This is a genomic window from Pseudoalteromonas sp. MBR-15 (genome assembly GCF_053628915.1).
The window spans coordinates 1-57671 of the sequence record NZ_JBRJHH010000017.1 but is presented as its reverse complement, the minus strand read 5'-3'; the positions used below and the strand labels follow the sequence as shown (position 1 = coordinate 57671).

The following is a 57671-nucleotide window of genomic DNA, read 5'->3' as shown; positions in this document are numbered from 1 at the left end:
GCTTTGTTTGATCCAAACGAAGATGCTGAACTACTCGAGAAAGAATACGGCATTAAGCCTCGCTATTTAAAAACAGTGATGTCGCCGTGGGCAGCCAAGCGCTTAAGTGAGTTCAATGGTGATATAAGCCAATTTAGAGTGGTAAAACGCTACCCTTCTATTTTGAATCAAATTGCGATCGCCAAAACGGAGCCGGGCGATGAAAACAATCAAGATATTTCGGCATTAGTCGGTAAAGTCGATATTCGTCAGCTTGAGCATTTTGCACAAAATGACCCTGATGCTTACGCGTATTCAGGTGCACTTTGTTTAGCGAACCAAGGGTTGATGGAATTTGTGGAAATGTTTAAAGCACCTATTAAGGTACTCCACCCGCTACTCACGGCCACCCAAGAAGGTAACTATAATGGCACCGAAGGTATTAGTGCCCTTCCCTTCAACGGCATGATTTTAGCTCACTCGAATGAATCTGAGTGGCAAACATTTAAAAATAACAAAAACAACGAAGCATTTTTGGACCGTGTTTATATTGTTAAGGTACCTTACTGCTTACGCGTTTCTGAAGAAGTGAAAATTTACAACAAACTTCTTGAAAACAGTGAACTTCACGATGCGCCATGCGCACCAGGCACATTAAAAACATTGGCACAATTTACCACTCTTTCACGTATTAAGGAGCCAGAAAATTCAAGCATCTATTCAAAAATGCGTGTCTACGACGGTGAAAGCTTAAAAGACACCGACCCGAAAGCGAAGTCATACCAAGAATACCGTGATTATGCAGGTGTTGACGAAGGCATGACTGGGCTCTCTACACGTTTTGCCTTTAAAATTTTATCGCGAGTGTTCAACTTTGATACCACAGAAGTCGCAGCAAACCCTGTTCACTTGTTTTATGTTTTAGAGCAGCAAATTGAGCGCGAACAGTTCTCAGCCGATGTGGAAGAACGCTACCTAAGTCACTTAAAGGGCTATCTAATCCCGCAGTATGTCGAGTTTATTGGCAAAGAACTACAAACTGCCTATTTAGAGTCTTATTCTGAATACGGACAAAATATTTTTGATCGCTACGTAACCTATGCTGATTTTTGGATTCAAGATCAAGAATATCGCGACCCAGATACAGGCCAACTTTTTGATCGAGCAGCATTAAATGCAGAGCTCGAAAAAATTGAAAAGCCAGCAGGTATTTCGAACCCGAAAGATTTCCGTAACGAGATTGTCAATTTCGTACTGCGCGCACGTGCGCACAACCAAGGCAAAAACCCGCTTTGGACCAGTTACGAAAAACTTCGCACAGTGATTGAGAAAAAAATGTTCTCGAACACCGAAGATCTGCTTCCGGTTATTTCTTTCAATGCGAAAACTTCTGCCGAAGATCAGAAAAAACACGAAGACTTTGTCAACCGTATGGTTGAAAAAGGCTACACCCAAAAACAAGTACGTTTACTTTCTGAATGGTATTTACGCGTTAGAAAATCGCAGTAAAAAACGTTTGTTTCAAGGGGGTTGTTATGGCGCATTTTATAGACCGACGCCTGAATGGAAAAAACAAAAGTACGTTGAACCGTCAGCGTTTCATCAGGCGTTATAAAAAACAGATTAAAGAAGCCGTATCTGATGCCATTAATAAACGCAGCGTAACCGATACGAGCAGTGGCGAGAGTATTTCTATTCCACAGCGCGATATTAGTGAGCCTGTATTTCATCAAGGACGTGGGGGCGATCGGGAGCAAATACATCCAGGAAATGACCAATTCTCAACGGGCGATAAAATTAAACGCCCGCAAGGAGGCGGTCAAGGGGGTGGCAGTGGCGAAGGTGACGCAAGTGATTCGGGTGAAGGCCAAGATGAGTTTGTTTTTTCTATCTCTAAAGACGAGTATTTAGATTTATTATTTGAAGATTTAGAGCTGCCAAACTTACAGCAAAATCAACTTGATAAACTCGTGCAAATGAAAACGCATCGCGCTGGTTTTTGTAGCGATGGTATGCCCAGTAATATTGATATAGTGCGCTCATTACAAGGCTCGCTCGCTCGCCGTGTTGCAATGACAGCGGGCAAAAAACGACATCTGAGCGAACTTCAAGGACAATTAGCGCTTTTGAAAGCAGAGGAAGAGCCCGACAAAGCCGCCATTGCCCTGCTTGAGCGTCAAATTGAAGAGCTTGAAAGTCGCATAAAAGCCGTGCCGTTTATTGATAATTACGACTTACGTTTTCGCAATTACGAAAAACGTCCCCACCCGACGAGTAAAGCCGTGATGTTTTGCCTTATGGATGTGTCAGGTTCGATGGATCAAGCAACAAAAGATATGGCAAAACGGTTTTATATTTTGCTGTATCAGTTTTTGACTCGCAGCTACAAAGATATCGAAGTCGTGTACATTCGCCACCATACACAAGCTAAAGAAGTTGATGAGCAGGAGTTTTTTTACTCACAAGAAACCGGTGGCACTATAGTGTCGAGCGCGCTGAAATTAATGAATGAAATTATCGCTGAACGTTACCATGCAGATGAGTGGAATATTTATGCTGCACAGGCATCTGATGGTGATAACTGGGCCGATGACTCTCCTCATTGCGGTGAAATACTCCGCAATAAATTACTCAAAGCAGTACGTTACTATGCGTACATCGAAATTACGGCGCGTGCGCATCAAAGTTTATGGCGTGAGTATCAATCTATAGCACAAACACACGACAACTTTGCCATGCAACATATTCGTGGTGTAGAGGACATTTACCCTATTTTCCGTGAATTATTTAAAAAGAATCGTCAGCAGCAAGGCGCCGCATAGCCTTGCGAGTGAGGTAAAATATGGCCGATAAACGTATTAGTGACGGACCTGATTGGACGTTTGATTTATTAGCACAGTACCAAAGTGAAATTGAGCGAGTCGCAAAGATCTATAAGCTCGATACTTACCCGAATCAAATAGAAGTGATCACTGCTGAACAAATGATGGATGCTTACTCAAGTGTAGGCATGCCTATCGGTTATAGTCATTGGTCATACGGTAAAAAGTTTATTCAAACAGAGCAAAATTATAAACGCGGGCAAATGGGGTTAGCGTACGAAATTGTTATAAATTCAGACCCCTGCATTGCTTACCTAATGGAAGAAAACACCTTGCCAATGCAAGCTCTCGTGATGGCGCACGCGTGCTATGGCCACAACTCATTTTTTAAAGGTAATTACTTATTTAAAACCTGGACCGATGCAGGTTCTATTATCGACTACTTATTATTTGCGAAAAATTATATTGCGCGCTGTGAAGAGAAGTACGGTATTAATGAGGTAGAAAACCTTATCGACTCTTGTCATGCCTTAATGAACTATGGGGTTGACCGGTATAAGCGCCCGCAAAGAATTTCGCTGTATGAAGAGCAAAAGCGTCAACAAGAACGCGAAGATTATCTGCAATCGCAGGTGAATGAATTATGGCGAACTATTCCAACATCTCAACAAGAGTCGAAAAAACACGAGCGTCGATTTCCTGAGGAACCACAAGAAAATATTCTGTATTTTATAGAGAAAAATGCCCCGCTACTTGAATCATGGCAACGTGAAGTAATCCGTATTGTGCGAAAAATTTCACAATACTTTTACCCCCAAAAGCAAACGCAGGTGATGAATGAAGGTTGGGCAACGTTTTGGCATTATACGATTTTAAACCACTTGTATGATGAGGGAAAACTCACCGATGCCTTTATGCTCGAGTTTTTACAAAGCCATACCAATGTGGTTTATCAGCCGCCTTATAACAGCAATTATTATTCTGGTATTAATCCCTATGCATTGGGCTTTAATATGATGGTTGATATTCGCCGAATTTGTGAAAATCCCACTGATGAAGATAAAAAGTGGTTCCCTGAATATGCTGGAGCCGATTGGCTAGAAACCCTGCATTTTGCCATGCAAAACTTTAAAGATGAGAGCTTTATTAGCCAGTTTTTATCACCTAAAATTATCCGTGACTTCAAGCTATTTACTATTATTGATCATGAAAAAGAGCCAACCCTTAATGTCGGCGCGATACATGACGAAGTGGGCTATCAACAAGTACGTGAAACGTTATCTGCACAATATAATTTAAGCAATCATGAACCCAATATACAAATCTATAATGTTGATATTAGAGGAGATCGTTCTTTAACCTTACGCTATGTACCTCATAAAAACATTCCGTTAGCTGGCTCAAAAGATGAAGTGCTGAAACACCTTTACAGGTTATGGGGGTTTAAGGTAAAACTGGAACAAGAATCTTCAACCGGTGAAATTTCACTACTTGGTGAATGCCCAAAAAGTGATGCACGACACACAACAGAGTAGGTCACATGGATAAAAAAATACTGGTCATCATCGACGCTATCGCCGATGCCAAAACCTCGATACTTCACGCCAAACAAAAAGCGAAGGGAGTTAGGCATATTGATATCGTCGCATTTAGCTATGAAGATACCAACAGTATTTTATTTTCGATTCCACCCGAAGAAGCACTTGCTATTCAGGATAAAGAATTAGGTAAAATTCGTGACACACTATCACCTTTAATTGACAGCCATTTAGAGCAAGGTAGCTACACATTCCAAACGCTTTGGCATGAAAGTCCTGAGCAGTGGCTTGCTAATGAGCTTGATACGTCAGCGTATGAGCTTGTGATTAAAACGCGTCATATTGATGCAGAAACACAGTTTAGTGAGCTTGATTGGCAGCTTATACGCTTCAGCCCCCTACCGCTTTATTTAGCTGCTGATAACAAATGGAAAAACAATACTAATGTGCTCGCTGCGCTCGACTTAGGCAGTGAGAAAGCCACTAAATATCGCCTTAACGAAGCAATGATAAAAATGGGTCTAGCGTATGCCGCTGATTATAAAAGTGATTTTTTTGCTTGTTATACCGTGCATGTATCGCCCTTTTTACGCGATTTGGGGTTAGTTTTTTCTGATGAGCAAGTTATTAATGCTTATGAAAAACTCCCCAGTGCCCAACGCGCTCTGATTGAGTCATATAACCTCAAAGAAAAGCTAGAAATTAAGGCAGGTATCGTCGAGCAAGTGATCCCCAGTATCGCCGCAAAACTCAGTGCAGACCTTGTAATAATGGGTACGGTGGGTAATACAGGAATTAAAGGGCATCTTATTGGTAATACAGCAGAAAAGGTTATGAAATTACTAAAAACGGATATTTTAGTGATCCCTCCTTTCGATAACTAAAGCCAGACTTAATATCAATTAGCTTAATTAGGTGGTCTATTTTGAGGCAATAAAACCGCGTTGATAACACGGCAAAAATGTCGTTATTTAGATGTTCTCGGCAATTGCGCCTACATCCATGCAGTCGTAAATCAGACATTTTTAACACAGGTAGCGACAGGTTTAATGCCTCAAAATGATTAAGTCTTGTTTTGCAATTGGTGTCATAAGTCTGAATAAGCCGTCACTTTATTACGGCCATTTTGTTTAGAGTGGTATAAGGCTTGATCAGCTGCTTCAATCCACTTTTCATAACGCTCAAACTTTTTCTCATCAGAGCACGCAAAGCCTATACTCACCGTGAGTTTAATTTGTTTATCACCAAAATAAATTGATGAATTTTCAATAAGAGCACGTAAACGCTCTGCAAAGATCATTGCACCTTCATGATCCGTATCAAGCAAAGTTACGGCAAATTCTTCACCACCATAACGGCCTGCTAAATCAGTTTCACGTAATGTTTTTCTTAATAAATCAGCAATATGACGCAGTGCTTCATCACCAGCACGATGTCCATGCTCATCGTTAACGGTTTTAAAATGGTCGATATCAAACATTAATAACGTACTGCAGCCACCGCTTCTGGAAATACGCATGTATTCTTTACGTAGTTTTTGCTCCCAAAATCCGCGATTAGTTAGCTGTGTCAATGCATCAGTGCGACTCATTTGTTCGAGCTTCGCATTAACGTCTTCAAGTTCTTTTTTATTCACCGCCTCATCGGTCACATCGTAAATAATAATACAGATATGTGATACTTCGCCGGTCGTTGTGGTGAGCGGGATAAAGGTAGCATTTTGATACATATGATCCGCTTTACCGGTAATTGGACGGTAGTTTTTAAAACGGAAAATATAGGGTTGCTGCTCCCAAATCGTGAACGAGCGATTATTAAGAATAAACACAGATTCAGACTTACTACGAAACCATTTTTCATCAATTGATGGAAAGAGATCAAATAAGTCTTTGTCTTTTACCGCGCTTGGCAATAAACCCGAATGGTTTTCCATAAAACCATTCCAAATGCAGACTTTATAGTCTCTATCAAGCACCACAAGGCCTACATCAACGGTATTAAACATATCCATTAACCAATGGAGTTCATTCATATTAAAATCGGCTGCAGGCATAGTTTAGTCTTCTAATAAATAAGCTACTTTATATTTTAAAGTTTTTAATGAGTCCTCAGTAAACAGCAACATAAGATCACAATTAATGTTGTGATTTTCAATGCCGTAGCTGATCTCAATGGCGAGAGTTCGTTGCCAACGTGATTTATTGGCTTTAACCAAATCAGACACATCACAATGCTGACCTAACACCACCGGATGACCTTGACTAAAACGCATATCAAGTTGCTTTGACAGCCCACTCAAAATAGCGCCTATTAAGATGTTACTGACATCCATTAACAGTTCAAGCTCAACTTTATTGTTAAGCTCTCCTTCGTAATTCATTAACGAAGCAATTTCTTTAAAACTCGAATCATTTAACAGCAATAACGCTTCACCCGACACGCCACCGCCAATAAAGCCTTGGCACACACCTGACGTTGAGGCATTGGCATCAATCGACCGCAAGGCCATATCAAGCTCATTGACTTCAAGTACATTTACGTTCGGAATTGGAAGCTTTACAAACACATTCAATAAACGTGCTAATAAGTCCCCTGCTTGGCCCATAGCAACATTGGTGAGTTCTTGGTATATGTCACGTACATCGGGGTCGACTTGCTCACCTAGCTTATTTGCTAAGCGCTCCCGCATGGCTTTGTCTTTAATACCATGATGCTCAATAATGTTCGCGAGCTTTTCTGCTGAGCAGGGTTTCTGAATAAAATCGATTGCGCCAAGTTCAAGCACGCGTTGATGCGCATTTGGCTGGATATCGCCCGAGACGACAACGGTTAATACATGTAAGCCTTGATCTTGAATGGCTTGCAACACTTCATAACCATCCATTTCGGGCATATTTAAATCAAGAAATAAAATTTCAGGCTGTAAACGCTTAATTTGTTCAATACAGTGAATGCCGTTTTCAGCAAATTCGACTTTTATATCCCAATCATCAGGTAAAGAGCGCGCTAATTGTCTACGCGCTAATTTTGAATCATCACAAACTAATACCGATGTTGACATATATTCTCTCTAAATACGCACTTTTGAACTAGCCAATACAAAATGCACTAACTTTATTATTATTTTTATAAACAAAAATCGGACTACGCACACATGTTAATCAAACTACAGGTTATTTACAATTTTAAATTGTGGTAAACCTTGGAGCTATTGGTTCAGTATAATACACTGATGTTAAATGCGTTAATTTGAAGGAATGAAGTAATGTTGTTACGCCCTCTTATGTTTGCTCTTGGAGCAGTTTGTACATTCAGTTATGCCAATAATTTAGTAGAAAATAGTTTAGATGCTGGCAAAGTTTCTGCACAATCGAAACCCGTCACATTACTTGGACAAGGTGTTAAAGTAGGTCAGCAAGCCCCTAACTTCAAGGTCGTAGATGGTAATTTCACCCCTGTCACTCTCAACGACTATCAAGGGCAAGCCGTATTATTAAGTGTTGTGCCAAGCCTTGATACGGGCGTTTGCAGTATTCAAACAAAACATTTTAATGAAAAAGTAGCTTCTGAATTTCCCAGCATTGCAATGCTAACATTAAGTGCTGATTTACCCTTTGCGCAAAAACGCTTTTGTAAAGCCGAAAATATCGATAAGGTCACGGCATTGTCTGACTCTGTTTGGCGTGACTTTGGTCAAAACTATGGTTTGATCATTAAGGATATGGGGTTATTAACCCGTGCAGTGTTCGTTTTAGATAAGGAACACAAAATCGTTTACAAACAACTTGTCGATAACCTCTCTAAAGAGCCCGATTACGACAGCGCAATTGATGCACTGAAAAAGCTATAACCTCAGCGATACTAAAAACAAAAAACCGCCAACAGGCGGTTTTTTTTGCTTAGTTAATCCTAAGATTAACCAAGTAGTTCACCAAGTTGTTGGCTTACTGCTTCAACAGCTTGTGTACCATCCAGTTTGTGGTACTGAGTGTTACCCGCTTTTGCTTCAGCTTGGTAATAGTCAACAAGTGGTTTAGTTTGGTCGTGGTAAATACCTAAACGTTTACGTACTGTTTCTTCAGTATCGTCATCACGAATAATAAGGTCTTCACCTGTGATATCGTCTTTACCATCTACTTTTGGTGGATTGTAAACAACATGATATACACGGCCAGAACCTGGGTGTACACGACGACCGCCCATGCGCTCAACGATGATTTCGTCAGCAACATCAAATTCAATAACATGGTCAACAACCACGCCATTTTCTCTCATTGCATCAGCTTGAGGAATAGTACGTGGGAAACCATCTAGCAAGAAACCTTTTTCACAATCAGGCTTTGCAATACGCTCTTTAACAAGACCAATAATGATTTCATCAGATACTAATTGACCTGCATCCATTACTTTTTTAGCTTCAAGACCAAGCGGTGTACCTTCTTTGATTGCTGCACGCAGCATATCGCCCGTAGAAATTTGTGGAATACCGTATTTGTCCATCAAAAACTGAGCTTGAGTACCTTTACCTGCACCCGGCGCGCCCAAAAGAATAATGCGCATATCATTGTCCTCTGTGTGATACTAATCTTTAATTATGGTCGATCAGTGGAGTTTTGTTTTTAGAGCCTGAATTCTTCCACAACTGAGGCTATACCTCAAGTAACTTATACCAATTGCCTATATTAGCGGCAATAAAAAAGGAAGCTGGGCTTCCTTTTCTAATTCAAACTGTAAAAACGCTTACTTACTTAAATCTAGCATTAGTTTATTCAAGCGAGTTACAAAGCCTGCAGGGTCTTTTAAGGTACCTCGCTCTGCTAATAATGCTTGGTCAAGTAAGACATGTGACCACTGAGTAAACTTGTCTTCATCTTGTTCAACATTTAAATGCTTCACAAGTTGGTGCTCTGGATTAAGCTCAAAAATTGGCTTTTGCTCAGGCACTGTTTGACCTACTGATTCCATTAGTTTTTGCATTTGCGAGCTCATGTCATGCTCATCAGCAACAACACAGGCAGGCGAGTCGGTTAAACGGTGCGTAAAGCGTACATCTTTAACACTATCACCTAGGGCTGTCTTAATACGTTCAACTAAGCCTGCCACTTCTTTTTCTGACTCTTCTTGCGCTTTTTTGGTTTCTTCATCATCCATGTTGCCAAGGTCTAAGTCACCACGAGTGATTGACTGGAATGATTTTTCGTTGAACTCTGTTAGGTAGCTCATCATCCACTCATCAACACGGTCACTTAGTAGCAATACTTCAATGCCTTTCTTACGGAAGATCTCTAGGTGCGGTGAATTTTTTGCCGCAGCAAATGAATCAGCAACCACGTAGTAGATCTTATCTTGTTCTGGCTTCATACGCTCAATGTATTGATCAAGCGATACATTTTGTGTGCTTTCGTCTGTGTGTGTTGAAGAGAAACGCAGCAACTTAGCAATAACTTCTTTGTTTGCCATGTCTTCTGCTGGGCCTTCTTTTAACACTTGACCAAACTCGTTCCAGAACGTTTGATAATCTTCTTCACGGTTTTTAGCCATGCGCTCAAGCATTTTAAGGACACGCGATGTACACCCTTTACGGATTGCTTGTGTCACTTTGTTATCTTGTAAGATTTCACGCGATACGTTAAGTGGTAAGTCATTTGAATCAAGTAGACCTTTCACAAAACGCAGGTAGCTTGGCATAAATTGCTCAGCATCATCCATAATGAAAACGCGTTGCACATACAGTTTTAAACCTGTTTGACGGTCACGATTCCATAAATCAAATGGTGCTTTTTTCGGGATGTATAACAAGCTAGTGTATTCTGTTTTACCTTCAACTTTGTTATGCGCCCAGCTTAATGGCTCTTCCCAATCATGACCAATATGTTTATAGAATTCTTTGTATTCTTCGTCTGTTACTTCTGACTTGTCGCGAGTCCACAGTGCCGTTGCGCGGTTAATACCTTCCCATTCGCCTGGCTGTGCTGGGATTTTCTCGCCATCAGGACCTTCAGATTCTGGTACTTCTGCTTTGTACATTTCAACAGGAATTGAAATATGGTCAGAGTATTTAGTAACGATACTGCGTAAGCGATATTCATCAGCAAACTCTTTTTCGTCTTCACGTAAATGAAGAATAATTTCAGTACCACGGGTTGGCTTATCAATTTCTTGTAGCGTGTATTCGCCTTCACCAGCTGATTGCCATTCAATACCTTGGCTCTCACCTGCTTTACGAGTGCGTACCGTTACTTTATCCGCAACGATAAATGCTGAGTAAAAGCCTACACCGAATTGACCAATTAATTGTGAATCTTTACTTTGGTCACCCGTTAAGTTTTGAAAAAACTCTGCCGTGCCTGATTTTGCAATCGTACCCAATGAGTTAATTACATCTTCACGGCTCATACCGATACCGTTATCAGTAATGGTTACTGTGTTTGCATCTTTATCGGCACTGATACGTACTTTTAAGTCGGCATCGTTTTCATATAAATCGCCATTTGAAAGCGCAAGGAAACGTAATTTATCTGCCGCATCTGACGCGTTTGATACGAGTTCACGTAGGAAAATCTCTTTATTAGAATAAAGAGAATGAATCATCAGGTTTAATAGTTGTTTGACTTCTGTTTGAAAGCCTAATGTTTCTTTTTGTGCTGCAGTCATTGTGTAAATCTCCAATTAACAAAGTGTCTTATCTGCACTATGACTCATATATGGGGCAGGCTTTAGGAACTTCAAGGCAAAAAATTAAATTTGCAGGTAAATTGGAGATAAAACACAAAAAAGCCTGCATTAAGCAGGCTTTTGATACCGTTTTGGGTATTAGTTTTGATTTACTGCGCGTCGCCCGCTAAAGGCATGCATTAGGGTCATGCCATCAAGCAAGTCAAGCTCACCACCAACTGGCACACCGTGAGCAATGCGTGAAGCATTCACTTGGTATTTGTGACAAAGCTCTGCAATATAATGGGCTGTGGTTTCACCTTCAACACTTGGGTTGGTTGCGAGGATCACCTCATTAATGCCACCGTTTTGCAGTTTACTCTCTAGGATATCAAGGCCGATTTCTTTGGGCCCTATGCCATCAATTGGTGACAAGTGACCCATTAAAACGAAGTAAAGCCCTTGATATTGTCCGGTTTGTTCAATAGCAAGTACATCGGTTGGCGATTCAACCACACACAATAAACCACTATCTTGGCGTTTAACACTTGAACAAATATCGCACACAGGCTGCTCTGTGAAGGTACGACAAGACTGACAGTGCCCTACTTCATCCATTGCTTTTGTGAGTGCGTGGCCAAGTTGTTTACCCCCTTGGCGGTCGCGTTCAAGTAAATGAAAAGCAATACGCTGTGCTGACTTCGGGCCAATACCCGGTTGGCAGCGCAGTGCTTCAATTAACTGTGTTAAACTAGGCGATAGTTGCATAAATGTTCACTTAGAATGGCATTTTCATACCTGGTGGTAATTGCATACCGCCAGTTACTTTGCTCATGCGCTCTTGTGTTTCTTCGGCAACACGGCGTACAGCGTCATTACATGCTGCTGCAAGTAAATCTTCGATCATATCTTTGTCGTCTTCCATTAGGCTTTCGTCAAGCTCTACACGACGTACATTGTGGTTACCTAGCATCGTTACTTTAACTAGGCCTGCACCTGCTTCACCTACAACTTCTAGGTTTGCGATTTCTTCTTGGGCTTTTTGCATGCGCTCTTGCATTTGCTGCGCTTGCTTCATCATGTTACCCATTCCACCTTTAAACATAACTGTCTCTCTTTCTAAACTACTTTAATTGGCATGAAGATAAGGGCTATTGTGTGTAATTACAATGCCTGAATACTGTTTTCGTCGATTATTGCGCTAAATAATTGTTGAAATTGCACAATGTTCTCATCGCTATTTATTACATCTATTGCTTGTTGATGGCGGCCTGCATCAATCTTTTGCTGAATCAAATAAGGCGAATCTATCACCCCATCTGCAAAGTCGATATTGAGCTCTACATTATGGCCATAAATCTCGCTTAACGCTGCGTTGAGTTTTTGTCTTAGTACGGCGCTGTCGAGGTGACGTTGTGAAGAGTCGACTTCAATATGAAGCTGACGATCATTCTTTGTGAAAATAGAATGTAGCGCAAATTGACGCATACGCCCACCTAGTCCCATACGTTTTATTAAATAAGCCCATTCATCTTGTTCGTGTGCAAATTTAATACTGCTGATCGGGCTTTCAAAATCATCAGGAACAGGAATACTAGGCTCTTCTGCTACAGGCTCCGGTGCTTTTTGTGGATTAATCTGCTCAAGCAACTCAGGGGCTAAATTTTCTGTTATGGTTTGATGCTTTGCTTTAAAGTCGACTTTTTTTACTTTATGACTGCTCTCCCCCGTCGGCTGGGGGCTTGGCTTTTTTACATCAGCAACCACTGTTTGCTGCTGAGGTTGAAAATTCGTTGATGCTGAACCATGTTGCGTTGGTTCATGTACTGTCGATTCCGCGGGCTCTGGCTTTATGTCAGTTTGACTTGCAGCACCGCTTAAACGCCCTGCACCAGAAATATTACGATCTTTTAAAATACGTGCAATTGCCGATTGAGCCAAGCTTTGCTGCTGTTGTAATTGCACAGGCGCTGTTTGCTCTGCCTGCGGCAGTGGTTGCACATCTGGCTCGTTAGCAATAAAACCCTGATCATAAGCGCTACTCATCACATCATCATATTGCGCTGCAAGCGATGAGTCCATTTGAGCATCGTAATCATCATAGTATTCTGTCGCTGGCATATCAGGCGTATCGGTACTATTTTGTTGATACAAAGAAGCCGCTGACTGTTTGTCAGAACTCCCTGACGTATCAAAAGATTGACTAGGTTGTTGTGACTGCTCAGCTGTATTATCGACTTTTTGTTCAGGTTTTAGGTCAATCTGTGGTGCTGCCGATTGTGTAACCGTAGGCTCGGCTTTTATTGGCTGTGGCTGCAAAGGTGCTTGGTTTACTGCCGTAGACGTTTGCTCGGATGCTGCTTGTTCACGCTGAGCTGATGATTTTTTTAAGATATCACGTAGTGCACCTGCACCACTTGGTTTTACCTGCTGCTGACTATTTGTCGGTGTTTGGCTTTGCGCAAATTGTGTAGGTTGGAATGCCAACAAACGCAACATGATCATTTCAAACCCTAGTTTTGCATCCGGTGCCCATTGCAAATCTTTTTTACCATTTAACAGCAACTGGTAATACACTTGCATTTGTTGAGCATCGGTTGTTTGTGCAACCTGCTCAATAAAGTCTCGGTTAGTCTCATCAAGTGCAGCGGCACTGGGGACTAATTGCACAAGCTGAATAAGGTGAGTAAGTGCAATTAAATCATCCAATAAGGCGACAAAATTTGGGTTTCGACTGACAACCGCTTTCACTTCGGCCAGAAGTGCATCACCATCTTGGCATAAAACCGCTGCTAACATGGTTTGACTGTAATGTGTATCCATCAAACCAAGCATGGTTTGAACAGCTTGATGATTAATATTACCGTTTGTCTGAGCAATAGCCTGATCGGTTAAGCTTAAGGCGTCTCGCATACTGCCATCGGCGGCTTTAGCAAGGATAGACAACGATTTATCATCAAAGCTTAATTGTTCTTGATTAAGAACATGAGCAAGTTGATCATGAATTTCTGATTGTGATAACGCGTTTAAATTAAACTGTAAACAGCGCGATAGAATTGTCACTGGCAGTTTTTGTGGGTCGGTCGTGGCTAATAAAAATTTCACATGCTCTGGCGGCTCTTCCAATGTTTTAAGTAGCGCATTGAAACTGTGCTTTGAAAGCATGTGAACTTCATCGATAAGGTAAACCTTATAACGACCTCGCGTTGGTGCATATTGCACGTTATCAAGGATTTCACGGGTGTCTTCTACCTTGGTGCGCGATGCCGCATCGATTTCTAATAAATCAATATAGCGACCCGCTTCAATGTCGGTACAGCTTGAGCATTGACCACAAGGTTCTGCAGAAATCCCTTTATCGCAGTTTAGACTTTTAGCAAATATACGTGCGATGGTTGTTTTACCCACCCCACGGGTTCCAGTAAAGAGATAAGCATGATGAAGTCTGTTTTGTGTTAATGCATTCACTAACGCTTGCTTAACATGAGACTGTCCCACTAACTCGTGAAAGGTTTGTGGTCGCCATTTCCTTGCTAGAACCTGATAACTCATTAATTATTCGCCTTCGAATTCAACCAACTTTAGAATTTTAATGCCCATTTGTGCAACACGCTGCTCTCCACCAAGCTCTGGTAATGAAACAACGAAAGCAGCATCGGTTGCATGACCACCTAATTTAGCAACAAGTTTAGCCGTTGCTTCAATTGTGCCGCCTGTCGCGAGTAGGTCATCTACTAATAACACTTTATCACCTGCAACGATAGCATCAGTATGAAGTTCAAGTGTATCTTCACCATACTCTAATTGGTAATTTTGCGAAATGACTTCACGCGGAAGCTTGCCTGGTTTACGCACAGGAATAAACGGAATACCCAGCGCATAAGATAGGGGTGCACCAAAAATAAAGCCACGTGATTCTGTACCAATGATTTTAGTAAATCCTTGATCTTTGTACGCAGAAATAAAGCTATCAATTGTTGCTTTAAAAGCGTCTGCGTTTGCCATTAAGGTTGTTACGTCACGAAACATAATACCTGGCTTAGGGTAATCAGCGATAGTTGCAATGCTCTGTTTAATGAGCGCTGAAGTTGCTTGAGTCATAATTTATACTGCTCAATAGTTAATATAACAAAGCTTGCGAGTATAACATCGCCTTATTTAAAAGTCGGTAGCAAGTTTTGAAATAAGCACAAAAAAGGCTGCATAATGCAGCCTGATGTCTTAAATTTGCATACGCATATTAAGATAAAGCGGTGATCCAGCCTAGGATAGCGTTAAGGCAACCAATACCAGCAAACACTGCTAGGAACGCAATAAAATACGTTGCGTTGAACGGATCTTTAAAGTCTTTATCATTCGACATAATTACTACCTTTCTATTAAGCACGATAAAACAAAGCGCACATAATAGTCGAAGTGCTTACATCAATAAAGCGTTTATGCTGTTTTTTAAGGTGCTCGCTGAGTGACAATGACGCCTCGTTCAGCCATTGAACTCAGTGTACTTAATGCTCCTTGATACAGCTGTTCTAATGTAAATTGTGGGGCATGTTTTGCAACCTGCTGACATACCTCAGCTAAATCAATACCGGGTTGTGATTCGATAATACTTAACAATAAAGCGGTCATTGCATTTGTTGAGAGAAATTGTACCTCATCGTTGTTATCGCGATACACAACAAAATAATAGGGTTCGCTGGCAGGCACTGTAGGTTGATGATCCTGACTGATTGTATGTACTGGGTAAAGATAACTTAAATTACGTGCCAAACTGGTTAAATATAAACCTGCACGCGCAACTTGGTTAGCTTCTAAATTTATTTCATGACTACCTTGATGTGACACCGATACATCGAGTTCAACCCATTCATAATGGGCTAATTCGAGCATAAATGGCGGATCGTTTTTTTGCTTTGTGTAGCTGCCAGCAAGAAACTGTAAAAACTCTCCTGCAATGTCTAAAAAAAACGGGGAACTGCAATCATGTTTACTAAAAAACTGCCGCACTCTTTGTTGCCAATCATCTTCTTTATACAAACTTTTTAAAACAGGAAATGCTGAACTTACAAAACCATCAACATTATTGAAAAATAAGTCACGATAAATCGCCATTCGTCGCTCTTCAACATCAGCTGGTTTTGCGTTATGAACAGGATCACGGATATGCGCCATAAATTGCTGTTGGACTTCAATAAAATGACTAGGCACTTTGTTTCACCGTTGGTTGATTTGTTTTTAAAGCTGCTCGTTGTAAGTTATTAATAATTGCCAGCTCAGCAAGAAGCTCATTCATTGGCGGTATATTAAAGTCACGCTCAAGCAGTGTTGGAAACACACCGTGCACATCATACGCCTTTTCTAGCAGCTGCCAAACAGGGTCTATAACGGGTGAGCCATGCGTGTCGACTAATAAATCCTCAGCTTCAGTATAATGCCCCGCAACATGTCCATACGCTATTCGATGGCTAGGCAAGCCCATTAAAAAATGCGTTGCATCGTAGCCATGATTTATTGAGTTTACATAGATATTATTAACATCGAGTAAGAGTTGGCAATCGGCTTCTTCAAGTATCGCTTTTGTGAATTCAAGCTCCGTCATTTCTTGGCCTGGAGCCGCATAGTACGACACATTTTCGATAGCGATAGTCTGCTCTAAAATATCTTGAACCTGTTTAATACGTGAAACAACATGTTTAATAGCTTCTTCAGTAAAAGGAATTGGCATTAAATCATACATATGACCCTCTCCCGAACAATAGCTTAAATGTTCACTAAACAAGCGTATGTTATGCTCTTTAAAAAAGGCTTTTAATGATTTTACAAACTCGACATCCAGCGCAGCGGGTGAGCCGATTGATAACGATAAACCATGACAAATAAATGCATGTTGCTCTGTAAGTTGCTTAAACTGTTTAGCAAAACGACCGCCTAGCTTCAACCAGTTTTCTGGTGCCACTTCTAAAAAATCAATTGGCTTTGGGACATCTGCGAGCATATCATCAAGCATTTCACGTCGAAGTCCTAAACCAATTTGGCCAAAATCCAAGGTCGATTCAAATGACATATCATCTCCTACTAAAAAGGGCCTAAATGGCCCTTTTACTCGCTAAGTAAAAGCTTAGTGGTTTGAACCACACTTACCTTCACCACATTTACCTTCTTTAGCAGCTTTTTTAGATTCCTTTTTGTCAGCGCCACATTTACCTTCGCCACACTTGCCTTCTTTGGCTGCTTTTTTAGATGTCATTTTGTCAGCGCCGCATTTTCCTTCACCGCACTTGCCTTCTTTGGCTGCTTTTTTAGATGCCATTTTGTCAGCGCCGCATTTTCCTTCACCGCACTTACCTTCTTTGGCTGCTTTTTTAGATGCCATTTTGTCAGCGCCGCACTTACCTTCGCCACACTTACCTTCTTTGGCTGCTTTTTTGTCAGCGCCGCATTTACCTTCACCGCACTTACCTTCTTTTTCAGCCTTTTTCTCGGCACCGCATTTACCTTCGCCGCATTTGCCTTCTTTTTCTGCCTTTTTCTCGGCACCGCATTTACCTTCGCCACATTTGCCTTCAGCAGCATCAAGCTGGTAACCCGCTTGCATTTGTTGGAACTCAAATGGGTTTGCATTTACATCGGTGGCTACAAAGCTTGATGCACCCACAACAACGGCGCCTAATGTTAATGCAATTGAGTTTTTCTTAACTGTGTTCATACGATGACTCTCTTTTTTATAAGGTATATTAAACAAGACCCGACGATTAAAAATTAATTTCATATTTATGCAATTATTTTAGTAAATCGCCCTACAAAGCAAATTACGATTTATCAAGTTGCTAATTGCAGGTAAAATACGCGTCCAATTTTTCATTAAGTTTAATGGTATTATGCAACTAGTTTTAGCACCAATGGAAGGCGTTGTCGATTTTAAAATGAGACAGCTTCTTACTGACATAGGTGGGTTTGATTTATGCGTGACTGAATTTGTGCGTGTTGTTGATGCAACACTTCCAGAACGTGTATTTCATCGCTACTGCCCTGAATTAAAAACAGATGGCTACACCCGTGCTGGAACACCAGTGAGAATTCAGCTACTTGGCCAAGTTGCAGATGCATTAGCTGAAAATGCTGTAAAGGCGATTAGCTTAGGCTCACACGGTATTGACCTAAATTTTGGTTGCCCCGCAAAAACGGTCAATAAAAGTAAAGGCGGCGCAGTACTATTGAAAGATCCGGAGCATATGTACGACATCATTAAAACGGTTCGCGATGCTGTAGATAGCAAACATCAAGTAAGCGCTAAAATTAGACTGGGTTTTGATGATGATGGTAATAGCCAAGAAATCGTTGATGCGGTAGTCAGCGCGGGTGCATCTAGCCTCGCTATCCATGCAAGAACAAAACGTGATGGCTACAACCCTCCTGCATACTGGGAAAAAATCCCGCCATTAATTAAAAATAAAGATATTGCTGTAGTGGCTAATGGTGAAATATGGCAAGTCGAAGACGCAATGCTGTGCCAAATTCGTAGTCAATGTCAAAACTTAATGCTTGGCAGAGGCGCCTTGGCAATGCCAGATCTCGCAATGCAAATTAAAGCGCATGTAAACAATGAAACATATACTCCACTGCAATGGGAACATGTTATTTACCACATTATTCACTCATCAATGCACCAAGACGAGAGTAAGTGTGAAAAATATTTTGCTTCTCGCACTAAGCAGTGGCTTGGTTATCTGAAACGCCAATACCCACAAGCACATACACTTTTTGATGAAATTAGACGTTTAAAAGCGAAAGATGACGTTGCAAATGTACTAAGAAAGTATGCCAAAGCGCCTAGTTTTGATGCAAATCATAACTAATGGATCGCTTTTGTTGGATAATTAAAGTATTGCCCACTTGGAACAAACGCGATGAACAATACTGAAATCCAAACAAAGCTATCTGCGGAACTGGCGCAGGTTAGACAACGTTTACTTGATATGTTGGCTAGTTCTAATCAAGGTCACCATCAGCAACTACTCTCGCAACTTAAGGATAACCCGCCTTCTGTTTGGTTAGAAATGACAGCGAATAATCTCGGACCCGAATTTCAAATATTGATATCTCGGTTAGAAAAACTCGAAGCAGCACTGTGCCAAATTGATATTGGTCAATATGGTTATTGCTGTGACTGTGAGGAAAAAATTGATAATGAGCGTTTAATTGCAGACCCTGCAAGCCAACGCTGCCGACACTGCGCTCCTTAAAGCGCAGTGTTGAATAGATAACCTAGTTAACGCGCAAAAATAAAGCTCATTGCAGGATAAAGTACAATATCTTCGATTAGCCAATCAGCCTGCTGCTGATTAACACTTAAACGCTTCATTAAATTTACACGTGCTTGTTGCTCATTCCAAGTGTGATAATGAATCCCTAAATCGGTTTCCATCATTACAGACCAAAAGTATTGTTCATCTTGATTCAATTGACGTTTACTTTGTTTGACATCAATGAAATCTAATTGCCAGTCAAGCCCAGCATGTAAATCGCCGTCCTCTAAATACTGCAACACGAGTGGCTTGTTATGTGATGAAAAAACAGGTAATGACAAATCGACTGTGGGCTTTTCTTTTAGTAAGTGCTGAATCTCACTTAACCATGACAAGGGTGGCTTTGTTGTATTGGCAAAATAATTAAGTTTACTTTGATACCAATCCTTCCCATTCGCAAGCCCAACTAACCCCAGCTTTGTTCGAGGCTTGTATTGCGCTAAATATTGATTAAGCTTCGTTAGTGCCATCACGACATTTTCATTATTATTATCTAGGTGAGATATCACCATACTGCGTAACAACTTTAGCTCAAGCTTATTAAGCCTTAAATTACTTTGCTCAGCCTCTATGAGTTTTGTTTCTACTCGCTCTATCCACTTGCCGAGCGCTTCCGGTGTGTAATCATCTTGCTTTATAGCATTACTTATCACATCACGCTGTACGGGCCATACAAAAAATCGTTCTGGATATCGCTGCGCAATAATTAAATAATTTAACTGCGCTTGCTGTGAATCACTCAACTCAACATTTGCTAAGCCTTGATAAGCAAGATGACGAGCCTGTAAGTACGCTTCAGAAAATGGCCAATATGTTTTGCCACCATTGTCTAGCTGGGTTGATAAAAGATTATTTATATTGCCAATTTGCTGTTGTCCTTCGGTATACGTGCTAAAGCGATCACTTTGCTCACTGCAAGCAGATAACATGACACTGACTAATAACAACAAAACGATCTGTCTTATCATAATAAAATTCCATAAAAAAAGCCCCAGAGGGGCTTTTTATTTTAAAACAACATCAATTAGATTTTTACACCGTTGCGAGCGGCTTTATCTTTGATGTAGGTCGACCAGCTCTTCGCAAATTTGCGCGTGCGCGGATCATCCATTGCTTTTGTAATAGCAGCATACGCTTGCTTATACTTTTCTTGGTAGTAATAAGCTTCAGCTAAGTCTGTATAGATAGATCCCGTTTTATCAGAACCTAACTCTAATGCCTTGTTCAAACGAACAACGGCTGCACCATAATTTTGCGATTGTAAAAGTAATGAACCTGCTTTGCGATAAAGCTCTGCATCGTCATCAAATTTAGCCGCTTCTTCATAGTACTTAGCTGCTTTCTCAATATCTTTTGAGCGGTGATAGTTAGATGCCACTGCACTGATATTTTGCTTGTTACGAACCACTTTTTCTTCGTTAATTGCCTTTTCAAGCACAATAGCTGCTTTGTAAGGAATTTCGTTTAACGAGTAAAAGTTAGAAAGTACTTTGTATTCAACTTCGTTTTCAAAATAGCCATTTTTATAGGCAACTTCCATGGTCGCTAGACCTTTCTTGAAGTCTTCAGTTTGAAGGTAGTATTTACCTAAACCAACCCAGGCTTTTTTGTCTTCAGGCCAAACACGAACAATCTCTTCCGCTACTTCTACCATGTTTTTGTACTGTTTAAGTTCAAAATAGGCAGCTAGCTTTAATTGGTAAGAAGCTTTAGAAGGCTCCTCCGCCAATTTGATTGCTTTGTTTGCAGCTGGAAGAACGTCGTTAAACTGTTTTAACTCATAGTTTGCTTGCGCAATACGAGTGTAAACTTTGTCGTCTTCTTCACCTGTGAAGTCCATCCAAGCGTAATACGCATCTTTTGCTTTTGCGTATTGCTCAGTACCCGCGTACATGTCACCTAACAGTTTTAAGCCTTGCGATTGGTCAGCAAAGTTTAATACATCAGGTTTCACCGCCGCTGCGACATGCTTGATAGCCAGTTTATACTGCTCTTTTTGAGCGTACATTTGACCTAGGTAGCGATCAACAGTTGCCTTATCAAACTCATCCGATGGATCAATTTCTTTAAGTAATGCAATCGCTTCATCAAGCTTCTCTTCATTGTACAGGTCGAATGCTTTAATAACTTTCTTACCAACGCGCTCACCCATTACTTTAGTTTTTGCTTTTTTACGCGCTTCAATCTTCGCGTAATCTGGCGCTGCTAAAGCAGGTGCAGTGAAAACCACACCTGAAAGAGTCATAAGAAGCGCAAGTGCTGTTACTTTAGATAAATTTCTCATTACTCGCCTCCTTAGTTGCCTTGGTTAAGTTTAAAGTCTAGTTGTACTTGAAGACCAAATTGTTTTTGTGGTTTACCATCGATGATTTTCGGACGGTATTTCCACTTACGAAGTGCACGTTTAGCTTCGCGGTCAAAGATACGTTTTGGATCAGCGTCGATCACTTCAACATCTTCTACACCACCTACTTCATTGATAGTAAATGAAAGTTGAACCCAACCTTCTTTACCGTCACGCGCTGCTTGCGTAGGGTATTTTGGTTCAATACGAACGATAGGTGTCGCATCACCATCACGTCCAAATGCACCTGGACCACTTAGGCCTCCAGCTGTGCCACCCACATCGATGCTTGGCATATTAAATGACAAACCACCAGTGTTAGGGTTGCTGTTTTCCGGCTGAGGCGGCTGCGGCTTAGGCGGCTGCTTTGGCGGTGGCGGAGGCGGAGGCGGAACACGCTTCCTCTCCTGCACCTTAGATTCAGGCGGATTCGTCATAATTTCGACTACAATCTGTTCTTTTTGTTCAGTCGCACGATCAGCTCCACCGGAGATGAGGTACGCCATGAAGTAGAACAAGCCGAAAGTAACTGCCCCACCTGCAATCAGTGAAAACAGAAAACGAATCATTACTGATCTCCAGCTATTGAAATTTTAAGGTTATCACCCGTCGCTTTGATCTGGTCCATAACTTTAACTACTACGCCGTGTTTTGCTTCTTTATCAGCTTGCAAAATTACAACTTCAGTAGGTTGTTCTGCTAATAAACTTTCAAGTTTAGCTGAAACACGTTCAACGTCTACTTGTTGTTTATCAATCCAGATCGCACCGTCAGCACGAATAGCAACAAAAATATTTGCATTTTTTTGCTTCGTAGCTTGGGCTGCCTTAGGTTTATTGACTTCGATACCAGCCTCTTTAACGAACGATGTAGTTACGATAAAGAAAATAAGCATGATAAATACGATGTCAAGCATTGGCGTCATGTCAACCGCTGCTTCTTCTTCTTCACGAAAACGTTGTTTACGTGCCATATTTAATTCTCTCTCTAGTGATGAGGCATGCTATCTACAAGTTTAGCTTTCGCCATTCTTGCTCTCGCTTCAAGGCGTGAGCTGAAGAATACTCCAGATAGTGCCGCAACCATTCCAGCCATTGTTGGGATTGTTGCCATTGAAATACCTGATGCCATTAAACGTGCGTTACCAGTACCTTGAGTAGCCATGGTTTCGAAAACCGCGATCATACCCGTTACAGTACCTAATAAACCGATTAAAGGACAAATAGCTACCAATGTCTTAATCAACAACATACGCTGATCTAATTTTTCAGACGCTTCAGAAATCCATGCTTCACGGATTCTGTGTGCGTACCAAGACGTAGTGTCTTGGCGGGCATCCCACTGAGCTACAATATCCTTCGTCATACGAGGAAACTCAGCTAGTAGGAACCAATAGCGCTCAATCATTAAAACCCACATAAGAAAGAGTGCTATCGCGACCACGTATAAAACCTGGCCGCCTGTGCCAACAAAATCCCTGATAGATTCCCAGATCTCCATCAGGACTAGCATTAGGCTTTCTCCTTCTCCGCGTGAGCTGCGATGATACCAGCGCTTTGCTCATCAAGGACATGTAAAACCGACTTACTACGACCAGCAACAATTGAGTGAAGTAGGATAAGTGGTAGAGCTGCAATTAGACCTAACGCTGTAGTTACAAGTGCTAGAGAGATATTACCAGCCATGATCTTCGGATCGCCCGTACCGAACAATGTGATTGTTTGGAACGTAAGAATCATACCGATTACCGTACCTAGTAGACCAAGTAATGGTGCGATTGCTGCCAAGATCTTGATGATGTTGATACCAGCTTCGATGCGAGGCGTTTCACGTAGGATAGCTTCGTCAAGTTTAAGCTCAAGGTTTTCAACGTCTTGATTCTTGTTGTCAGCATAAACCTTAAGAATACGACCCAGTGGGTTGTTTGTATTCGGAGTAGAAAGGTTTTTAAGCTGGCTCTTAATCTTAGTGCTAGTAAGCGCAAGATCAACGAAACGTACTACGAAGATTAGTAGACCAACAAGTAATAATACTGTGATGATATAACCAACTTCAGCACCTTGCTCATAGTATTCCATTAACGATTTCTTCTGCGTATTGATACGTAAGATCGCGCCACGAGTCGGGTCGATGTATACGCCAGCATAGTTGTCAGCAGATGTATTTTCTAAATCGCTAATACCCGCTAGGATGTAGCTATCAGGTTGCTTACCTAGAGGTTGGATTGCTTTCGTTTCTGGAGAGTAAATTAAATAACCATCATCAGTTACTAAGTTAAAGTTACCGATACGCGTTACTTTTTTCACAGAAGATGAACCGTCAAGACCAGCAACTTCAGTTTCAAATGTTGAAACTTTTGCAGACTCAGTCATTTCAGTTTGAAGTGAAATCCAAAGCTCTTCTAATTCACGAACTGTTGGAAGTTCTTTCGCTGCAGCTAATGAGCGAAGTACTTCAGCACGTCCTGGCTTTTCAGCAGAAACAAGTGATGCTTCGATTGAACCGATTGCATCAGCTGCTGCACGACGTACAACACCGAACATCTCACCTAACGTACCTTGTGCATTTAAAAGAGCTTGCTCTTTCTCAGCTAAAGTATTTTCGTTTTGAGCATATTCTTTAGCTAAACGGTCACCACGCGCTTTTTCAGCAGCTAGGTCACTTTTCGCTTTGTTAAGTAACGCTTGCTTGTCAGCGCGAGCTGAAAGGAACTCTTGTTCACGTTGCTTATTTAATTTACCTTCAGAGATACGTTCTTGCTTAACTTGCTCAAGAATTTTGTCTAAAGCATCAGTGTTTGCATGTGCATTAAGCGCGGTACCTGCAGAAACAGATAGTACTGCTGCAACAGCAAAACCTTTAAATAGTTTCTTCATTATTGATTACTCCGCGCCAAAGATTGGTAGTTTAACAAGTTCTAATGTCGCTTGTTTACGCGCCATACGAATAACTTCTTTAACAGGTTTTAGGTATTCTTCACCTAATTCTTTCCACTGTTTAGTGTTGTTATCCCATACCCACGCATGCTTAAGGTCAAAAGACTGAGCTACGTAAGTAATACGACCTAAACGACCGAAGTCAACGTTGATGCTCTTACCATCGATCTCAAGAGTACCTTGAGCAGCAGTTACAGCTGAGCTGTACGCAGTTTCAACAGTGTAAGCTTCAAGAACTTGGCGGAATTTTTCAGATGTAGTAACTGATGCTGACGCCATGATGTCACGAAGTCTTTCAACACGTGCTAGACGGTTTTCAAGATTAAACGGAACGTCCGCTTTGATGAATTGCTCAAGCGTATCGATCATGCGATACATCAAAGGCACAACGTTTTGTTTCGTGTTATCGATTGTTGCGATTTGACGGTCAAACGATTCGATAGAAGCGTTTTGGTCAGCGACCAAACGTGCTACGTGATCGTTATAAACCTTCATTAGCTCAGTTTCATCAACAACGCTACGGTACTCAGCGATTAGCTCTTGAGTTTGACCATATACATTGTCAATTTTAGTTTGAGACTTAACAGCAGCCTTTTGAATTTGTTGACCTGCATCTTGCACATCTTTCAAAGGATCTGCAATCACATTGCTGCTTGCAAATGCAAAAGCGCCAACCAACGCAGATGCTACAAGACTCTTTCTGATTTTAACAGACATAGTTCCCAACCAATTAAGTAATGTTACTTTTATAATTTAATTATCTTCCGAAGAGGACAACCCTGATATCTTTTAATAGATATCAACCCTCCAATAATGCTAAATGCATTAGAGTCTGTCAACTTGATGTTCGGGTTTCATCGGAAAAATTTGGTCACTCGTCGTTGCTATGAAAATAGCCAAAACAATGAATTAACAAAAATATAACAGAGGTGTTCGCGTTAAGGTTCTATAACCCTTGATTGGCAATCATTCCGTTCAGATTAGATTCAAACTTAAACATAAATGTAACATTTAATAAAAGTTTAAATAGGTAAAGATAAGTGAAAAAAAAAATCTCTTTTTTTTCGAACAAAACGGTTTTGAAGAATTTTTATGCATTAAAAAGAGATTAATGTTCAATAAGCAGGCAATTCACCCTTCCGACTGGAAGGATGAATACAGTGAGCGTGTTATGTGTCATCAAGAAATTGGTTAGAATACCGCGCGATCTTTTACAAGCTTTGCCAACGATATTATTGAGTCTACCTCAAGCTTTTCAAAAATCTTTGCTTTATAGGTGCTCACTGTTTTATTGCTAATAAATAGCTTCTCACCGATATCTTTATTGGATAGCCCTTGCAATAAATAATTCATTACCGCAAGTTCACGCTCAGTAAGCAGCTCATCAATGTCTTTTTCACAGGCCACTAAGTGGTCTTGTGGAAAAAACGTGTAACCTCGCAAAATCATTTCAACAGCTGACGAAATGTCTTCTAAACTTTCTGCTTTATTAACGAAGCCTTGTGCACCTAATTTAGCAGCGGTACGAATAATGTGTTTGTCTTGCTTAGCTGACAAAAACAACACTTTCCCAGTAAAACCGCCACTGACAGCTCGCTTGTATAAACTAAAGCCGTCGGAGTCTTCTAGTTCAATATCTAGAATCGCTAGCGCAACATTATTATTCTTTAAAAACTGCAGCGCCTCCTTTTGACTTGCAACAGCTTGAACTTCGTTTACGAGAGTTGACTTCGCTAGCACCATTTTAATTGCTGTTGCCACCATCGGGTGATCGTCTACCAGCAGAATATTGTTTCCTATGCTCATCAATTAGCAAACCTTCATTATATTTTATCAAACAAGTATGAATTACTCAGTATTTTTTCTACGTTCGAGTTGTACTAAGTTTAGCGGGAAATTTTCAGATTGTTGAAAATATCTTCAAACTTATTATCGCCAGTTTGAAATCGTAACTTGAGTGATAAAAACTACCAAATTACACAACTATCAATGTCACATTAAATAGATCCTGCGCAAAGCATATAATACTTTAGTTATGGAGAGTAGCTTTTAAGGAATAGTTATTTAACTTATAGCCGAATGGCTGATATAAAAAACCTAAATTAATGCCTTTGGAGGAATATAATTTCGGTACATGAGAAGTAATTGATTAAATTATGCAGAGGAAGTGTGTTTATTAAGAATGAATTTTGGTGAAACAGAAACTGTTTCACCAAAATGTACTAAGTTTCACATAAAAAATTATGCTACTTCTACGTTCTCAGCTTCAGGGCCTTTTTGACCTTGTTTGATGCCGAAAGATACTTGTTGGCCTTCGCTAAGAGTGCGGAAGCCTGTACCTGTGATAGCACTGAAATGTACGAATACGTCAGGACCATTTTCTTGTTCAATAAAACCAAAGCCTTTAGCTTCGTTGAAGAACTTAACTTTACCAGTAACCGTGTTTGACATACCAAATTTTCCTGTAAGTCAATTATTAAAATTCAGCCATAATGGCTCTATCCTCCCTGAGTGAATGCCCAATAAACTTGGGGTAAAGTACAGGAAGAACTAATAACCAACCGGTAACCGTACAAGCCGCACATTATCCGTAAATTCAATACGCAAAAACTCAAAGCAACTTAAGACTAACACAATAAATGTCTTTTAGCTCTATTAATCGAAAATTATTTTAAGGTCAACCTTCAGTTTTAAAAATATGACAGGCGTATTTCTAAACAATTAAATTACAATGAAAAAAGCCCATCAACTTTGATGGGCTTTTATTTCTTTATTTTATCTTACTTTACTTGCCAGTCCATTTGCGCTTCGGCCTTAATAGGCACTACCTGCGAATCGCCTAATTTATAAGTAGCAGGCACTGTCCAACTTTCTTTCACTAACGTGATGGTATCGCAATTGCGCGGCAAACCGTAAAAGTCAGGGCCATAATGACTCGCAAAGCCTTCTAGCTTATCTAAAGCCCCCGCTTCCTCAAACGCTTCTGCATAGAGTTCAATCGCTGCATGTGCGGTATAAGCACCCGCACAACCGCAAGCAGCCTCTTTCTTATCTTTATAATGCGGTGCAGAGTCGGTTCCCAAGAAAAACTTTTTACTGCCACTTGTCGCCGCCGCAATCAGCGCTTGCTGATGGATATTGCGCTTCAGTATAGGTAAACAGTAATAATGTGGACGAATGCCGCCTGCCAACATATGGTTACGATTGTATAAAAGGTGATGAGCTGTAATTGTTGCAGCAACATTATCTGGTGCGCTATTAACAAACTCTACCGCATCTTTTGTGGTGATATGCTCAAGGACAATTTTCAAGCTTGGGAAATCATTCACAACATCGGCAAGAATGGTTTCTAAAAACACTTTTTCACGGTCAAATATATCTATCGATGAATCGGTCACTTCACCATGAACAAGTAATAACATACCGACGTCTTGCATCGCTTCTAGAACTGGGTAAATATTCTTAATTGATGTAACACCCGAGTCAGAGTTTGTTGTCGCACCTGCAGGGTAAAGCTTTGCAGCAACAATTTTTCCTGTTGCTTTTGCTTTTTTTATCTCTTCTGGGCTCGTTTTATCAGTGAGATAAAGCACCATTAGTGGTTCAAAATCACCCTGTGGGCCAGCCGCTTTAATACGCTCATAATACGCCAATGCACTATCGGTACAGGTAGCCGGTGGAACAAGATTAGGCATAATAATCGCACGACCCATGTAGCGGCTTGCATCACGGACAGTATCGACCAATTGATCACCGTCGCGTAAATGAATATGCCAATCGTCTGGTCGTGTAATGGTGAGGGTTTGAATCGTATTTAAATCTGACATTGCTGGTTTCCACGGCTAAGAGTTAGAGGGATAGCTTAAACGAGGTTAAATCACTAATTGACTTACTTTCGTTTATATTCAGGTGCGTAGTTTACACCAGTTTCAGTTTTTTTTGAAAATAACTTTGTGGATATATTGATAGTAGGTTAACGTAATTAATTAACAGATTATTTGGCTCATTTTTCTTTATTATGCCTAAACATTTAGATACCGCGAGTGCACTTGAAGTCAAAACAGATCAGTTGCATATCATTAATCAGTTTTCATCATCGTTGATGCAGTTAGACACCATAGAAGAGCTACTTGAGTACGTCACATCACATGTTGTAAACAGACTCGGGTTCATTGAGTGTGTCATTTACTTAGCAGATGATGAAGCACGTACCCTCAAAGAAGTTGCTTCGATGGGTAAAACAAATAGCGGTGATAACTCTTATTACATTGACCGCACAGAAATTAGTTTTGATCAGGGTATAACCGGGTATGTTGCATCCACTGGCAAACCTTTAATGATAGGCGATGTAAGACACGAAAAACGTTATATCGCAGATGCGCGCCCCGCCCTGTCTGAATTATGTGTGCCGCTGGTTTATAAAGAAAAAATCTTAGGGGTCATTGACTGCGAGCATCCGCAAAAGCATTACTATAACGATGCTCACCTTGAGATTTTATCAACGGTTGCCCATTTACTCAGTGCAAAAATCGACCAAGTCAGAACCGTTAAAAACTTAAAGCAAACTGTTAATCAGTTAAACGATGCGCAAAAACTTGAAAATTGTATGCTACAGATAGCCAATCTTACCTATCAATCTAGCGAACTCGACAGCTTTTTTGAGTCACTTCATGCCATTATTACCACGCTACTCAGGGCTGATAACTTTTTCATTGGGCTTTATGACAAAAAATGTGATGTGCTCGATATCGTTTATATTATCGAAGAAGGAGTGCGCTCTAACGCACACAAAAAAATCTCTAAGGATCTATTAAAAGACACGGCTTCCTATTATCTGCTCACAACAGAGCAATCTCTATTATTCAATAAGGAAGAATTCCAGCAACATATTGATGCAGGCCATTTTAAAATGGTGGGTCGCCAAGCAGAATCATGGTTAGGTGTTCCCTTTAAAGTAAATGACAGAATTAGCGGGGTCATTGCGGTGCAAAGCTACAGTGATCGTTATCACTACAGTGAGCATGATCGCGCGCTTCTTACCTATGTAAGTCGCCAAATTAGCATGGCTATTGACCGTCAATTATCACGTCAAGAATTAGAGCACCGTGCATTACATGATGAACTAACAGGGTTAGCAAACCGTTCATTATTAATTGAACGCATAAAACACGGCATATTGCGTTTAGCACGTGCGAATAAAGAGACCCAACATGCGTTGTTGTACTTAGATTTTGATCGGTTTAAAAGTATTAATGACTCATTAGGTCATGAAGTGGGTGACCATTTTTTAGTGAGAATTTGTGAGTTAATTCAAGGCACCATTCGTAACACAGATACTTTTGCCCGCTTAGGGGGAGACGAATTTGCGATTTTTATGGAGAATATAACCGATAAGCAGCAAATAAATGATGCCCTAGAGCGAATTCAAACTGCACTAGCTGATCCCCTCAATATTGACGGCCACTTATTACAGGCTTCTACCAGTATTGGCGTTGCATTTTGTGAGAGTGAAAACGACAAAGCTTACAAATTATTGCAACATGCTGATGCAGCCATGTACGAAGCTAAATCTTCAGGGCGTGGACACGTAAAGTTTTTTAATAACACAATGCGTAAAAAGCTAAAAACCCATGCCGATATCGAAAATGATTTACAGCATGGCATCGAACACAATGAATTTGAACTGTATTATCAACCAATTTTTACAATTCAAGAGGCACAGGTCATTGGCTTTGAAGCACTGGTACGCTGGCACCATCCAACCAAAGGGTTTGTAGCACCGAATGATTTTATCCCCGTTGCAGAAGATACAGGGCAAATCATCAACTTAGACCTGCATTTACTCGACTTAGCAGCTCAGCAAATTTCACATTGGTATCAACACGGACTTCCCTTTACCAGAGTCACTGTTAATGTCTCGTCTAGACACTTTGCGAGTCTTGATTTTGTAGCCCAAATGCATGCTTTATATAAAAAGTATAAACTTCCGTTAGGGTCACTCTGTCTAGAAATTACAGAATCAGGGCTAATAGGTAATTTAGAACTCGCAACTAAAATAATAAAAGGGTTAGCGCCCCTTGAAGTAAAACTTTGCTTAGATGACTTTGGGACAGGTTACTCTGCCCTAGGCTATTTACACCAATTACCGATTCATATCTTAAAAATTGATAAGAGCTTTATTGATCATATTACAAAATCACATAACCCATTAATAGATGCCATATTATCTTTAGCACAATCACTACAGCTTGATGTGGTTGCAGAAGGAATTGAAACTGAGCAACAGCTAGCCATCTTAAAACAAACACCGTGTAAATTTGGTCAAGGCTTTTTAAAAGCAAGGCCAATGCCGGCAAAGGATGCTAAAAACGTTATTTTACATGGCTTATAAAAAGCATACTCGCCTTTATAAGCCATGAAAAAAACGACCTTACTGTAAAAAGACGGATTTGTTTATTGATAAGCTTGCTGTAATAACCTTTAGCAACCATACGCAATCATTTTCAGGCATTAAACCTGACATACACAGCGTTAAGGATGTCTGATTAACGCCTCCATGGATGCAGGAGTTACAGCAATGTAAAGGCGATTACCAAACACAAATAACACAGCTACATAACACAATGTGCTTGCTACCGACGCGGTTTTCTTACCTCACATTTATTGCCACTAAATTAAACGCCTTGCTAGCAACGGGATGACTCAACGTATACCTTTTTATATCGGTGTTTATATAACTTGCTAACACTGAACACAGAGCCCTCTATTGAGCAATATATACATGCCACTCCCCTCTACACAGCACATTAACCTTTCTCACTCTATACCTTAAGTTTACCTTTATACCTGAGTTCACCTTATACCCAGTTCACATTTTTAGGCTTCAAAAGCTAAATTTGGCACTGGCGGCACTCGGGATACCTTTATTGAGTTTTCTCTTTTTTGTCGCTTTTCCTATGACTGCTAAATTCGCCACTTATAAACTTGAGGTAAATTCATGGAAATATCGCAGCAAGTGTAAAAAAACAAACTGACAACGCTGTCATTTGTTGTTTAGAAAGGTTATTGTAAACATGCAGTAAAAAACAACGCCATTTTAGACGTCTAGACGTTGAAAAAATATAAACGAAAGCGTAGTATGTTTGTAATCTGAGTTTGACTCACATTTTTCATGAGATTTTTTAAAGATGATTGATATAAAGCACCTTAAAACAATTGCGACACTTAAAGAGACCGGTTCTTTAGTTAATACAGCCCGAGAACTCTTCTTAACGCAATCAGCGTTATCACATCAGATTAAAGATCTCGAAAATAAACTCGACTGCCAGCTATTCGAACGGAAAACACAACCGGTTCGTTTCACACCGCAGGGCATGCTCTTACTTGAATTAGCCAACGAGGTGCTTCCTCGGGTAGAAGCCACAAAATGTCGATTAAAAGAGAGTCTTAATCAACCAATATCAAACTTGAGATTAAGTGTTGAGTGTCACGCCTGTTTCCATTGGCTGTTGCCGACAATTAAAGAATTTAATAATTTTTGGCCAGACATTAAAGTCGATTATGAACGCGGTTTTAGCTACGATGCTATTCCTGATTTAATGAATGACGAACTCGATCTTGTGCTTACATCAGATATTCGTGAACCAGATCAGCTCGAATATGCACATCTATTCGACTTTAAATTAAAATTAATCGTGGCACCTGATCATGAGCTTGCAAAAAAAGCCTATGTGACCGCCCTGGATCTGAAAAACGAAACAATCATTTCATACCCTATTCCACGTGAACGTCAGGACATTTTTAAGCATTTTATACAAAATGCACGCTTTGACGGCACACTTAAAACCGTTGACCAAGGCTTATTAATTTTTCAGCTTGTTAGTGCTGGAATGGGGGTTGCTGCGCTACCAGACTGGTTAGTTACACCTTATGAAAGCCAAGGCTTGATAAAATCAATTCCATTAGGTGCTCTAGGTCTTACACGTCCTATGTACTTAGCAATGAAAAAAAATATGAAAGATAATCCTGTATATCGTCATTTTTTGAATACTTGCAAACTAAATAATGGTCGCTAAACACAGATAAACTATCTAACATCGTTATATCTTACAATCACTTGTATTTACTATGTTTGAAATTAAGAAGATAATTGGCTCATTGTTAATGCCACTCCCGTTGCTTAGCATAATAACATTACTAATGGTATTTCTAGCGATAACACAACGACGAAAAGCGCTCTATTTAGGGGTTATCAGTGTATTAAGCCTACTAATTGTAAGCACCCCTTATGTTGGTCAAACGCTGATTGCTTCAAGTAATAACCCACAATGGCAATTTAATAAACGCCAACACTCCCAGATTGATAACATTGTTGTTTTAGGTTGTACCATCATGCCGCATCCACAACTTGTTGCTAATAACCAACTGGGCGATTGTGCTATAAGCCGCTTATTAGAGGGTGTAAAACTTGCGCATCAATACCCGGATGCTATTTTATTTGTCTCTGGTGGTGGCTTTGCCAATACCACAAACAGCCAATTGATGTTTGAAACAGCCACGACATTAGGTATCGCAGCATCAAGGATCAAGCAAAACCCGCTTGCGATGGACACCGCAGAGGAAGCGAAAAGACTGGCGATATATTTGGTCGACAAAAAGAGCGCTTTAGTCACATCTGCCAGCCATATGCCGCGTGCAAAAGATCTCTTCAACGCGCAAGGAATCGAGGTAATACCCGCAGCAACAGATTATAAAGATTACAGCCAATTTCCCATGTACAAACAATTTATCCCCAGTGCCGATGTACTCGTTGCAGTTACACGAGTGAGCCACGAAAAAGTAGGCAGTCTGTGGATTAAATTACGCCGCTGGATTGATCCAGAGGCGTTGTAATCACTTAACCCTGTTAGATTAAACAGGGTTATCAATATCTATAAAAGTAACATCAAAACCATGCTGCTCAACTAAAAGCTCGCCAAGCGCTTTTATTCCGTATCGCTCAGTAGCATGGTGACCTGCAGCGAAAAAATCAATTCCTTGCTCTCGCGAGCTATGAATAGTTTGCTCAGATGCTTCACCTGTCAAATAGGCATCAATACCTTGAGCAGCAGCTAAGTCAATATAACCTTGCCCGCCCCCTGTACACCAAGCAATGGTTTCAATCTTGTCATCGCGCACTAAGCTCGTTAAAGGTTCACGGTGTAGCACTGTGCTAATTTTGTCTGCAAACTCTTTGCCTGTTAAAGGTGTTTTTAAAAATCCTTTTACTGCGACGCTGTTTGGTCCCGCTTCAAGGCCCGCGCTAAGTTCAATATCTAATAAGTGTGCAAGTTGCGCATTGTTGCCAATGACGGGATGAACATCTAATGGCAGATGATAAGCAAATAAGTTGATATCATGAGCAAGTAACGCCGCTACACGCCGTTTTTTCATACCTGTGATTGGCTGAGACTCACCTTTCCAAAAATATCCATGGTGAACCAAAATAGTATCCGCGCCGTGCTCAATAGCCGCATCAATCAATGCTTGGCTTGCCGTGACCCCTGTCACTATTTTTTTTACCTCGTTTGCACCTTCAACCTGAAGCCCATTCGGGCAAAAATCTGCGATTGAGTCGGGTTTTAGAATGTCGTTTAATAACTGAGTAAATTGTTTACGTTGCATATAGAAATCGTCCTCTACCCCTTAAATTTGTGCAAATTTTGGCGTTTATAAGTCAAAAATGGAAGGAAAATCGCAAAAAATTGAAAAGTAAGCTGAAAATAGGTATAAATATATATTCTTAATCTGTGTTTACAACGTATAGGGTCTCTGATGAGCAAACTAGACAAAACAGAAGTGTTAAATGCCTTCGAAGCAGCTTATGAAGCAGCGAATGGTAAAAAACCTGAAATCACAACAAAACCTGGTTGGTATAGCATCGACGGTGGCAAAAATTTGCGCCTTGCTGATGTTGCAGCGCTGACTGAAGAGCTCACTTCTGGTAAAACAGCTGAGCCTAAAGCAGAAGAAGCACCAAAAGCACCGGCAAAAAAAACCAAAACTAAAACCGCTGCGCCAGCTAAGTCAGTTAAAAAGTCACCATTCACCGTAGTGAAAGCGAATGATGATGGTTTCAAAGCTGAAGAGCTGTGGATTGTTAACCTAGCTGAAAAAGACCACGATTGTCGTTTACCTCGTGGTGTTGTGTAACTAATTACACATTGGGAAAAAACCGCTACTAATTAGCGGTTTTTTTATGCCCAGTTACCGAGATATTTATCAAGTATTGTGAAACAAAACCACAAAGCACAATAAATACGGTACCTGTTAATACGGGCATTACTAAAAAATCCCAGCTTTGCAACGATTGCATTATTAAAATAGGATTTGCCCCAGCGGCAGGGTGCACTGTGCGTGTTAGCATCATTAATGAAATAGCCAACCCACTGGCAATAGCAATCTCAAAAGGACTGACACCAACAAAATTTACAAATACGACTCCTATAAACGCCGTTATAAGGTGACCACCAATCACATTTCTGGCCCCCGCAAGTGGACTTGTAGGTACACCAAAGACTAAAACGGCAGTCGCTCCAAATGGAGCCATTAACCATATGCCAAAATCCCCTCGTTGCTGTAAGTAAGCAAGTACAAAAATAGCCAGCGCTGCAAATCCACCTGCAATAACCGCTTTGTTAATTGTTTTGTCCATCATATCTCCATTGCTCAAGGTAGACCGAGCTGTCTACCCGCAAATGGTAGACAACTCGGTCTACTTATGTCAAGCTAGAATTTCTATCTAGGAGTAAGCATGGATAAAAGAACACACATTACATTGACTGCACTCGAATTGTTTTACGATAAAGGCATTCACAGCGTGGGGATTAATGAAATTATTAGTGCAGCAAATGTAGCTAAAAAAACGATGTACCATCATTTTGCAGGTAAAGATGAATTAATTTTAGCGTGCCTAAACGAACGGCATACTACATTCATCACGTGGCTAGAGAACGCCACCAACCAACAAACGACATTACACGATTTTCAAGAACGTTTATTTACAAGCTTCGAAGATTGGTTTCATTCTAAGGTTGCAGAGCTTGGAAGCTTTAATGGCTGTATGTTCATTAACGCAGCGGCAGAATACTCAGCGCCGCAAAGCCCAGTCAACCTTGCATGTAAAGCACATAAAGCCGCTGTTTCTTCACTCATCAAACAGCGTTTGTCAGAATGTAAAGACGTAAAAGCCGAGAAAATTGATTCTCTTTGCCACTATTTAATGACACTCACTGAGGGAATGATTTGCCAAGCAAAAGTGTCTGGTATGAAGCAATTCCCTCGCCTGCTAAATTAAAAACCATAAAAAAAGCGGCTCAATGGCCGCTTTTCACTTTACGCTATTTATATCTTTTCAAAATATAATTTATCACGTTGTTTTCCGCCGACTTCATTCATCGTTGCCGCGTCAAATAAACGACCATTCACCATGGTATAGTCGATTTTGTCGGTATCACGAATATTCGTCAACGGGTTACCATCAATAACGATAAGATCCGCTAACTTACCCGGCTCTAATGAACCAATATTTTTATCTAAGCCGATGTATTTAGCAGGATCGAGTGTCGCCGCACGAATTGCTTCTAGCGGCGTCATACCGCCTTGAGCAAACATCCAGATTTCCCAATGCGCAGCTAAGCCTTCACGTTGACCATGAGCGCCCAAATTAACCAATACTCCTAAGTCTTGTAGCTCTTTAGCAACGCGTGCGTTGTTAAAGTGGTTGTAATGATGATCGGGTGCTTTTACTCGACGCATTGAGCGTGGTAAAAGTTGGTTTTTAGGCACAAATTTACTTAGGCGTGGGTGGTTCCACACATCCGTTTTATCATACCAGTAGTTTTCACCCCAAATACCGCCATAAGCAACACCTAACGTAGGTGTATAACCTACATCACTTTGCGACCATAGTTGGCGAATATCATCATAAATGTTCGCAACAGGAATTGAGTGCTCAATACCGGTATGACCATCAACGACCATGGTCAAGTTATGCTGCAATAATGAGCCCCCTTCTGGCACAACCATCATTTCAAGTTCACGCCCAGCTTCAATTACTTGCTGACGCTGTTCACGGCGAGGCTGGTTGTATGACTTAACACTAAATGCCCCCACTTTTTTCAAGCGTTCAAGGTGGAATTTAGCATCGTCAAGCGAGTCAATATGCGATGTATAGCCCGGCATATTGGCACCGTACAGTATTGTACCGGTAGAGAAAATGCGTGGTGCCACTATCATGCCTGCTTTTTGCATTTCACTCGCAGCAAAAATTTCGGTGGTGTCGTTCGATGGATCATGAATCGTCGTAACACCCAGCGATAAACCTGCAAGGTTTTTCCAGTTTTGTTGCGGGATTATTTCATCACTGGCTTGCGCACCATGAGCATGGGCATCAACAATGCCTGGCATAATCGTCTTGCCGGTCACATCAATAACTTCTGCACCTTTAGGAATTGTTACAGAGTCTTTGCTTCCGACTGCTTTAATGTGTTTTCCATCAGTTACAATCACACCATTTTCAATAACTTGCTCACCATTCATGGTAATGATGCGTGCGCCCGTTAGTGCAAACATCCCCTTTGGCTCAGCCATTGTTTTGGTAAAGCCAATGTTGTCACCACTTTTCACTTTAAAATCTGTGTCTGCGTTTTTATTTATGTCAAATAAACCCGCTAAACTTGCATAATAAAGCTCAGGACCAAGACTCCAATAAAGTTTATCACTGGTTCCACTCCAGCTAATATTTTCGCCCGCACGAACTGATAATTGTTCAATTGGGAATTGACTATCTTTCGGGCCAATATTAATGGTTTTACCGCGTTCAACAAAAGGGGTTACAAACACTTTAAAACGCTCAGCAAATGCCAAATATTTACCATCTGGCGACACTCTGAACTCCGTTGCATGCTCAGACTCATACAGCTTACGTACTTCTTTTGACTCAAGCTCAACCACACTAAGCGTAGGTTTAGGCCATGGGCTCATTACATAAATACGGTCATTCATTGCGCCAAATTGCGGCTGGTAACCTGACTTAGTGATCAGTGAGGATTCACCGCCCTTGGCACTAACAGAATAAATGCCCGGCTCTAATGACCAAGTTGGATTGAGGATACTGCCACCCGATGCTTTACGATAAACAACCGTTTTACCATCTGGGCTAAAGGTAGGTTCTACATATTTACCAGGTTCTTCTGTTAACTTATTACCTCGTCCGCCTCTTGCAGAAACGACACGCACAGAACCTTGTTCATTGTCATCCCACGTTGTATAAACTACTTTTTTTCCATCGCGGGAAAACTGTGGAAATAACTCAAAATGATCGTCTTGTTTAGTTAAGCGTTTCACTTTACCTGACTCAAGATCACGCTTATAAATATGACCCAAAGCTTCAAAAATGGCTGTTTCACCGTCTGGTGAAATTTGCACATTGCGCAGCATTTTTACCTCAAAATTATCGCTATCGATATTGTGTGTAAACCGCACTGCTTTTTGAATTTGTTTATTGGTTTCTACCTTAAATGGGATACGTGATACTGATTTATCATCAACATCTAATTTATGAATTGTGCCACCAGCCCAAAACACTAATTGCGCATTATCTGGCGTCCAAGCAATGGTCGGATAAACACCGTGTATTGCCCATGTTTCTTGCATATCTCGCTCAAGCTCACCATATAACTTTGTATGCTCACCAGTGTGAAGGTCATATAAATATAAGCTTGTTTGAAAATCATCACGCTTGATATAAGCCAGTTTTTTACCATCTGGTGAGGGAGTTGGACGAATAGCGCCCCCCATTCCATCAATAATAGTTTCAATTTCACCGGTTTCACGGTCATAGCGTTTAATTTTGTAGATACCCGCAACTGAATCTTTTGAGTAATGGAATGTTTTACCTGGTGTAGCATCATGTGAAAAATACACATAACGACCGTCAGGTGAAAACATCGGTTCACCTAAATCTTTTTGATCGTTTTCACGTGCCGTTAACTGCACCCCCTTACCACCGGCTTTGTGGTATAGCCAAACTTCACCCGCACCGAGTGAGCGGCTTGCTGTAAAGTGCTTACGCGCAACTAAATAGTCGCCATCGGGGCTCCATGCAGGGCTATTTAATAAACGAAACGTTTCGTCAGTGACGGCCTTTTGGTTTTCACCGTTGACATCCATAATCCAAATGTTATCACCACCACCTTGATCGGATGTAAACGCAATGTATTTACCATCAGGGCTAAAGCGCGGTTGCATCTGCCACGCAATATCACTTGTTAATTGTTTTGCCGTACCGCCCGAGATTGGCATAGTGTAAATATCACCCAACAGATCAAACACCAAGGTTTCACCATCAGGACTAATATCAACATTCATCCACGTGCCTTGTTCAACACTGATTTTGGCATCTAAAAACTGACCTGCTGGCGCATCAACTCGCCACTTTTCATCACCTGACTGCTCGGTTGCTATTACTTGCCCTGTAAAGGCGAGTGAAATCGAAACAGCCAAAGCCGTATGAAGCATTTTCTTCATGGAATTCTCACTTGTTATTGTTTTGTTATTTGCACACATATTGATTGCATCAAATAGCATAGCAAGATTCCAGCATTACGTGTTAAACAGTCGTAAATTGGCGACTAATGCCACGCAATGGGATCAAATTCATAATAGCCTACCAATAAATGATAAATTTCAGGATCGAATTGCCTAAGTGCAGCAGGCTTTTCAAGGAAAGTTTCGGTGATCACGGCAAAAAACTCGGCTTCATTGGTCGCCCCATAACTATGAATAACATGGGGCATACCGTAAGCAATGTGTGTTTTAAGCTGATTAAAAGCACGACTGAATACTTTGGCCCATTGTTGATAGTCAGCATTACTAGCAAGCAATGGCGTGCCTGTCGTCTTTCCTGTTTCTTGGTCTAGTTGATGAGCAAATTCATGGAATACCAAATTGTGGCCATCACTAGGGAGTCGGCTTCCTTCTAGCACATCGTGCCAGCTTAAGACCAAGGTGCCACCAGGCCATGACTCACCTTGTCTCACGGTATTGTGATAACTAACAAGACCTGCACCATCGCGTGATGTTTGTGGTGCATAATAGGCACTTGGATATAATAAAATATCTTTCACATTACGATATAAAGGCCAAGGCTTATTGAGCACTAAAACACATGCATCTGCAGCAACAATGAGTTTCATTGCATCATTTAACTGCAGGCCATCACACCCAATAAATCGCTTTTCATTTAAGAACCAAACAATATGACGCTCTAATTTTTCACGATCAGCGTCCGTCATTTTTTGATAAATAGGCATGTACTTCAACAGCAATGACTTCTGCTCTGAAGTAAGGGAATAGGTCAGGTACTTTTTATGCCAAAAATGATTTCGAATATCATCCCAGCGCCAGTAACCGACAATAAAAATGAGCAAAAAAAGTAACAAAACAAGGTTAAGCATTATCATCGCCTAAAATATAATCTTGTTACTTTAATGTGTGCAAACAAAAAAAGATCAATTGTCTGCACACATTTTTATTTAAGTTGCAGTAAAAAGTTACAGGACAGGAACCGTTGCCGAACCAGTTACCACTTCTTTACTGCCTTTGACTCGATACTCATAGTCGAAGGTAATCGTATTAACGTTACCAGACGCGTTATCATCAAGGTATGTTACATCCCACGGTAGTCCATGCATATACATTAAGCCATCTGGTAAAGAAGTATATTTAATTGCATTGCCCGAATCACCATAGGCCGTTTCATTTAATGCAATTGAAACTAGGTTTCTTAAACTATCATTATAAATATACTCACCAGAGACAATTGTAAGCTCTTCGTAAACAGGATTCATAGTGCCATTGTTTGTATAACCCGTTAAGGTAATATCAAGTTCGGCAAGTGATGCAATAGACGTTGGTAAATACAATCTCACGTTATTACCACGACTCGATGATACTGCACTCTCACCCGCTGAGTTAGTAGCGTGAATCAATTGGCCAGCTTTCAAACCATTATTATTATCGAATTTAACATCTTCGATTGAAAACGCAGCTTTATCAGCAACCGTAAATTCATTTTCGAATGAATAATTAGCAGTTAAAGCAGTTTCTTTATCAATCACTGAATTTAAACGGTACTTATAACGACCAACACTAAGCGCTTGCTCAGGCAATACTTCCACAAAGGTATCATTTAATGACAATGATGAAGTCGTTGTAATGTCTACATCCTTTCTATTAAAAAATGTACTGCCAGCAGGGACTGAATCTGTTGTTGATTCATTACCACGGATCACTGTAAGTGAATTGCTTCTCACCAATGAAAAACTATCTTGTGTAAGCTCTATTGGTTTTGAGAAGAACAAGTAATAACCATTATTCAACGCATTAACAGTTTGGCTAAGCAAATCTACTTGCGTCGTTTGTGTGCCTTTATTGGCCTTAAAAATCACCGACACAACACCGTCTTCGACTTGGAAATTACCTTGGTTATAGATATTACCGACCACCAACTCACCATTTACTTCTCTAACAGAAAATGAATCAGATAAATAATTCTGACCATTTACATCCGTAAAAGCCGACATTCTTACAGTAAGTGATGAGCTGCCTTTAAAGTCATAAACATACTCATTTTCTGTCGCATCAAAGGTCAAAGGATTAGACTCAAAATCATTGCTTGATGCCACTAATTCAATATTTGAAAAGACTTGACCAGTTTCATCGATGACTTTAACACGTAATTGATACTCTTTTGTCGCATCTGTATCTTTAAACAAAATGGTTGTATCGTCATTCAACGCATCAAATGAGATAGAATTGTGATCGTAGTAATTTTGTACAAGCTCATAATCATTAATAGCATCGTTATCAACATCCATATCGATATGAAGAGCAATTGCATTTCCCAAACCGACAGGTTTCTCAATTGAGTAAAGATTAGTTTGCTCATTATAGGTCGCACTGAAAAAGTGCTCATTGCGAGATTGCCACGTGCTATCTGTCAGGCCTAATGATGTAGTATAAGTAAATTGAAGGTCTTTAATGGGTGTATTTTCACCATCGAGCAATGCTGTGAATTGAATGGTCTCTGTTGTAGTAACTGAAAGTGAGCCTAGTTGGCTGACTCCAGAGCCTGAGTTACCATAAAATGCACGCTGTTGAAACGAACCATCAGTACTTGTCACAAGTAACACGTAATCAGAATGTTTTGGAATATTTTTCAATTCAAACATGCCATCACTCAGCGAAACTGCCTCAGACCAAGTATTGCCAATTTTAATTTGAATTTGTGCGTTAGCCGCTAAACTGTCAGTGACGTAATTTTTAACCGTTCCTGTTAAAGTCGCTGTTTCAGCTTCTTGAGTGGCCTTATTTTGTTCTTCAATTGCACTGATTAGTTCATCGTTATTATTGTCTTCAACTTCTAAACAACCAGATAATAAAAAACTCGCAGAAATTGCGAGTGCAATAGTATGTTTTTTAAACATAAAAACTCCATTTAATTATTTTTGTTTCCCTTATGGGGTCTACTATTATAATGAACTTAAAATGAATAAAAAAGCCATTTGTGACCAATCTACAAAATTGATGTTTCTTTATTGTAAATTACCACTTTGTTCCTGCCATTATTTTTAGCGTGGTAGAGCGCGGTATCGGCATGAGAAAGTAGCCGATCATAGTCGGTAACATTTGCATTATCTGCAACACCGAAACTTACAGTGACAGACAGTTCTTTCGCAAGTTCAGAAAAATTATAATCCGCGATTTCTAAGCGAATAATTTCACATAAACGCGCGGCTTCATCAGCACCTTTATGAGGAAATAGTAAAGTGAACTCTTCGCCTCCCCAACGCGCAGCATAACCTTCATCGGGAAAGTTGATACGTAACAAACGGGCAATTTCACAAATCACTTGATCACCAATCAAATGTGAAAAATTGTCATTAATTAATTTAAAGTGGTCAATGTCCATAATCGCAACACTTAAGCTTTGCTTATTATGTTGGAACTGACTAAAGTTCTCGAATAGCCAACTATCGAATGCTCGTCTATTGGGTAGCTGAGTTAATTGGTCATGATTAGCGAGATGCGCGAATGCATCTGCTTGGTTCTTTAAATCGTGCATTTGTTGCTCGACCTTCTCCGTCAGCTCTATTTCAATGCGTTTATAATGATATAAACGGTATTTATATATTGCATAGGCTATTAAAAATAAGCCCAAAATAAGCACTAATTTAAAGCTGGTCTTTTGCCAAAAATATGGCGCAATTCTGAATCGTAACGTTTGTTCATTGTTTTGCCATTCACTATTTGGATAGCCCGCACGGACCTTAAATGTATATTCTCCCGGAGGTAAGTTTGTATACTCAGTAATAGCTAAGCGGCCTCTATCAACCCATTCTTCGTTGTAGCCACTTAAGTGAGTTTGATAATTTAGACGCTGCGGCATAATAAAACTTAAGCCTGCATAATTAAATGACACCCTTGAAATACCCGCTGGTAAACTTAGTGCATCACTTTTAGCGGGCAATGCAACGGGCTTACCATCAACTTCAAAGCTTTCTATGACCGTTGACAAACGACGTTTACTCGCCTCTTTAAGTCGCTCAGGCTTTACAATCGCAACCCCTTTTGCCGTTGCAACCCAGAGTTGACCATCAGAATGCGTCACTGCTGCAGGGTTAGAACCGCCATTTGCTTGCGCGCTCAGCATGCCATCGCCTTCATCATACAACTGCATAGAAACAACAACTGACTCCGCACCCGTGGGGTTATCTAAAAATTCAGTAAGCTGGGTTTTATTGAGCTGAATAACACCGCGATTACTGGTTAACCACAACGAGTCACCTTGCTCAATAACCTGAAATAATTTATCAACGGGTAAGCCCTGTTCACGTCCAAACAAATGCATAACATCGATCTTCAAATCGTAACGTATGAGGCCTCGATCCGTTGCGAGCCACATTTTTTCGCCATCAAGATAAAAACCAAACGCATATTCAGTGCTAAATTTTTCAGGAAATTCTATGTTAGAAAATGTGTTTAATGCGGGATCAAAAATAGACACTCCAACACCCGTACCAACCCATAGCCGGCCTTGATTATCTTCAGCAAGTGCCATAATAAAATTGCCAGCTAAGCCTTCTTCAGTAGTGTAAGAATGAATTTGTCCGTCGTCTGTGAGCTTTGTAAGGCCGCTGGCAGTGCCGATCCATAAATTATGTGAGCTATCGAATAATACCGCCCGTACCTCATTATTAAGAAGCCCATTAGTGCGATTCTTAACTGGGTAAATTTTGTTATTCACCACTTTCATGAGGCCACCAGTGTACGTGCCAAGCCATACATCCCCATTTTTGTCTTCAGTTAAACTTAGCACTGACAGGGGATCACGTTCATATGCTTGGTTTAAGGTGGTTATTTCCCCATTTATAATTCGGTTTAAACCATTGCTACTGCCTACCCACAAACTACCATCAGAATGAGACAATACGGTGCGAACATAATCTGAAGCAAGACCACGGCTTTGGCTCCAATTCGTAAACGGGGCTTCACGCAGCCTGAATAGCCCTGCATTAGTACCAACCCAAATGCTTTTTTCACGGTCCTGCAGTAATGACAGAATACGGTTATTCGGCAAGCCATCATCGGCATCGAGATTTTCAAGGCCTGATTGCCTCAATCTAAAAACACCTTTGTTGATTGTACCGAACCAAATGTCTCCTTGGGTATCTTCGAGCAAACTCGATATGGATTCATGATTGAGCGTTGCATCAACAGAGACAAATTTATCGTTTTGCTTTTGCCATGCCCCTTTTTCTGTGCCGACAATTAAGGTACCCGACTGAGTCAATAACAGCGTAAAAGCAGAGACATCAGGTAAACCGGCTTCTTGACCAACTTTACTGACCTTTTTACCTTCAATTTTGTATAAGCCATCACTGGTTGCAGCCCAAATGACATTCTGTTTGTCTTTTATTAGTCTGTATGCACTCAGTTTATCAACCAATGTGTGTTCTGTTGCTTTTTCTGATGCACGATACACAATACCTTGTCCCTCAAGAGCGAGCCAAATTTCGCCTTGTTCTGAGATCAATGCATGATTAATCATGGTCGATGAACTTGGAAGCGACCGCCACTGGCCCTGTGAGCGCACGGCAATCCCGCCTCGTGCTCCAACAATGTATAAATCGCCATTATCCATGGCTATCAGACTTCTTAAACCTGAATCAGGCAATCCTGGGATCTCGGTTCGTGTAAAAAGTTTAAACTCTCGACCATTAAAACGCGCCAACCCTTCCCACGTTGCTATCCAGATATAGCCATCTTTCGTTTGTGCAACACTGTTAATACTATTGTGAGGTAAACCTGAGCGTGTATTCCATGTCTCAGTAAAATAGTCACTCAATGAAAGGCGAGTTGATTCTGCAAAAGCGCTAAAACATACACACAGTAAAATGAGACAAACTACCCGCGCCATAAAGCTTAACCTTTAATTATTGTTCTTTTCAGTGATGCTGTGTGGTGCTCATATCGTCAACCAACACTTCCATTACTACTACATTAGTTGCAATTCTTACTCACTTTAATCACATTTAGCAACAATCAATTACAGTAATCATTAATTTTTTCTTGCAAGATTTGAACAAACCGAGCGACATGTAAACCATCCATTAAAGCGTGATGGACATCAATGGATAGCGGGATCTTGCCGGTTCGCTTATCGTATTGACCAAACACCAATTTAGGAATACCTAACCCGTGCCCCTCACTAACGGCATGTGAAAACCCCGTGAAATTTAGCCAAGGTAAAACAGAAATATGAATGAGATCGGGTTGCCCTTCTGTCGCTGCAAACGCTTCTGAGAAGAAAGGTTGCCCTTTACTTTCTTTTGCTACCTGCAATGCATGCTCAGAAAAGCGTTGAATAGAATCATGTTTTTCAAAGTAACTGAAACGCAATGTATCATCATCAGCTAACTCAACCACACTAGCACGTAAAGTTGATAGCTGAATAGGACACGAATCTATAATACGCTGGCGCATGGGCGCATAATCGTGGCAAGCCTCTAAAGTCAGAAAAATATAGCTATGAAAAAATGAATACGGCGCTGACTTACACTGCTCATAAAGTGCAGCCATGTCGAGCGACACACAAACATTAAAGTAAGGGAGACTAAATTCTTTGAAAAAAGCAAAATGTTGCTTACGAGGCCATGACTCAAGATCAATTACGTGACAGTCATTTGGAAGAGAATGCATTGGGTGGCCCTGTGAAATAAAAAAACAGTGTAGCCAGATACATTCATTAAGTCATGTAATTGCGATTAAAATCCGCGATAGTCTATTGGCTTTTTAGGGCTGTTTGCATGTTGTCGCCTATAAAGGTATTTGGCGTAATATGTTATAGCTGTAAGCTTAATTAAGCGGTTTATTTGGAATAATATTGCAAATGGGTATTGAAGCCTATTTGGGCACAAAAAAAGGCGCGCCATGCGCACCTTTTTAAACAGCAAATTAATTAAATTATAAGCCGTTTTCGATGATTTCTAATGCAAGCTCATCAGCAATTAAATGCGTTGATTTTTGCTCTTTCTCTGAGCGAGCAAAAATTTCTGTTAGCGTATCAAAAATACCTTCAACGTGCTTCGTTGACGCCTCTGCACTGTAGCCTTCTGGTGCTGTTTCGTAATACACATTAATGATACCACCAGCATTAATTACATAGTCTGGCGCGTAAAGAATGCCTTTTTCACGAATGATTTCACCGTGGCGAGACTCTGCGAGTTGATTGTTAGCACAACCAGCAATAATCGTTGCTTTTAAACGTGGAATTGTCATGTCGTTTACTGTTGCACCTAACGCACAAGGTGCATAGACATCAACATCTAGGTCATAAATTTCATCGATACCCACTGCTGTCGCATTAAAGTCATTAACAACACGTGATACAGCTTGTTCGTTAATATCAGTAACAAACAATGTTGCGCCTGCTTCATGAAGGTGTTTACAAAGACCATATGCAACGGCACCTAAACCTTGCACAGCAACCTTTATACCCGATAAATCTTGATGACCACGTTGATGCTGTAACGCGGCTTTAATACCTAAAAATGTACCGTAAGCAGTGAAAGGTGATGGATTACCACTTTTACCTTCAAGACCCAGCACATAGTTAGTTTCTTTATTCATGATTGCAACGTCATCGCACGTGATGTTTACGTCTTCTGCTGAATAATAACTACCACTTAAACGCTCTAGCTGACGGCCAAACGCACGGAAAAGCTGCTCTGATTTAATTTCTTTTGCATTACCGATAATAACAGACTTACCACCACCGAATGGTAAACGTGCAACCGCATTTTTGTATGTCATACCTTTCGATAAACGAAGGGCATCGGTTACTGCGTCTTCGTCAGTCGCATAGTCCCACATTCTACAGCCACCTACAGCTGGACCTAACTTGGTATTGTGAACCGCGATAATAGCCTTAAGGCCTGATTCTTTATCTGAACAAAACACCACTTGCTCGTGGTTATCAAAGTCGACTTTATTAAATACAGCCACAGTTAAATACTCCGAAATTTTCTTACCCTTTTTGGGGTGTGAGCGCTGAAATTGCCGAGACTTTATCACTTCGTTTGCTCCCATGCCACTATATGAGATGATAAAACTAAGCTAAGTTACGCGATTGAAATAACAACGCAAAAAGCACGTTAAAACAGGAAATATATACCTATATAAATCCACATAAAGCATGATTAATTCAAAACAAAAGTAAATCTACAAAATCTTTTTTACGTGAACGTAAAGGTCAAGTATAGCGTAAAGAAAAAGTGACAAAGTAATTCAGTAGCAAAAGCCTGAAAACACACACTTTAAGTCAAAAGTGTGGATGAGAAAGAGACTGGTCAGAGCTGAAAAAAACGGCGCTTGGGCGCCGTTTCATATAAACGATTTAATGACGATTATTTTAATTTACCATCAAGCTCTTCGATTTTGGCTTTCCAAATTGCTGGGCCTTGCGTGTGCGCATTGGCACCTTCGCTGTCAACAGCGACAGTCACAGGCATGTCTTCAACTTCAAACTCGTAGATTGCTTCCATACCTAAATCTTCAAACGCCACTACACGCGCTTTCTTAATAGCTTTAGATACTAAGTAAGCAGCACCGCCTACCGCCATTAAGTACACAGACTTATTGTTTTTAATTGATTCAACCGTTGCAGGACCACGCTCAGCTTTACCAATCATACCAATGATGCCCGTGTTTTCTAACATCATGTCAGTGAACTTATCCATACGCGTTGCCGTTGTTGGGCCTGCTGGGCCTACAGCTTCATCACGAACCGCATCAACAGGACCGACGTAATAGATAAATTTATTATCGAAATCAACACCTTCAGGTAAACCTTCACCTGATTGGATCATATCTTGTAGGCGTTTATGCGCCGCATCACGCCCTGTTAAAATAGTGCCAGAGAGAAGCACAGTTTCACCCATCTTCCACTCTTGCGTGTCTTCTTTAGTTAGCGTGTTTAAGTTAACACGACGTGTGCCCTCACCAACTTCGAACGTCACTTCTGGCCAATCCTCAAGTTTAGGAGCTTTAAGCTCTGCTGGACCTGAGCCATCTAAGGTAAAGTGAACGTGACGCGTTGCCGCACAGTTCGGGATCATTACTACAGGCTTAGATGCCGCGTGCGTCGGTGCCGTTTTAATTTTTACATCAACAACAGTTGTTAAACCGCCTAGACCTTGAGCACCAATGCCCAACTTATTCGCGCGCTCAAAAATATCAATACGCATTTTTTCTTCTGTTGTCTCAGCGCCGCGTTCAATTAGCTCGTGAATATCAACCGGATCCATTAAAGACTCTTTAGCAAGCACGGCTGCTTTTTCAGCGGTACCACCAATGCCTATACCTAGCATACCCGGCGGACACCAACCAGCCCCCATTGTTGGGAGTGTTTTTTCAACCCACGCCGCAACATCATCCGATGGGTTCAACATGACCATTTTTGTTTTGTTTTCTGAGCCGCCACCTTTAGCTGCAACCATCACTTCAACTTCGCCACCTGGCACTAAGTCGATATGAACCACAGAAGGTGTATTATCTTTGGTGTTTTTACGCGTACCAGCAGGGTCTGCAACGATTGATGCGCGTAATGGGTTATCTGGGTTTAAGTAAGCGCGACGTGTACCTTCATCAACCATTTGCTGAACAGTCATGTCTGTTTTATCCCACTTAACATCCATACCCACTTTAACGAAACAGGTAATAATACCGGTATCTTGACACAGGGGACGTTTACCTTCAGCAGACATGCGCGAGTTAATTAAGATTTGCGCAATAGCGTCTTTTGCCGCTTTACTTTGCTCTTTATTGTACGCTTTTTCTAAGGCTTGGACGAAATCGAGAGGGTGATAAAAAGAAATGTATTGCAATGCATCTTCAATGCTATCAATGAAGTCTTGCTGACGAATTGTACTCATTACGGGTTCCTTAAGTTTTTATCACGTCGCTTAGTACGTGATCCTGAGTAAACCGGTGACGAAGATTTACTCTACGGGTTAGTCATGGCATCACTATAAAGGAAATCATAACGCTGCCAATCAAATTTAACTTATGATAACCTCCTCGCCCGTTTCGGGCTAGTTATTCAAGGCAATGTAAATGATAAACGATGAAAATTTGTGCATAAAATTAGATTTAACCGATGATTGTATCTCACTCTTTACTCATTTTGCTCATTTGCCCTATGCCGTGTTACTTGATTCAGCAAATAGTAATCATGTAAACAGTCGTTTTGATATCATTGCCATTGAACCATTAAACACATTAGAAGTTAGCAACAACCAATGCTTTTTAAATGGCGAAGCGCAATCCCGTGATTGCTTCACGCTAATGAAATCAGCACTTGATGATTTTGATAATACAGCCAATCCAAACGGGCTTCCTTTTACGGGGGGCTGGCTGGGCTACTTTGGATACGATTTTGGTCGTGTAATAGAAACCATGCCATCGCATGCCGACAATGATATTGCGATGCCACAAATGGCACTGGGTTTATATCCTGATGCACTGATTTTCGATAAACAGCAGCAAAGCTGGTTTTATGTTGCTCAGCGACACCATAATCGTTTAGCTCAATATCAACACTTTTTATCTCAAACACCCACAGATTCTGTACCGTTCACTCTCAATAGTGATTGGCAGTCGAACATGACAAAAGCCAGCTACACTGAAAAGTTTGAACAAATTCAAGCCTACTTAAAAAGTGGCGACTGTTATCAAATTAATCTAGCACAGCGTTTTAGCGCTGAGTTTTCAGGCTCAACATGGCATGCATATCGCACCTTAAGAGACGCCAACAAAGCACCTTTTTCGAGTTATATAAACCACCCAGACGGCGCCATTTTATCGATTTCTCCAGAGCGTTTTATTGCCATAAACCAAGGAAAAATTGAAACCAAGCCAATTAAAGGCACACTACCACGTTTAGCCAAACACGCCGATGATGAGGCACAAGCACTGCGCCTTCAACAGTCTGAAAAAGACCGTGCCGAAAATGTCATGATTGTTGATTTATTACGTAACGACTTAGGCAAAGTGGCAAAACCGGGCTCGGTTACTGTTCCCGCCTTATTTGCCATTGAAAGCTTCCCTGCGGTGCACCACTTAGTCAGCACTGTTCGAGCCGAATTAGCGCACGGTAAAGATGCTGTAGATCAAATACACGCTGCATTTCCTGGGGGCTCTATCACAGGCGCACCTAAAATTCGTGCCATGGAAATAATAGAAGAGCTCGAGCCACATCGCCGAAGCGTATACTGTGGTTCAATTGGTTACTTAAGTGCCTGCGGTAATATGGACACGAGTATCACCATACGTACCTTAGTGTGCCATAAGGGCACGATATACTGCTGGGCCGGAGGCGGTATTGTCGCAGATTCACAGGTCGACTTGGAGTACCAAGAAACATACGATAAAGTAAATAAAATATTGCCTTTACTAAAGTAATAACCTTGAATAGCCAGCAATTAATCACCCGCTTCAGCTTAAGTATGGCCACTGAGCCTGCACAGCAAATTCACATTAATGCGGATAAGCGTGCCAGTGCGGTGATGTTACCGCTCATCGATGTTGAAAACGACGCACATTTAATATTGTGTAAGCGTCCTCGTCATTTACTTCACCATCCAGGGGAGATCTGTTTACCGGGTGGTAAGTTCGAGAAGCAGGATGAGTCATTAATGCACACGGCACTGCGGGAACTCCATGAGGAGCTTAATATTGCTGCACATAATGTTACAGTGCATGGGCAACTTCATCAGTACTCAACATTAACAGGGTTTACGATTGCCCCCTATGTATGCAGCCTTGCTGCGGGAACCGGTTGGCAGGCAGATCCCAGCGAAGTCGAAGTGAGCTTTTTACTGCCTATTTCACATTTAAGCGATCACAGAAACTGGCAACCGCTAAGCTTTCAACGAAACGGTAAAACATTCGTTTTAAAAGGCTTAATGACACCGCATGGTCTTCTATGGGGAGCAACAGCCAGTATTATTAATAACTTTATAAAACAACTCGCCCTACCAGTTTAATTATCATGCTTTTAGGGTTACACACGCTCACATACACGTTATTATGTGACACCGTTCAAAGGCAGAAAATACGCCGTATTTAATAAAAAATGAGTAGCAAATTATGATCAGTGCATTCGATATGTTTAGTATTGGTATTGGCCCATCATCATCTCACACTGTTGGTCCAATGCGCGCTTCACGTTTATTTGTAAATGAGCTAGAAGAAAAGAACTTATTGTCTCAGGTAACCGATGTAAAAGTTGAGCTATTTGGCTCGCTTGGCCAAACAGGTATCGGCCACGGTTCTGGCAAAGCCGTTATTTTGGGCTTAGCAGGTTACGACCCTGAAACAATCGATGCTGACTTAGTTGATGACATATTAGCTAAAATCGAAAAAGAACAAGTTATCTACTTAAATCAGAGCCACAAAGCGAAATTCCCTAAACAAGGTGCGATTGTTTTTCATCGTAGAAAAACCTTGCCTAAGCATTCAAATGCGATGGAAATCATAGCAAGTCAAAATGGCGAAAAGCTCTTTAGTAAAGTGTACTACTCTATTGGTGGTGGCTTTATTGTTACAGATGAAGAGTTTGAAAATGAAAAACAAAAAGCCCTTGATGTTCGTGAAGAAAATCCAGCCCCCTATCCCTTTAATACAGCCAAAGAATTGCTAGAGTTATGTCGCGAATCAGGTTTTAGTGTATCGACATTAATGATGCATAACGAGAAAACGTTGCGCAGCGAAAATGAAGTAAAAGACACGCTTTTTAATATCTGGCAAGTAATGAAAGCCTGTATAGAGCGTGGTATGCGTACCGAAGGTATCCTCCCTGGAGGCTTAAAAGTTAAACGTCGTGCCCCCAGCTTACACCTTAAACTAAACATTGAAGTAAACAATGATCCACTGCGTGCTATGGACTGGGTTGATTTATTTGCGCTTGCAGTAAACGAAGAAAACGCAGCTGGTGGCCGTGTGGTCACTGCGCCAACAAATGGTGCTGCCGGTATTCTTCCTGCGGTTCTAATGTATTACAACACCTTCATCAAAGAAGTAGACCGTGATATTGCGACACGTTATTTATTAACAGCGGCTGCAATTGGTATTTTATATAAAAAGAACGCGTCAATTTCCGGCGCAGAGGTTGGCTGTCAAGGTGAAGTCGGAGTTGCTTGCTCTATGGCTGCCGGCGCCCTGACCGAAATAATGGGTGGTAACGTAGTACAAGTAGAAAATGCCGCTGAAATTGGCATGGAGCACAACCTAGGTTTAACTTGTGACCCCGTAGGCGGTCTTGTACAAGTTCCGTGTATTGAACGCAATGCTATGGGGGCGATTAAAGCGATTAACGCCTCTCGTTTAGCTATGCGCGGTTCTGGTGAACAAAAAGTAACGCTCGATAAAGTCATCAAAACCATGCTCGACACAGGGAATGATATGAAAACTAAATACAAAGAAACCGCACGCGGCGGTTTAGCGGTTAATATCATTGAGTGTTAATTAATACCATATATGGTATGACACATGCCCATTATCAAAAAAGCCGCTTTTAAGCGGCTTTTAATTTAATAACTTCACTACTTGATTGGCAATTCAATATTTTCAAACAGCTTATCTACGTCTTCTTGATTACGCAGCAAACTGGCGCGTTCAACCAATTCTTTTGTTAAATGAGGGGCAAAGCGCTCAATGAAGTCGTACATGTAACTACGCAAAAAGCTGCCTTTTCTAAAGCCAATCTTAGTGGTACTCGCTTCAAATAAATGACTTGCGTCAATACACACTAAATCGTTGTCTGTCACTTGATCAATTGCCATCGACGCTACCACGCCAACCCCAAGGCCAAGACGCACATAGGTTTTAATAACATCGGCATCCGTGGCTGTAAACACAATATGCGGTTCAAGCCCATGTGCACTAAAGGCTTTATCAAGTTCAGAGCGACCTGTGAAGCCAAACACATAGGTAATTAACGGATACTTCGCGACATCGGCAACAGTCAGGTTATCTGCTTTTTTCGCCAGCGGGTGTGTTTTTGCAACCACAATACTGCGATTCCAGTGATAACAAGGCAGCATGACAAGGTCAGAATATAAGTGTAATGCTTCGGTCGCGATAGCGAAGTCAGCATCACCACGTGCTGCCGCATCAGAAATTTGCTGCGGCGTGCCTTGATGCATATGCAGTGACACCGCGGGGTATTTTTTCATGAAGCCCTGAATGACATTTGGCAGCGCATAACGGGCTTGTGTGTGCGTGGTTGCAATGTTCAATTTACCTTGATCTGGCAAAGTATGTTCATTTGCGACGGCTTTGATACCTTCAACTTTCGACAAGATTTCTCGTGAAATATTAATGATTTCATTGCCAGCACTGGTTACATGTGTCAAATGCTTACCACTACGGCCAAAGATCTGAACACCCAATTCGTCTTCTAGCATACGAACTTGTTTTGAGATCCCTGGTTGAGATGTAAATAAACTTTCAGCTGTCGCAGAGACATTGAGTTTATGATTTTGGACTTCGACTATATATCTGAGTTGTTGTAGTTTCATGGCTGCATTGTAAACGTTGTTATTCTTTATTTATAAAGGCTGCTAAGCGCAATGCCAAGTGATATTTCATCGCACTGTCATTTTTTACTTTTATCGCGATTCTTTCTAAGGCTACCACATTCAACTGTGACTCGGTAGCGATGTTTATTCATAAAATACTCAATAAACATGCTTGCTTAACACGACCCTAATAAAAAAGAATGGTTGATTGATAGTTTATTGCACATAAGTATGCGCAAAACTATCCAGATGTAATATTTTTAATGTAAGATAAAAAAATTAGATAGTGAAAACTGAGATTTAGCTATGATTGTTTCTATCATCATTATGCTCATTGTTGCCTTGATTGTCATTGCACTGTGGGTAAGCGCGGTGCAACAACATAAAGAAAAACAAGAGTCAGAGCGTCGCAAAGAACTAACAAAACAGAAAAAAATCATCGAAGAAGCAGAAGAAGTACTGCTCAATAGTACAAACATTCCGATGTCTGAAAATATTTTACGTATTATTCAGCGCCGTGTTTATGATGCATTAGCGAGCATGGTGCAGCTATCACCTAACTCAAAAGAACTAAAAAGTCGCTTAAACGAAGCTAAGCAGCGCTTGACCTTGCCAATTGACTCTAATAATTCTGATGCACTTGTATTACCCGATAATGACAAACAATTAATTTCGCTGATCCAAAGTATCAAAAAGTTACGTGCATTACTGCGCTCTGAACATGGTAAAGGCAAAGTAGATAGTCAGGTATTTGTGGCCGAGGATAAGCGTTTAGAAAAGTTGCAATTAAGAATCAATGTTGAAAGCCAAATTAAGCGCGGTATTTCAGCGCGTGCAGCAAACATGGTTGGCTCAGCACGTCAGTACTTTGAAAAAGCGTTAGCCACACTTGCTTCTGTAAGCTACAGCGATGACTACATAAATACTAAAAAGCAGGAAATCGAAAATTACTTAGAAGCTATCAGCACGGAGCTAAAGGCGTCGAACGCAACATCAAGAAAGAAAAAAGCAGAGCAAGAGCAAGACGATTTAGATGTGTTATTTGCCCCAAAGAAAAAGTGGTAATCCACTTTTTCTTTGGTCTGCATTCATTACGATAAAAACGCGAATTTAATAATAAATAGCGCAGTAAGTACCCATACACTCACACTGATTTCATCTTTTTTACCACACACTAATTTAACCGCAGTATACGCAATAAAACCCAGTGCAATACCATGCGCAATTGAAAACGTTAGCGGGGTCATTAATAGCACTACGCTTACAGGAATTGCATCTGTCATGTCATCCCAATTAACCAGCTTTAAATTTTGCATCATTAAGACGGCCACGTACAATATCGCGCCCGCTGTTGCGTAGGCTGGGATCATACTGGCAAGCGGTGCAAAGAACATCATAAGCAAAAAGCAAATTCCGACGACTACCGCCGTTAAACCTGTACGCCCACCTACAGATACACCGGCCACTGACTCAATGTATGATGTGGTTGTCGACGTTCCCAGCATAGAGCCTGCAATCGTGGCAGTACTGTCCGCACTCAGCGCTCGGCCTAAACGTGGCATTTTGCCTTGTTCATCAGCAAGGCCCGCTTTTTGTGTTACAGCGACAAGCGTGCCTGACGTATCAAATAGATCTACAAAGAGAAACGCAAAAATAACCGTCAACATCGAAATTTCTAGTGCGGCTGCAAAATCTAATTGCATAAACGTAGGCGCAATTGAAGGTGGCATAGAAACAATGCCTTTGTATTCAACAAGATCTAAACCTAATGCGATGCCCGTCACTAACAAGATGCTGATCAACACCCCACTTTTCATATCACGATACAATAACGCAGCAATCACAAAGAAGCTTAAGATAGCCAATAAAGGGCCAGGCGCAGTAATATCACCTAATTGCACCAGTGTGGCAGGACTTGCGACGATTATCCCTGCATTTTTTAATGCGATTAGCGCTAAAAAAGCGCCAATACCCGTTGCGATAGCACGCTTTAAAACCAAGGGAATCGCGTCGATAATCCATTCTCTGACTTTAAATAAGCTCAAGCATAAAAAAATACATCCCGACATAAACACCGCACCAAGCGCTGCTTGCCAACTGTAACCCATACCAAGTACGACACCATAGGTGAAAAATGCATTTAAGCCCATGCCTGGAGCCAACGCTAATGGGTAATTTGCCCACAACCCCATAATAAAGCACCCAATCGCCGCAGCAATACAGGTTGCTACAAACGCAGCACCTTGGTCCATACCTGCTTCTGCTAGCATCGCTGGATTAACGAAAACAATATAAACCATAGTGATAAATGTTGTGATACCCGCAATGGTTTCACGGCGGACTGACGTGTTGTTTTCACGTATTTTGAAAAGTCTTTCGAACATGTTGAACTTTAAGTTAAGATTAATTGGCTAATTTTATCATATTTTCTCATAATTAGAGGACAATTTACCTTGCAATGTTCTAAACTAATAAGGTCTTTTATTTCAAGAAAATAACTAAACTATGTCTGATAAATCGCCAGTAGGCTTAGATTTAGAGCAACAACTTGACAACGTACTTGCCTTTATAACGCAGCCTGATACAGGGGATGAGCCACAAAAAAGTACGCAATCAGTTGAAAAAACACTAAACAAAGCTTTGTATTATCTTAAAAACGAACAAGCGCCACTTGCCGCTAAGTGGATGCGTTTAGCTGCAATGGCAGGTAATCATAGAGCACAATTTTACATGGGGCTGTTTTTTATAAAAGGCCAAGGCGTGCCGCACAGTGTTTTCCATGGTTCAGTCTGGTTGAGTCTCGCCAGCAGCCAAGGTTACGAGCCTGCAACCGCTGCCCTAAATGATTTAAGAAAGCACATTAGTACTCGCCGTCTGCAAGACGCACAAAGCTATGCAGCAACGCTATATGAACAAATCCACCAGCAACAATTTTCGCACCTTATTCCACACAACCCTGACGCCAATTAACAAGCGTCAGGATTCACTGCTAATTACGAGTGTTTTGTCAGTTTGCTCTCAAAGGTGATAAGCCCCGCGCCTATCACAACCAATAAAATACCAACAAACTCAAGCCATACATGGCCTTTATGCGACTTAATAATAGGTGTTTTTGAAGTTACACTAAATAAACGCCTGCCCTGTTCGCCTGACTCGACGAACGAAGTGCCTTTATAGTCAGGTGAAATAATAAATTTAAAATCACGTCTGTTAGTCATTTCGCGATGTTTTGCATCTATATTTTCCCCGCTTTTATCTACGAGTAGTGTCCGCCAATCATAAAAAATACCATCCGGCTCATTATCTTTCACTACACCGTATGATTTGTACTCATAAAATTCTGTGTTAAATAACTTTTCTTGATGGCCTAAATAAAATAGCGCACAACCTAAAGCACTTATCAGTATGGCGCTATAAATCAGTGAACGCTGTTTAATAAATTGTTTGTTAGTTTGTTGCTTATACCAAGCTTCAATATCAGGCACATTAATCAGCCGAGCTTTATCTACTGAGTGTTTTAATGGCTGCATAAAATCACAAATGGTTAAATTGAGTGCGGCTAATATAGAGCGAAATGTGTCATTAGAAGGCACTGACTTATCGTTCTCAAGTTTTGATAAGTAGCTTTGCTCTATCCCTACTTGCTCAGCAAATTCTGGTTGGCTTAGTTTAAGCTCACTACGATAGTGTTTTAGTTGTGAACCGAATGTACTCATAACGCATGTCCTTTTCTATTGTGGAGCGGTCATTCTTTGCTATTCATGCAGAAATAAGAAGCTGAATAAATATGAATAGTGAAGAATATTAGCAAGTTATACCATTCCGCTTAAATATCTGATCTAATATAGGCTATATAAAATCACCGGTTAATAACATTGAACCCAAATATATCTGAACAACTTTTGGCGC

General features: G+C 40.8%; 51 protein-coding genes (1 of these 51 running past the window's edge). 17 read left to right on the top strand and 34 right to left on the bottom strand.

Annotated elements, in window-relative coordinates:
• The 4 genes in view from ACSSVW_RS18540 to ACSSVW_RS18525 are tightly spaced (at most 26 nt apart) and all read left to right on the top strand, a layout consistent with a single transcriptional unit that may run on beyond the window.
• Positions 1 to 1488, top strand: the 3' portion of a protein-coding gene (locus ACSSVW_RS18540) for a PrkA family serine protein kinase (RefSeq protein WP_036967610.1). It extends 435 nt beyond the left edge of the window; only the last 1488 of its 1923 coding nucleotides appear in the window; its start codon lies beyond the left edge, outside the window; it ends in the stop codon at positions 1486 to 1488.
• Positions 1489 to 1514: 26 nt separating this feature from the next.
• Positions 1515 to 2801 (top strand): YeaH/YhbH family protein, encoded by a 1287-nt coding sequence (locus ACSSVW_RS18535; RefSeq protein ID WP_036967607.1) that lies wholly within the window; start codon positions 1515 to 1517, stop codon positions 2799 to 2801.
• A gap of 20 nt (positions 2802 to 2821) precedes the next feature.
• Positions 2822 to 4336, top strand: a complete 1515-nt coding sequence (locus tag ACSSVW_RS18530; RefSeq protein WP_036967604.1) for a SpoVR family protein — start codon at positions 2822 to 2824, stop codon at positions 4334 to 4336.
• A gap of 5 nt (positions 4337 to 4341) precedes the next feature.
• Complete coding sequence (locus tag ACSSVW_RS18525; RefSeq protein ID WP_065978711.1) at positions 4342 to 5223, top strand: universal stress protein; 882 nt, start codon at positions 4342 to 4344, stop codon at positions 5221 to 5223.
• Positions 5224 to 5426: 203 nt separating this feature from the next.
• Here ACSSVW_RS18525 and ACSSVW_RS18520 read toward each other — a convergent pair whose 3' ends face one another.
• Positions 5427 to 6392, bottom strand: coding sequence for a sensor domain-containing diguanylate cyclase (locus ACSSVW_RS18520; RefSeq protein WP_036967597.1), 966 nt, complete (start codon positions 6390 to 6392; stop codon positions 5427 to 5429).
• Between the two features lie 3 nt (positions 6393 to 6395).
• Positions 6396 to 7400, bottom strand: coding sequence for a response regulator (locus ACSSVW_RS18515; protein WP_036967595.1), 1005 nt, complete (start codon positions 7398 to 7400; stop codon positions 6396 to 6398).
• Between the two features lie 207 nt (positions 7401 to 7607).
• Here ACSSVW_RS18515 and tpx point away from each other — a divergent pair, with 207 nt between their 5' ends.
• Complete coding sequence (gene tpx / locus ACSSVW_RS18510) at positions 7608 to 8189, top strand: thiol peroxidase (RefSeq protein WP_454179901.1); 582 nt, start codon at positions 7608 to 7610, stop codon at positions 8187 to 8189.
• 65 nt (positions 8190 to 8254) lie between these two features.
• Here the strand turns inward: tpx and adk are convergent, their stop codons facing one another.
• From adk to ACSSVW_RS18460, 10 genes are all read right to left on the bottom strand, one after another.
• On the bottom strand, positions 8255 to 8899 hold the full coding sequence (adk, locus tag ACSSVW_RS18505) for an adenylate kinase (protein WP_454179892.1): 645 nt from the start codon (positions 8897 to 8899) through the stop codon (positions 8255 to 8257).
• 180 nt (positions 8900 to 9079) lie between these two features.
• Positions 9080 to 10993: a molecular chaperone HtpG gene (gene htpG, locus ACSSVW_RS18500; RefSeq protein WP_036967589.1), complete on the bottom strand. Its 1914-nt coding sequence runs from the start codon at positions 10991 to 10993 to the stop codon at positions 9080 to 9082.
• 159 nt (positions 10994 to 11152) lie between these two features.
• Positions 11153 to 11761, bottom strand: coding sequence for a recombination mediator RecR (gene recR / locus ACSSVW_RS18495; RefSeq protein ID WP_036967569.1), 609 nt, complete (start codon positions 11759 to 11761; stop codon positions 11153 to 11155).
• Positions 11762 to 11771: 10 nt separating this feature from the next.
• Positions 11772 to 12098 carry a YbaB/EbfC family nucleoid-associated protein gene (locus ACSSVW_RS18490; RefSeq protein ID WP_036967566.1) on the bottom strand — a complete coding sequence of 109 codons (327 nt, stop codon included), beginning with the start codon at positions 12096 to 12098 and terminating at the stop codon, positions 11772 to 11774.
• Between the two features lie 59 nt (positions 12099 to 12157).
• Positions 12158 to 14545, bottom strand: a complete 2388-nt coding sequence (dnaX, locus tag ACSSVW_RS18485; protein ID WP_065978713.1) for a DNA polymerase III subunit gamma/tau — start codon at positions 14543 to 14545, stop codon at positions 12158 to 12160.
• 3 nt (positions 14546 to 14548) lie between these two features.
• Complete coding sequence (gene apt, locus ACSSVW_RS18480; RefSeq protein WP_036967559.1) at positions 14549 to 15094, bottom strand: adenine phosphoribosyltransferase; 546 nt, start codon at positions 15092 to 15094, stop codon at positions 14549 to 14551.
• A 139-nt stretch (positions 15095 to 15233) separates the two neighbouring features.
• Entirely contained in the window at positions 15234 to 15356 is a 123-nt protein-coding gene (locus ACSSVW_RS18475; protein WP_256213662.1) for a hypothetical protein, read from the bottom strand.
• A gap of 86 nt (positions 15357 to 15442) precedes the next feature.
• Entirely contained in the window at positions 15443 to 16201 is a 759-nt protein-coding gene (locus tag ACSSVW_RS18470) for an HvfC family RiPP maturation protein (protein WP_302050713.1), read from the bottom strand.
• Positions 16194 to 17057 carry an HvfB family MNIO-type RiPP peptide maturase gene (locus ACSSVW_RS18465; RefSeq protein WP_036967556.1) on the bottom strand — a complete coding sequence of 288 codons (864 nt, stop codon included), beginning with the start codon at positions 17055 to 17057 and terminating at the stop codon, positions 16194 to 16196. Before ACSSVW_RS18465 ends, ACSSVW_RS18470 begins: the two co-directional genes overlap by 8 nt.
• Positions 17058 to 17111: 54 nt before the next feature.
• Entirely contained in the window at positions 17112 to 17699 is a 588-nt protein-coding gene (locus ACSSVW_RS18460; protein WP_065978714.1) for an HvfA family oxazolone/thioamide-modified RiPP metallophore, read from the bottom strand.
• Between the two features lie 172 nt (positions 17700 to 17871).
• Here ACSSVW_RS18460 and ACSSVW_RS18455 point away from each other — a divergent pair, with 172 nt between their 5' ends.
• Both ACSSVW_RS18455 and ACSSVW_RS18450 read left to right on the top strand, forming a co-directional pair.
• Entirely contained in the window at positions 17872 to 18849 is a 978-nt protein-coding gene (locus ACSSVW_RS18455) for a tRNA-dihydrouridine synthase (RefSeq protein WP_454179890.1), read from the top strand.
• A 51-nt stretch (positions 18850 to 18900) separates the two neighbouring features.
• Entirely contained in the window at positions 18901 to 19236 is a 336-nt protein-coding gene (locus ACSSVW_RS18450) for a TraR/DksA family transcriptional regulator (RefSeq protein ID WP_074989275.1), read from the top strand.
• Between the two features lie 26 nt (positions 19237 to 19262).
• Here ACSSVW_RS18450 and ACSSVW_RS18445 read toward each other — a convergent pair whose 3' ends face one another.
• From ACSSVW_RS18445 to pyrC, 10 genes are all read right to left on the bottom strand, one after another.
• Positions 19263 to 20267, bottom strand: a complete 1005-nt coding sequence (locus ACSSVW_RS18445) for a hypothetical protein (protein ID WP_036967548.1) — start codon at positions 20265 to 20267, stop codon at positions 19263 to 19265.
• A gap of 56 nt (positions 20268 to 20323) precedes the next feature.
• The gene (locus ACSSVW_RS18440) at positions 20324 to 21583 is read right to left on the bottom strand and encodes a tetratricopeptide repeat protein (RefSeq protein WP_036967545.1); all 1260 of its coding nucleotides are present in this window, start codon (positions 21581 to 21583) and stop codon (positions 20324 to 20326) included.
• Between the two features lie 11 nt (positions 21584 to 21594).
• Positions 21595 to 22212: an energy transducer TonB gene (locus ACSSVW_RS18435; protein ID WP_036967542.1), complete on the bottom strand. Its 618-nt coding sequence runs from the start codon at positions 22210 to 22212 to the stop codon at positions 21595 to 21597.
• Positions 22212 to 22616: an ExbD/TolR family protein gene (locus ACSSVW_RS18430; RefSeq protein ID WP_036967540.1), complete on the bottom strand. Its 405-nt coding sequence runs from the start codon at positions 22614 to 22616 to the stop codon at positions 22212 to 22214. The genes ACSSVW_RS18435 and ACSSVW_RS18430 overlap by 1 nt, the downstream gene beginning before the upstream one ends.
• 14 nt (positions 22617 to 22630) lie before the next feature.
• Positions 22631 to 23155: a MotA/TolQ/ExbB proton channel family protein gene (locus ACSSVW_RS18425; RefSeq protein ID WP_036967538.1), complete on the bottom strand. Its 525-nt coding sequence runs from the start codon at positions 23153 to 23155 to the stop codon at positions 22631 to 22633.
• A complete protein-coding gene (locus ACSSVW_RS18420; RefSeq protein ID WP_036967535.1) occupies positions 23155 to 24519 on the bottom strand; it encodes a MotA/TolQ/ExbB proton channel family protein in 1365 nt (454 codons plus the stop codon). The genes ACSSVW_RS18425 and ACSSVW_RS18420 overlap by 1 nt, the downstream gene beginning before the upstream one ends.
• 6 nt (positions 24520 to 24525) lie before the next feature.
• A complete protein-coding gene (locus tag ACSSVW_RS18415; RefSeq protein WP_036967533.1) occupies positions 24526 to 25296 on the bottom strand; it encodes a DUF3450 domain-containing protein in 771 nt (256 codons plus the stop codon).
• A gap of 474 nt (positions 25297 to 25770) precedes the next feature.
• A complete protein-coding gene (locus tag ACSSVW_RS18410) occupies positions 25771 to 26385 on the bottom strand; it encodes a response regulator transcription factor (protein ID WP_036967529.1) in 615 nt (204 codons plus the stop codon).
• A 435-nt stretch (positions 26386 to 26820) separates the two neighbouring features.
• Entirely contained in the window at positions 26821 to 27030 is a 210-nt protein-coding gene (locus ACSSVW_RS18405; protein ID WP_036967526.1) for a cold-shock protein, read from the bottom strand.
• Between the two features lie 329 nt (positions 27031 to 27359).
• Positions 27360 to 28406, bottom strand: a complete 1047-nt coding sequence (gene pyrC, locus ACSSVW_RS18400) for a dihydroorotase (RefSeq protein WP_075593165.1) — start codon at positions 28404 to 28406, stop codon at positions 27360 to 27362.
• Between the two features lie 191 nt (positions 28407 to 28597).
• Here pyrC and ACSSVW_RS18395 point away from each other — a divergent pair, with 191 nt between their 5' ends.
• The 3 genes from ACSSVW_RS18395 (at position 28598) to ACSSVW_RS18385 (ending at position 33471) form a co-directional block, all read left to right on the top strand.
• Positions 28598 to 30970, top strand: coding sequence for a bifunctional diguanylate cyclase/phosphodiesterase (locus tag ACSSVW_RS18395; RefSeq protein WP_180310925.1), 2373 nt, complete (start codon positions 28598 to 28600; stop codon positions 30968 to 30970).
• Positions 30971 to 31766: 796 nt separating this feature from the next.
• Positions 31767 to 32654: a LysR substrate-binding domain-containing protein gene (locus ACSSVW_RS18390; RefSeq protein ID WP_036967517.1), complete on the top strand. Its 888-nt coding sequence runs from the start codon at positions 31767 to 31769 to the stop codon at positions 32652 to 32654.
• Positions 32655 to 32706: 52 nt separating this feature from the next.
• Positions 32707 to 33471 (top strand): YdcF family protein, encoded by a 765-nt coding sequence (locus tag ACSSVW_RS18385; protein ID WP_454179888.1) that lies wholly within the window; start codon positions 32707 to 32709, stop codon positions 33469 to 33471.
• An 18-nt stretch (positions 33472 to 33489) separates the two neighbouring features.
• Here the strand turns inward: ACSSVW_RS18385 and ACSSVW_RS18380 are convergent, their stop codons facing one another.
• Positions 33490 to 34242, bottom strand: a complete 753-nt coding sequence (locus tag ACSSVW_RS18380) for a Nif3-like dinuclear metal center hexameric protein (protein WP_036967510.1) — start codon at positions 34240 to 34242, stop codon at positions 33490 to 33492.
• Between the two features lie 150 nt (positions 34243 to 34392).
• Here ACSSVW_RS18380 and ACSSVW_RS18375 point away from each other — a divergent pair, with 150 nt between their 5' ends.
• The gene (locus ACSSVW_RS18375; protein WP_036967506.1) at positions 34393 to 34770 is read left to right on the top strand and encodes a hypothetical protein; all 378 of its coding nucleotides are present in this window, start codon (positions 34393 to 34395) and stop codon (positions 34768 to 34770) included.
• Positions 34771 to 34798: 28 nt separating this feature from the next.
• On the opposite strand, the gene ACSSVW_RS18370 is transcribed toward ACSSVW_RS18375, so the two are convergent.
• Positions 34799 to 35275 (bottom strand): HPP family protein, encoded by a 477-nt coding sequence (locus ACSSVW_RS18370; RefSeq protein ID WP_421418477.1) that lies wholly within the window; start codon positions 35273 to 35275, stop codon positions 34799 to 34801.
• A 96-nt stretch (positions 35276 to 35371) separates the two neighbouring features.
• On the opposite strand from ACSSVW_RS18370, the gene ACSSVW_RS18365 reads away from it, so the two are divergent.
• Positions 35372 to 35914 carry a TetR/AcrR family transcriptional regulator gene (locus ACSSVW_RS18365; protein ID WP_421418478.1) on the top strand — a complete coding sequence of 181 codons (543 nt, stop codon included), beginning with the start codon at positions 35372 to 35374 and terminating at the stop codon, positions 35912 to 35914.
• Between the two features lie 47 nt (positions 35915 to 35961).
• Here ACSSVW_RS18365 and ACSSVW_RS18360 read toward each other — a convergent pair whose 3' ends face one another.
• The 7 genes from ACSSVW_RS18360 to ACSSVW_RS18330 all read right to left on the bottom strand — a co-directional run bounded on the left by ACSSVW_RS18360 (position 35962) and on the right by ACSSVW_RS18330 (position 49115).
• Positions 35962 to 39147, bottom strand: a complete 3186-nt coding sequence (locus ACSSVW_RS18360; RefSeq protein WP_454179885.1) for an amidohydrolase family protein — start codon at positions 39145 to 39147, stop codon at positions 35962 to 35964.
• 104 nt (positions 39148 to 39251) lie between these two features.
• Positions 39252 to 40076, bottom strand: a complete 825-nt coding sequence (locus ACSSVW_RS18355; protein ID WP_075593148.1) for a M90 family metallopeptidase — start codon at positions 40074 to 40076, stop codon at positions 39252 to 39254.
• Positions 40077 to 40172: 96 nt separating this feature from the next.
• Positions 40173 to 42107, bottom strand: coding sequence for a hypothetical protein (locus tag ACSSVW_RS18350; protein ID WP_454179883.1), 1935 nt, complete (start codon positions 42105 to 42107; stop codon positions 40173 to 40175).
• A gap of 89 nt (positions 42108 to 42196) precedes the next feature.
• Positions 42197 to 45100 carry a ligand-binding sensor domain-containing protein gene (locus ACSSVW_RS18345; protein WP_454179881.1) on the bottom strand — a complete coding sequence of 968 codons (2904 nt, stop codon included), beginning with the start codon at positions 45098 to 45100 and terminating at the stop codon, positions 42197 to 42199.
• Between the two features lie 125 nt (positions 45101 to 45225).
• Positions 45226 to 45882 (bottom strand): CatA-like O-acetyltransferase, encoded by a 657-nt coding sequence (locus ACSSVW_RS18340; protein ID WP_454179880.1) that lies wholly within the window; start codon positions 45880 to 45882, stop codon positions 45226 to 45228.
• A 264-nt stretch (positions 45883 to 46146) separates the two neighbouring features.
• Positions 46147 to 47187 (bottom strand): Leu/Phe/Val dehydrogenase, encoded by a 1041-nt coding sequence (locus tag ACSSVW_RS18335; protein ID WP_036969160.1) that lies wholly within the window; start codon positions 47185 to 47187, stop codon positions 46147 to 46149.
• Positions 47188 to 47588: 401 nt separating this feature from the next.
• Entirely contained in the window at positions 47589 to 49115 is a 1527-nt protein-coding gene (locus ACSSVW_RS18330; protein ID WP_454179879.1) for a fumarate hydratase, read from the bottom strand.
• A 181-nt stretch (positions 49116 to 49296) separates the two neighbouring features.
• Between ACSSVW_RS18330 and pabB the strand changes: the two genes are divergently transcribed.
• The 3 genes from pabB (at position 49297) to ACSSVW_RS18315 (ending at position 52707) form a co-directional block, all read left to right on the top strand.
• Positions 49297 to 50643: an aminodeoxychorismate synthase component I gene (pabB, locus tag ACSSVW_RS18325; protein WP_454179878.1), complete on the top strand. Its 1347-nt coding sequence runs from the start codon at positions 49297 to 49299 to the stop codon at positions 50641 to 50643.
• Positions 50644 to 50648: 5 nt separating this feature from the next.
• Positions 50649 to 51227 (top strand): NUDIX hydrolase, encoded by a 579-nt coding sequence (locus tag ACSSVW_RS18320; RefSeq protein WP_036967480.1) that lies wholly within the window; start codon positions 50649 to 50651, stop codon positions 51225 to 51227.
• 103 nt (positions 51228 to 51330) lie between these two features.
• Positions 51331 to 52707 (top strand): L-serine ammonia-lyase, encoded by a 1377-nt coding sequence (locus tag ACSSVW_RS18315; protein ID WP_065978726.1) that lies wholly within the window; start codon positions 51331 to 51333, stop codon positions 52705 to 52707.
• 77 nt (positions 52708 to 52784) lie between these two features.
• Here the strand turns inward: ACSSVW_RS18315 and cysB are convergent, their stop codons facing one another.
• Entirely contained in the window at positions 52785 to 53762 is a 978-nt protein-coding gene (gene cysB / locus ACSSVW_RS18310) for an HTH-type transcriptional regulator CysB (RefSeq protein WP_036967477.1), read from the bottom strand.
• Positions 53763 to 54068: 306 nt separating this feature from the next.
• Here cysB and ACSSVW_RS18305 point away from each other — a divergent pair, with 306 nt between their 5' ends.
• On the top strand, positions 54069 to 54827 hold the full coding sequence (locus ACSSVW_RS18305) for a hypothetical protein (protein WP_065978727.1): 759 nt from the start codon (positions 54069 to 54071) through the stop codon (positions 54825 to 54827).
• 26 nt (positions 54828 to 54853) lie between these two features.
• Here ACSSVW_RS18305 and ACSSVW_RS18300 read toward each other — a convergent pair whose 3' ends face one another.
• The gene (locus tag ACSSVW_RS18300; RefSeq protein ID WP_065978728.1) at positions 54854 to 56146 is read right to left on the bottom strand and encodes an NCS2 family permease; all 1293 of its coding nucleotides are present in this window, start codon (positions 56144 to 56146) and stop codon (positions 54854 to 54856) included.
• A 121-nt stretch (positions 56147 to 56267) separates the two neighbouring features.
• On the opposite strand from ACSSVW_RS18300, the gene ACSSVW_RS18295 reads away from it, so the two are divergent.
• Positions 56268 to 56732 (top strand): SEL1-like repeat protein, encoded by a 465-nt coding sequence (locus ACSSVW_RS18295; RefSeq protein WP_036967474.1) that lies wholly within the window; start codon positions 56268 to 56270, stop codon positions 56730 to 56732.
• A gap of 23 nt (positions 56733 to 56755) precedes the next feature.
• Here the strand turns inward: ACSSVW_RS18295 and ACSSVW_RS18290 are convergent, their stop codons facing one another.
• Positions 56756 to 57478 (bottom strand): helix-turn-helix domain-containing protein, encoded by a 723-nt coding sequence (locus ACSSVW_RS18290; protein WP_196857284.1) that lies wholly within the window; start codon positions 57476 to 57478, stop codon positions 56756 to 56758.
• Between the last annotated feature and the right edge of the window lie 193 nt (positions 57479 to 57671).

Coding starts and splice junctions, on each gene's coding strand:
- ACSSVW_RS18290 (WP_196857284.1), bottom strand. CDS start 57,478: ATGAGTACATTCGGTTCACAACTAAAACACTATCGTAGTGAGCTTAAA.
- ACSSVW_RS18440 (WP_036967545.1), bottom strand. CDS start 21,583: ATGAGAAATTTATCTAAAGTAACAGCACTTGCGCTTCTTATGACTCTT.
- ACSSVW_RS18415 (WP_036967533.1), bottom strand. CDS start 25,296: ATGTCTGTTAAAATCAGAAAGAGTCTTGTAGCATCTGCGTTGGTTGGC.
- ACSSVW_RS18535 (WP_036967607.1), top strand. CDS start 1,515: ATGGCGCATTTTATAGACCGACGCCTGAATGGAAAAAACAAAAGTACG.
- ACSSVW_RS18365 (WP_421418478.1), top strand. CDS start 35,372: ATGGATAAAAGAACACACATTACATTGACTGCACTCGAATTGTTTTAC.
- ACSSVW_RS18395 (WP_180310925.1), top strand. CDS start 28,598: ATGCCTAAACATTTAGATACCGCGAGTGCACTTGAAGTCAAAACAGAT.
- cysB (WP_036967477.1), bottom strand. CDS start 53,762: ATGAAACTACAACAACTCAGATATATAGTCGAAGTCCAAAATCATAAA.
- ACSSVW_RS18445 (WP_036967548.1), bottom strand. CDS start 20,267: ATGATAAGACAGATCGTTTTGTTGTTATTAGTCAGTGTCATGTTATCT.
- pyrC (WP_075593165.1), bottom strand. CDS start 28,406: ATGTCAGATTTAAATACGATTCAAACCCTCACCATTACACGACCAGAC.
- ACSSVW_RS18375 (WP_036967506.1), top strand. CDS start 34,393: ATGAGCAAACTAGACAAAACAGAAGTGTTAAATGCCTTCGAAGCAGCT.
- ACSSVW_RS18475 (WP_256213662.1), bottom strand. CDS start 15,356: ATGTCGAATGATAAAGACTTTAAAGATCCGTTCAACGCAACGTATTTT.
- ACSSVW_RS18455 (WP_454179890.1), top strand. CDS start 17,872: ATGCAACTAGTTTTAGCACCAATGGAAGGCGTTGTCGATTTTAAAATG.
- ACSSVW_RS18460 (WP_065978714.1), bottom strand. CDS start 17,699: ATGAACACAGTTAAGAAAAACTCAATTGCATTAACATTAGGCGCCGTT.
- ACSSVW_RS18490 (WP_036967566.1), bottom strand. CDS start 12,098: ATGTTTAAAGGTGGAATGGGTAACATGATGAAGCAAGCGCAGCAAATG.
- ACSSVW_RS18355 (WP_075593148.1), bottom strand. CDS start 40,076: ATGCTTAACCTTGTTTTGTTACTTTTTTTGCTCATTTTTATTGTCGGT.
- ACSSVW_RS18420 (WP_036967535.1), bottom strand. CDS start 24,519: ATGAAGAAACTATTTAAAGGTTTTGCTGTTGCAGCAGTACTATCTGTT.
- ACSSVW_RS18350 (WP_454179883.1), bottom strand. CDS start 42,107: ATGTTTAAAAAACATACTATTGCACTCGCAATTTCTGCGAGTTTTTTA.
- ACSSVW_RS18465 (WP_036967556.1), bottom strand. CDS start 17,057: ATGTCATTTGAATCGACCTTGGATTTTGGCCAAATTGGTTTAGGACTT.
- ACSSVW_RS18295 (WP_036967474.1), top strand. CDS start 56,268: ATGTCTGATAAATCGCCAGTAGGCTTAGATTTAGAGCAACAACTTGAC.
- ACSSVW_RS18390 (WP_036967517.1), top strand. CDS start 31,767: ATGATTGATATAAAGCACCTTAAAACAATTGCGACACTTAAAGAGACC.
- ACSSVW_RS18435 (WP_036967542.1), bottom strand. CDS start 22,212: ATGATTCGTTTTCTGTTTTCACTGATTGCAGGTGGGGCAGTTACTTTC.
- ACSSVW_RS18515 (WP_036967595.1), bottom strand. CDS start 7,400: ATGTCAACATCGGTATTAGTTTGTGATGATTCAAAATTAGCGCGTAGA.
- ACSSVW_RS18340 (WP_454179880.1), bottom strand. CDS start 45,882: ATGCATTCTCTTCCAAATGACTGTCACGTAATTGATCTTGAGTCATGG.
- ACSSVW_RS18345 (WP_454179881.1), bottom strand. CDS start 45,100: ATGGCGCGGGTAGTTTGTCTCATTTTACTGTGTGTATGTTTTAGCGCT.
- ACSSVW_RS18405 (WP_036967526.1), bottom strand. CDS start 27,030: ATGTCAAACACGGTTACTGGTAAAGTTAAGTTCTTCAACGAAGCTAAA.
- ACSSVW_RS18450 (WP_074989275.1), top strand. CDS start 18,901: ATGAACAATACTGAAATCCAAACAAAGCTATCTGCGGAACTGGCGCAG.
- recR (WP_036967569.1), bottom strand. CDS start 11,761: ATGCAACTATCGCCTAGTTTAACACAGTTAATTGAAGCACTGCGCTGC.
- dnaX (WP_065978713.1), bottom strand. CDS start 14,545: ATGAGTTATCAGGTTCTAGCAAGGAAATGGCGACCACAAACCTTTCAC.
- ACSSVW_RS18385 (WP_454179888.1), top strand. CDS start 32,707: ATGTTTGAAATTAAGAAGATAATTGGCTCATTGTTAATGCCACTCCCG.
- pabB (WP_454179878.1), top strand. CDS start 49,297: ATGATAAACGATGAAAATTTGTGCATAAAATTAGATTTAACCGATGAT.
- ACSSVW_RS18410 (WP_036967529.1), bottom strand. CDS start 26,385: ATGAGCATAGGAAACAATATTCTGCTGGTAGACGATCACCCGATGGTG.
- ACSSVW_RS18315 (WP_065978726.1), top strand. CDS start 51,331: ATGATCAGTGCATTCGATATGTTTAGTATTGGTATTGGCCCATCATCA.
- adk (WP_454179892.1), bottom strand. CDS start 8,899: ATGCGCATTATTCTTTTGGGCGCGCCGGGTGCAGGTAAAGGTACTCAA.
- ACSSVW_RS18380 (WP_036967510.1), bottom strand. CDS start 34,242: ATGCAACGTAAACAATTTACTCAGTTATTAAACGACATTCTAAAACCC.
- ACSSVW_RS18425 (WP_036967538.1), bottom strand. CDS start 23,155: ATGCTAGTCCTGATGGAGATCTGGGAATCTATCAGGGATTTTGTTGGC.
- ACSSVW_RS18305 (WP_065978727.1), top strand. CDS start 54,069: ATGATTGTTTCTATCATCATTATGCTCATTGTTGCCTTGATTGTCATT.
- ACSSVW_RS18430 (WP_036967540.1), bottom strand. CDS start 22,616: ATGGCACGTAAACAACGTTTTCGTGAAGAAGAAGAAGCAGCGGTTGAC.
- ACSSVW_RS18525 (WP_065978711.1), top strand. CDS start 4,342: ATGGATAAAAAAATACTGGTCATCATCGACGCTATCGCCGATGCCAAA.
- ACSSVW_RS18530 (WP_036967604.1), top strand. CDS start 2,822: ATGGCCGATAAACGTATTAGTGACGGACCTGATTGGACGTTTGATTTA.
- ACSSVW_RS18520 (WP_036967597.1), bottom strand. CDS start 6,392: ATGCCTGCAGCCGATTTTAATATGAATGAACTCCATTGGTTAATGGAT.
- ACSSVW_RS18300 (WP_065978728.1), bottom strand. CDS start 56,146: ATGTTCGAAAGACTTTTCAAAATACGTGAAAACAACACGTCAGTCCGC.
- htpG (WP_036967589.1), bottom strand. CDS start 10,993: ATGACTGCAGCACAAAAAGAAACATTAGGCTTTCAAACAGAAGTCAAA.
- ACSSVW_RS18370 (WP_421418477.1), bottom strand. CDS start 35,275: ATGATGGACAAAACAATTAACAAAGCGGTTATTGCAGGTGGATTTGCA.
- ACSSVW_RS18360 (WP_454179885.1), bottom strand. CDS start 39,147: ATGAAGAAAATGCTTCATACGGCTTTGGCTGTTTCGATTTCACTCGCC.
- apt (WP_036967559.1), bottom strand. CDS start 15,094: ATGACTCAAGCAACTTCAGCGCTCATTAAACAGAGCATTGCAACTATC.
- ACSSVW_RS18330 (WP_454179879.1), bottom strand. CDS start 49,115: ATGAGTACAATTCGTCAGCAAGACTTCATTGATAGCATTGAAGATGCA.